The 55,720-nt window shown below is 65.2% G+C and carries 52 protein-coding genes, 2 tRNA genes and 2 pseudogenes (2 of these 56 only partly in view); 27 read left to right on the top strand and 29 right to left on the bottom strand.

Annotated features, from left to right (window positions below; genetic code table 11):
- Both F7R26_RS16885 and F7R26_RS16880 read left to right on the top strand, forming a co-directional pair.
- Window positions 1–4: the 3' portion of an ABC transporter ATP-binding protein gene (locus F7R26_RS16885; protein WP_150986025.1), read on the top strand. The gene continues 773 nt to the left of window position 1, outside the view; 4 of the gene's 777 nt are visible here — the last part of the coding sequence; the start codon falls outside the window, past its left edge; its stop codon occupies window positions 2–4.
- Window positions 5–19: 15 nt separating this feature from the next.
- Entirely contained in the window at window positions 20–736 is a 717-nt protein-coding gene (locus F7R26_RS16880) for an ABC transporter ATP-binding protein (RefSeq protein ID WP_043349255.1), read from the top strand.
- 108 nt (window positions 737–844) lie between these two features.
- Here the strand turns inward: F7R26_RS16880 and F7R26_RS16875 are convergent, their stop codons facing one another.
- Both F7R26_RS16875 and F7R26_RS16870 read right to left on the bottom strand, forming a co-directional pair.
- The gene (locus F7R26_RS16875) at window positions 845–2,032 is read right to left on the bottom strand and encodes an acetylornithine transaminase (protein ID WP_150986026.1); all 1,188 of its coding nucleotides are present in this window, start codon (window positions 2,030–2,032) and stop codon (window positions 845–847) included.
- Between the two features lie 266 nt (window positions 2,033–2,298).
- A complete protein-coding gene (locus F7R26_RS16870; RefSeq protein ID WP_150986027.1) occupies window positions 2,299–3,372 on the bottom strand; it encodes a CDP-6-deoxy-delta-3,4-glucoseen reductase in 1,074 nt (357 codons plus the stop codon).
- 9 nt (window positions 3,373–3,381) lie between these two features.
- Between F7R26_RS16870 and F7R26_RS16865 the strand changes: the two genes are divergently transcribed.
- The 11 genes from F7R26_RS16865 to hutG all read left to right on the top strand — a co-directional run bounded on the left by F7R26_RS16865 (window position 3,382) and on the right by hutG (window position 15,888).
- A complete protein-coding gene (locus F7R26_RS16865; RefSeq protein WP_150986028.1) occupies window positions 3,382–4,362 on the top strand; it encodes an NAD-dependent epimerase/dehydratase family protein in 981 nt (326 codons plus the stop codon).
- A gap of 454 nt (window positions 4,363–4,816) precedes the next feature.
- The gene (locus tag F7R26_RS16860) at window positions 4,817–5,788 is read left to right on the top strand and encodes an ABC transporter substrate-binding protein (protein WP_150986029.1); all 972 of its coding nucleotides are present in this window, start codon (window positions 4,817–4,819) and stop codon (window positions 5,786–5,788) included.
- 13 nt (window positions 5,789–5,801) lie between these two features.
- Window positions 5,802–6,674, top strand: a complete 873-nt coding sequence (locus F7R26_RS16855) for an ABC transporter permease (protein ID WP_150986030.1) — start codon at window positions 5,802–5,804, stop codon at window positions 6,672–6,674.
- Complete coding sequence (locus tag F7R26_RS16850) at window positions 6,671–7,450, top strand: ABC transporter ATP-binding protein (protein WP_150986031.1); 780 nt, start codon at window positions 6,671–6,673, stop codon at window positions 7,448–7,450. Before F7R26_RS16855 ends, F7R26_RS16850 begins: the two co-directional genes overlap by 4 nt.
- Before the next feature lie 15 nt (window positions 7,451–7,465).
- Window positions 7,466–8,239 (top strand): histidine utilization repressor, encoded by a 774-nt coding sequence (gene hutC, locus F7R26_RS16845; protein ID WP_150986032.1) that lies wholly within the window; start codon window positions 7,466–7,468, stop codon window positions 8,237–8,239.
- A gap of 76 nt (window positions 8,240–8,315) precedes the next feature.
- Entirely contained in the window at window positions 8,316–9,896 is a 1,581-nt protein-coding gene (gene hutH / locus F7R26_RS16840; RefSeq protein WP_150986033.1) for a histidine ammonia-lyase, read from the top strand.
- Window positions 9,897–9,965: 69 nt separating this feature from the next.
- Window positions 9,966–11,696: a urocanate hydratase gene (gene hutU, locus F7R26_RS16835; protein ID WP_150986034.1), complete on the top strand. Its 1,731-nt coding sequence runs from the start codon at window positions 9,966–9,968 to the stop codon at window positions 11,694–11,696.
- Window positions 11,693–12,304 (top strand): HutD/Ves family protein, encoded by a 612-nt coding sequence (locus F7R26_RS16830; RefSeq protein WP_150986035.1) that lies wholly within the window; start codon window positions 11,693–11,695, stop codon window positions 12,302–12,304. The genes hutU and F7R26_RS16830 overlap by 4 nt, the downstream gene beginning before the upstream one ends.
- Window positions 12,301–13,575 carry an imidazolonepropionase gene (hutI, locus tag F7R26_RS16825; protein WP_150986036.1) on the top strand — a complete coding sequence of 425 codons (1,275 nt, stop codon included), beginning with the start codon at window positions 12,301–12,303 and terminating at the stop codon, window positions 13,573–13,575. The genes F7R26_RS16830 and hutI overlap by 4 nt, the downstream gene beginning before the upstream one ends.
- Window positions 13,572–14,972: a formimidoylglutamate deiminase gene (locus tag F7R26_RS16820; RefSeq protein WP_150986037.1), complete on the top strand. Its 1,401-nt coding sequence runs from the start codon at window positions 13,572–13,574 to the stop codon at window positions 14,970–14,972. Before hutI ends, F7R26_RS16820 begins: the two co-directional genes overlap by 4 nt.
- A 100-nt stretch (window positions 14,973–15,072) precedes the next feature.
- Window positions 15,073–15,888 (top strand): N-formylglutamate deformylase, encoded by an 816-nt coding sequence (gene hutG, locus F7R26_RS16815; RefSeq protein WP_150986038.1) that lies wholly within the window; start codon window positions 15,073–15,075, stop codon window positions 15,886–15,888.
- An 844-nt stretch (window positions 15,889–16,732) separates the two neighbouring features.
- On the opposite strand, the gene cls is transcribed toward hutG, so the two are convergent.
- From cls to aspT (F7R26_RS16795), 4 genes are all read right to left on the bottom strand, one after another.
- The gene (cls, locus tag F7R26_RS16810; RefSeq protein WP_241754352.1) at window positions 16,733–18,241 is read right to left on the bottom strand and encodes a cardiolipin synthase; all 1,509 of its coding nucleotides are present in this window, start codon (window positions 18,239–18,241) and stop codon (window positions 16,733–16,735) included.
- Between the two features lie 118 nt (window positions 18,242–18,359).
- On the bottom strand, window positions 18,360–19,985 hold the full coding sequence (locus F7R26_RS16805; protein ID WP_150986039.1) for a bifunctional aspartate transaminase/aspartate 4-decarboxylase: 1,626 nt from the start codon (window positions 19,983–19,985) through the stop codon (window positions 18,360–18,362).
- A 112-nt stretch (window positions 19,986–20,097) separates the two neighbouring features.
- Window positions 20,098–21,783: an aspartate-alanine antiporter gene (gene aspT, locus F7R26_RS16800; protein ID WP_150986040.1), complete on the bottom strand. Its 1,686-nt coding sequence runs from the start codon at window positions 21,781–21,783 to the stop codon at window positions 20,098–20,100.
- A gap of 114 nt (window positions 21,784–21,897) precedes the next feature.
- Window positions 21,898–23,610 carry an aspartate-alanine antiporter gene (aspT, locus tag F7R26_RS16795; protein WP_150986041.1) on the bottom strand — a complete coding sequence of 571 codons (1,713 nt, stop codon included), beginning with the start codon at window positions 23,608–23,610 and terminating at the stop codon, window positions 21,898–21,900.
- Window positions 23,611–23,953: 343 nt separating this feature from the next.
- Here aspT (F7R26_RS16795) and F7R26_RS16790 point away from each other — a divergent pair, with 343 nt between their 5' ends.
- The 4 genes from F7R26_RS16790 (at window position 23,954) to F7R26_RS16775 (ending at window position 27,391) form a co-directional block, all read left to right on the top strand.
- A complete protein-coding gene (locus F7R26_RS16790; protein ID WP_150986042.1) occupies window positions 23,954–24,208 on the top strand; it encodes a hypothetical protein in 255 nt (84 codons plus the stop codon).
- Between the two features lie 75 nt (window positions 24,209–24,283).
- Window positions 24,284–25,153, top strand: coding sequence for a LysR substrate-binding domain-containing protein (locus F7R26_RS16785; RefSeq protein ID WP_150986043.1), 870 nt, complete (start codon window positions 24,284–24,286; stop codon window positions 25,151–25,153).
- 211 nt (window positions 25,154–25,364) lie between these two features.
- Complete coding sequence (locus F7R26_RS16780; protein ID WP_150986044.1) at window positions 25,365–26,399, top strand: patatin-like phospholipase family protein; 1,035 nt, start codon at window positions 25,365–25,367, stop codon at window positions 26,397–26,399.
- 110 nt (window positions 26,400–26,509) lie between these two features.
- Entirely contained in the window at window positions 26,510–27,391 is an 882-nt protein-coding gene (locus tag F7R26_RS16775; protein WP_241754351.1) for an adenylate/guanylate cyclase domain-containing protein, read from the top strand.
- Between the two features lie 91 nt (window positions 27,392–27,482).
- Here F7R26_RS16775 and F7R26_RS16770 read toward each other — a convergent pair.
- Both F7R26_RS16770 and F7R26_RS16765 read right to left on the bottom strand, forming a co-directional pair.
- Window positions 27,483–27,567, bottom strand: a tRNA-Leu gene (locus F7R26_RS16770).
- 369 nt (window positions 27,568–27,936) lie between these two features.
- A complete protein-coding gene (locus F7R26_RS16765; RefSeq protein ID WP_416351337.1) occupies window positions 27,937–28,848 on the bottom strand; it encodes a fimbrial protein in 912 nt (303 codons plus the stop codon).
- An 808-nt stretch (window positions 28,849–29,656) separates the two neighbouring features.
- Here F7R26_RS16765 and F7R26_RS16760 point away from each other — a divergent pair.
- A complete protein-coding gene (locus F7R26_RS16760; protein WP_150986046.1) occupies window positions 29,657–30,586 on the top strand; it encodes an alpha/beta hydrolase in 930 nt (309 codons plus the stop codon).
- Between the two features lie 51 nt (window positions 30,587–30,637).
- Here the strand turns inward: F7R26_RS16760 and F7R26_RS16755 are convergent, their stop codons facing one another.
- From F7R26_RS16755 to F7R26_RS16715, 9 genes are all read right to left on the bottom strand, one after another.
- Window positions 30,638–31,507: an NAD(P)-dependent oxidoreductase gene (locus F7R26_RS16755; RefSeq protein ID WP_150986047.1), complete on the bottom strand. Its 870-nt coding sequence runs from the start codon at window positions 31,505–31,507 to the stop codon at window positions 30,638–30,640.
- 21 nt (window positions 31,508–31,528) lie between these two features.
- On the bottom strand, window positions 31,529–32,677 hold the full coding sequence (locus tag F7R26_RS16750; protein ID WP_150986065.1) for an ABC transporter substrate-binding protein: 1,149 nt from the start codon (window positions 32,675–32,677) through the stop codon (window positions 31,529–31,531).
- Window positions 32,678–33,010: 333 nt separating this feature from the next.
- Complete coding sequence (locus F7R26_RS16745) at window positions 33,011–34,147, bottom strand: zinc-binding dehydrogenase (RefSeq protein WP_150986048.1); 1,137 nt, start codon at window positions 34,145–34,147, stop codon at window positions 33,011–33,013.
- A 209-nt stretch (window positions 34,148–34,356) separates the two neighbouring features.
- On the bottom strand, window positions 34,357–35,175 hold the full coding sequence (locus F7R26_RS16740) for a LytR/AlgR family response regulator transcription factor (protein WP_150986049.1): 819 nt from the start codon (window positions 35,173–35,175) through the stop codon (window positions 34,357–34,359).
- A gap of 34 nt (window positions 35,176–35,209) precedes the next feature.
- Window positions 35,210–36,313, bottom strand: coding sequence for a sensor histidine kinase (locus F7R26_RS16735; RefSeq protein WP_241754349.1), 1,104 nt, complete (start codon window positions 36,311–36,313; stop codon window positions 35,210–35,212).
- The gene (locus F7R26_RS16730; RefSeq protein WP_150986050.1) at window positions 36,306–36,608 is read right to left on the bottom strand and encodes a hypothetical protein; all 303 of its coding nucleotides are present in this window, start codon (window positions 36,606–36,608) and stop codon (window positions 36,306–36,308) included. The genes F7R26_RS16735 and F7R26_RS16730 overlap by 8 nt, the downstream gene beginning before the upstream one ends.
- A gap of 74 nt (window positions 36,609–36,682) precedes the next feature.
- Window positions 36,683–37,195, bottom strand: a complete 513-nt coding sequence (locus F7R26_RS16725) for a DUF6622 family protein (protein WP_150986051.1) — start codon at window positions 37,193–37,195, stop codon at window positions 36,683–36,685.
- Between the two features lie 212 nt (window positions 37,196–37,407).
- A complete protein-coding gene (locus tag F7R26_RS16720; protein ID WP_150986067.1) occupies window positions 37,408–37,920 on the bottom strand; it encodes a GNAT family N-acetyltransferase in 513 nt (170 codons plus the stop codon).
- Between the two features lie 61 nt (window positions 37,921–37,981).
- Window positions 37,982–38,701 (bottom strand): DUF6817 domain-containing protein, encoded by a 720-nt coding sequence (locus F7R26_RS16715; RefSeq protein WP_170301868.1) that lies wholly within the window; start codon window positions 38,699–38,701, stop codon window positions 37,982–37,984.
- A gap of 79 nt (window positions 38,702–38,780) precedes the next feature.
- Here F7R26_RS16715 and F7R26_RS16710 point away from each other — a divergent pair, with 79 nt between their 5' ends.
- The 3 genes and pseudogenes from F7R26_RS16710 to F7R26_RS16700 all read left to right on the top strand — a co-directional run.
- Window positions 38,781–39,476, top strand: a complete 696-nt coding sequence (locus tag F7R26_RS16710) for a dienelactone hydrolase family protein (protein ID WP_150986053.1) — start codon at window positions 38,781–38,783, stop codon at window positions 39,474–39,476.
- Between the two features lie 39 nt (window positions 39,477–39,515).
- Window positions 39,516–40,337: an alpha/beta fold hydrolase gene (locus F7R26_RS16705; protein ID WP_150986054.1), complete on the top strand. Its 822-nt coding sequence runs from the start codon at window positions 39,516–39,518 to the stop codon at window positions 40,335–40,337.
- A gap of 908 nt (window positions 40,338–41,245) precedes the next feature.
- Window positions 41,246–41,479 (top strand): annotated as a pseudogene (locus F7R26_RS16700) (DUF1484 family protein); the annotation flags it as partial.
- Between the two features lie 89 nt (window positions 41,480–41,568).
- Here F7R26_RS16700 and F7R26_RS16695 read toward each other — a convergent pair.
- The 3 genes from F7R26_RS16695 to F7R26_RS16685 all read right to left on the bottom strand — a co-directional run bounded on the left by F7R26_RS16695 (window position 41,569) and on the right by F7R26_RS16685 (window position 43,934).
- The gene (locus tag F7R26_RS16695; protein WP_150993268.1) at window positions 41,569–41,949 is read right to left on the bottom strand and encodes a RidA family protein; all 381 of its coding nucleotides are present in this window, start codon (window positions 41,947–41,949) and stop codon (window positions 41,569–41,571) included.
- A 186-nt stretch (window positions 41,950–42,135) separates the two neighbouring features.
- On the bottom strand, window positions 42,136–43,092 hold the full coding sequence (pip, locus tag F7R26_RS16690) for a prolyl aminopeptidase (protein ID WP_150993270.1): 957 nt from the start codon (window positions 43,090–43,092) through the stop codon (window positions 42,136–42,138).
- Between the two features lie 143 nt (window positions 43,093–43,235).
- Window positions 43,236–43,934 carry a DUF2076 domain-containing protein gene (locus F7R26_RS16685; RefSeq protein WP_150993272.1) on the bottom strand — a complete coding sequence of 233 codons (699 nt, stop codon included), beginning with the start codon at window positions 43,932–43,934 and terminating at the stop codon, window positions 43,236–43,238.
- A gap of 288 nt (window positions 43,935–44,222) precedes the next feature.
- On the opposite strand from F7R26_RS16685, the gene F7R26_RS16680 reads away from it, so the two are divergent.
- Both F7R26_RS16680 and F7R26_RS16675 read left to right on the top strand, forming a co-directional pair.
- Entirely contained in the window at window positions 44,223–44,660 is a 438-nt protein-coding gene (locus F7R26_RS16680; RefSeq protein WP_150993274.1) for a YciI family protein, read from the top strand.
- 131 nt (window positions 44,661–44,791) lie between these two features.
- On the top strand, window positions 44,792–45,133 hold the full coding sequence (locus F7R26_RS16675; RefSeq protein WP_150993276.1) for a hypothetical protein: 342 nt from the start codon (window positions 44,792–44,794) through the stop codon (window positions 45,131–45,133).
- A gap of 303 nt (window positions 45,134–45,436) precedes the next feature.
- Here F7R26_RS16675 and F7R26_RS16670 read toward each other — a convergent pair whose 3' ends face one another.
- From F7R26_RS16670 to F7R26_RS16650, 5 genes are all read right to left on the bottom strand, one after another.
- A complete protein-coding gene (locus F7R26_RS16670; RefSeq protein WP_150993278.1) occupies window positions 45,437–46,735 on the bottom strand; it encodes a TAXI family TRAP transporter solute-binding subunit in 1,299 nt (432 codons plus the stop codon).
- Between the two features lie 135 nt (window positions 46,736–46,870).
- Entirely contained in the window at window positions 46,871–47,869 is a 999-nt protein-coding gene (locus F7R26_RS16665) for a DUF1254 domain-containing protein (RefSeq protein ID WP_241754540.1), read from the bottom strand.
- A gap of 195 nt (window positions 47,870–48,064) precedes the next feature.
- Window positions 48,065–49,645: an EAL domain-containing protein gene (locus F7R26_RS16660; protein ID WP_150993283.1), complete on the bottom strand. Its 1,581-nt coding sequence runs from the start codon at window positions 49,643–49,645 to the stop codon at window positions 48,065–48,067.
- Between the two features lie 103 nt (window positions 49,646–49,748).
- Window positions 49,749–50,264 (bottom strand): DUF2199 domain-containing protein, encoded by a 516-nt coding sequence (locus tag F7R26_RS16655; protein ID WP_150993285.1) that lies wholly within the window; start codon window positions 50,262–50,264, stop codon window positions 49,749–49,751.
- Between the two features lie 200 nt (window positions 50,265–50,464).
- Window positions 50,465–50,815: a DUF1428 domain-containing protein gene (locus F7R26_RS16650; RefSeq protein ID WP_150993287.1), complete on the bottom strand. Its 351-nt coding sequence runs from the start codon at window positions 50,813–50,815 to the stop codon at window positions 50,465–50,467.
- A 335-nt stretch (window positions 50,816–51,150) separates the two neighbouring features.
- Between F7R26_RS16650 and F7R26_RS16645 the strand changes: the two genes are divergently transcribed.
- Window positions 51,151–51,237: transfer RNA gene (locus F7R26_RS16645), tRNA-Leu, on the top strand.
- Between the two features lie 148 nt (window positions 51,238–51,385).
- Window positions 51,386–51,793 (top strand): hypothetical protein, encoded by a 408-nt coding sequence (locus F7R26_RS16640; protein WP_150993289.1) that lies wholly within the window; start codon window positions 51,386–51,388, stop codon window positions 51,791–51,793.
- A gap of 44 nt (window positions 51,794–51,837) precedes the next feature.
- Here F7R26_RS16640 and F7R26_RS16635 read toward each other — a convergent pair whose 3' ends face one another.
- Entirely contained in the window at window positions 51,838–52,212 is a 375-nt protein-coding gene (locus F7R26_RS16635) for a hypothetical protein (protein WP_150993291.1), read from the bottom strand.
- Window positions 52,213–52,326: 114 nt separating this feature from the next.
- Window positions 52,327–52,695 (bottom strand): c-type cytochrome, encoded by a 369-nt coding sequence (locus F7R26_RS16630; protein WP_150993294.1) that lies wholly within the window; start codon window positions 52,693–52,695, stop codon window positions 52,327–52,329.
- 175 nt (window positions 52,696–52,870) lie between these two features.
- On the opposite strand from F7R26_RS16630, the gene F7R26_RS16625 reads away from it, so the two are divergent.
- Together F7R26_RS16625 and F7R26_RS16620 are read left to right on the top strand one after the other, a co-directional pair.
- Window positions 52,871–54,313 carry an IS5 family transposase gene (locus tag F7R26_RS16625; protein WP_150993646.1) on the top strand — a complete coding sequence of 481 codons (1,443 nt, stop codon included), beginning with the start codon at window positions 52,871–52,873 and terminating at the stop codon, window positions 54,311–54,313.
- Between the two features lie 156 nt (window positions 54,314–54,469).
- Window positions 54,470–54,676, top strand: a pseudogene (locus F7R26_RS16620) (aldo/keto reductase); the annotation flags it as partial.
- Window positions 54,677–54,757: 81 nt separating this feature from the next.
- Here the strand turns inward: F7R26_RS16620 and F7R26_RS16615 are convergent.
- Both F7R26_RS16615 and F7R26_RS16610 read right to left on the bottom strand, forming a co-directional pair.
- A complete protein-coding gene (locus tag F7R26_RS16615) occupies window positions 54,758–55,594 on the bottom strand; it encodes a DUF2182 domain-containing protein (protein ID WP_150990848.1) in 837 nt (278 codons plus the stop codon).
- An 8-nt stretch (window positions 55,595–55,602) separates the two neighbouring features.
- Window positions 55,603–55,720 carry the final stretch of a DUF899 domain-containing protein gene (locus F7R26_RS16610; protein WP_416351336.1) on the bottom strand. 647 nt of this gene lie beyond the right edge of the window, so 118 of the gene's 765 nt are visible here — the last part of the coding sequence; its start codon lies off the right edge, out of view; its stop codon occupies window positions 55,603–55,605.

Below are 55,720 nucleotides of genomic sequence, written 5' to 3'. Positions count from 1 at the left end.
CTGACGGGGGAAAGAGACAATGAAAGAAACACTACTGAAGATATCCGGCCTGAAGGTCGCGTACGGCGGCATCCAGGCGGTCAAGGGCATCGACCTCGAGATCAAAGAAGGCGAACTGGTCACGCTGATCGGTGCCAACGGCGCCGGCAAGACCACCACCATGAAGGCCATCACCGGCCTGCAGGGATGGGCCGGCGGCGATGTGGAGTACATGGGCAAGTCCATCAAGGGGGTGCCAAGCTACACGCTGCTCAAGCAAGGGCTGGCGATGGTGCCGGAAGGGCGCGGGGTGTTTGCGCGCATGACCATTACCGAGAACCTGCAGATGGGCGCCTACACGCGCACCGACGAGGCCGGCATCAAGGCCGACATCGACCGCATGTTCGGCATCTTCCCGCGCCTGAAGGAGCGCGCCAACCAGCTGGCCGGCACCATGTCCGGCGGCGAACAGCAGATGCTGGCCATGGCGCGCGCGCTGATGAGCCAGCCCAAGCTGCTGCTGCTGGACGAACCCTCGATGGGCCTGTCGCCGATCATGGTCGCGAAGATCTTCGAGGTGGTGCGCGACGTCTCCGCGCTGGGCGTGACCGTGCTGCTGGTGGAGCAGAACGCGCGGCTGGCGCTGCAGGCCGCCCACCGCGGCTATGTGATGGAGTCCGGCCTGGTCACCATGAGCGGCGACGCCAAGCAGATGCTGGACGATCCGAAGGTCCGCGCGGCGTATCTGGGCGAGTGATGTTGCCTGTGTGACGCTGCAGTTTGCTGCAAAAAAAAGCCCCGCAAGCGATTTGCGGGGCTTTTTCCATGGTGCCTGGCCGGCGGCGTGCCGGCTTCAAGACGAGGCTCAGGCCAGCTTCTTCAGCAGCGTGCGCAGCATGCCGATCATCTGGTCGATTTCCTCGATGGTCACGTTCAGCGCGGGCATGAAGCGCAGCAGGTTGGGGCGCGGCGAATTCAGCAGCAGGCCTTGCGGCTGCATGTCGCGCGCTTCTTCCACCAGTTGCGGGCCGATGTCCTTGTTCAGCACCAGTGCGCGCAGCAGGCCTTCGCCGCGTTCGCCGCCCAGGCCGAACTCGGACGTCAGCGCCAGCAGCTGCTCGCGCAGGTAGGCGCCTTTTTCTTGCACGCTTTGCAGGAAGCCGGGCGCGGTCAGCTGCGAGATCACGGCGCTGCCAACGGCGGTCATCACCGGGTTGCCGTTGTAGGTGCCGCCCTGGTCGCCGGCTTCGAAGCTGGCGACTTCGGCCTTGCACAGCAGGGCTGCCAGCGGCACGCCGCCGCCAATGCCCTTGCCCAGCGTCATGATGTCCGGCTCCACGCCCGACAGTTCATAGGCGAACATGGTGCCGCAACGGCCGCAGCCGGTCTGCACTTCGTCGACGATGAACAGCAGCTTGTGCTGGTCGGCCAGCTTGCGCAGGCCTTGCATGAATTCGCGCGAGGCGGGGATCACGCCGCCTTCGCCCTGCACCGGCTCCAGCATGATGGCCACGGTCTTGTCGTTGATCAGCTTTTCGACCGAGGCCAGGTCGTTCAGGTCGGCCTTGGGGAAGCCCGGCACCTGCGGCGCGAAGATGGTGTCCCAGCCGGCCTTGCCCGACGCGCTCATGGTGGCGAGCGTGCGGCCGTGGAAGCTGTGGTCCATGGTGATGATCTCGAACGCGCCGTTCTTGTGCTTGCGGCCCCATTTGCGCGCCAGCTTGATGGCACCTTCGTTGGCTTCCGCGCCGCTGTTGGCGAAGAACACCTTGTCGAAGCAGCTGGCATCGGTGAGCTGCTTGGCCAGCTTGAGCATGGGTTCGTTGTAGAACGCCGGGCTGGGGTTGAACAGCTTCTTCGACTGCTCGACCAGCGCATCGATCATGGCCTGGTTGGAGTGTCCCAGGCAGTTGACCGCCCAGCCCTGCACGAAGTCCAGGTATCGCTTGCCGTTATGGTCCGTGAGCCACGAGCCCTTGCCTTCGGTAAAGACGAGCTCGGGCCGGTTGGTGATGTACATCAGGGATTGGACGGGGTACTCAGCAAATGCCATGGCGGACTCCAGGGGTCGGCGTGAAACAGGGGAGAGGAGAGCAGAAAAACAAAAAGCCACGGGGATTGCCCGTGGCTTGTTGACCTGAACAGAAGCTATGGACGGTCAGCCGCGAGGCACCCCGGTGGGGAGCGACGTACGGTAGCTGCGTCGGTTGTTGATAGCGTAGTTCATGGCGGCCAATATAAGGCCCATGCGCCCGGCTGTCAAAACGAATTTTGGCGGAGCCGGGCATTGTTGTCGCTTGGAAACGGGCAGCGGGGCGCTCAGGCCGCCGGTGCCGGCGGTACCGAACCTGCCGGATGCATGTCCGCTTCCGACGTGAACGAGTCGGCGAAGAAGGCATCCTCGTGCAGGTCGCAGCGCAGGGAAAAGTCCTTGCGCGCCGCATTGATCATCACCGGTGCGCCGCAGGCGTAGACCTCGAAGCCCGACAGGTCGGGATGGTCTTCCATCACGGCCTCGTGGACGAAGCCGGTGCGGCCGTCCCAGTCGTCGCTGTCCTGGGCGTTGGAGATCACCGGGACGTAGCGGAAGTTGGGCAGCTCGCGCGCCCATTGCTCGCACAGCGCGTGCATATAGAGATCGCGCGGGCGGCGTCCGCCCCAGTACAGCGTCATCGGGCGGGTGATGCCGGTGTAGACCGCGTGCTCGACGATGGCCTTGATCGGCGCGAAGCCGGTGCCTGAGGCCAGAAGGATGATGGGCTTGTCGGAGTCTTCACGCAGGAAGAAGCTGCCGAGCGGGCCTTCGAAGCGCAGGATGTCGCGCTCCTTCATGGCCGGCTGGCCTTCCCTGGCGCCGAACACGTAGTCGGTGAAGGTGCCGCCGGGCATGTGGCGGATGTGCAGCTCGATCGGGCCTTCCTGGTGCGGCGGCGTGGCGATGGAGTAGCTGCGGCGCTTGCCGTCGCGCAGCAGGAACTCGACATACTGGCCGGCCAGGAACTGCATGCGCTCGGTGGCGGGCAGTTGCAGGCGGGTCACGATGACGTCGTCGGCCACGCGTTCCAGCGTGGCGACGCGGCATGGCACCTTCTTGATGGGGATGTCGCCGGCGCCTTGCACCTCGCGGCATTCGATGGTGATGTCCGAGGTGGGCTTGGCGCAGCAGAACAGCGCGCGGCCCTCGGTCTTTTCCTGCGCGGACAGCGCGGAAGCGGCATGGTCGCCCTGCTCGATGCCGCCAGCGGTGACACGGCCCTTGCAGGACCCGCATGCGCCGTTCTTGCAGCCGTAGGGCAGGCCAATGCTGTGGCGCAGGGCCGCGGTAAGGATGGTTTCATCCGCGGCCGCTTCGAACGTGCGGCCGCTGGGCATGACGGTAACTTGATAAGCCATAATCACTCTATGAGCAAAAATCTGTCGCGACGCCGCCTGGGTCGCCCGCGCCTACTCATCGTTGGCTGTGGGGATGTGGGCACACGTTGCCTGCGTATTCTATCGACGCGCTGGCGCGTCTTTGCCATCACTTCGCAGCCGTCCCGCCGCGCTGAGCTGCGGGACAACGGCGCCGTGCCGATGGTAGCCGACCTGGACCGGCCCGCCACGCTGGCACGCCTGGCCGGGCTGGCCGACAAGGTGCTGCACCTGGCGCCGCCGCCATCCCGCGGCGAGGGCGATCCCCGCACGCTGGCGCTGCTGCGCGCCTTGCGGCGCGGTGCCTGGCGGCGGTCTGCCGCACGGCCCGGCGGATGGTCTGCCAAGCCCGCTATTCTACCCGACCGACGCTACGGCAGGTCCGGCCGAAGCGCTGCGCCGCCAGCGTTTGTCTACGCCAGCACCTCGGGGGTGTATGGCGACCGGGGTGGCGCCAGGCTGGCGGAATCGCAGGCGGTGCGCCCGCAAACCGCGCGCGCCCGGCGCCGCGTGGCGGCCGAGCAGTCCGTGCGGGACTTTGGCCGCCATGCCGGCTGGCGTGCTTCCATCGTGCGCATCCCCGGCATTTATGCCGAAGACCGGCTGCCGCTGGCCCGTCTGGCCAAGGGCACGCCCGCGCTGGCGCCGCAGGACGATGTCTATACCAACCACATCCATGCCCTGGACCTGGCCCGCACCATGGTGGCGTCGCTGTTCCGCGGCCGCGCGCAGCGGGTGGTGCATGCCAGCGACGACTCGGAAATGCGCATGGCCGACTACTTCGACCTGGTGGCCGACCGCCGCGGCCTGCCCCGCCCGCCGCGCCTGGCTCGCGCGCAATTGCGCGAAGCCGTGGAGCCAACCTTGCTCAGCTTCATGAGCGAATCGCGCCGGCTGGAAAACACCCGTCTCAAACGCGAGCTGCGCCTGCGGCTGCGCTATCCCACCGTGACCTCCTTTTTCGACGCCTGAATACAGGTGCTCTCGGCGTCTCCCGGGAGCGCTTTCCTCCCGCAGCCCTGCGGCGGCCGGTGGCACGCCGCTTGCGTTGGTGTTGCCGCTCGATCCTGTATAGACAGCAAGTGACGCATTCAGCGTAACCGTGCGCGGATCTGGTGCGCGCGGGCGCAAGCGGCAAGGCCGGATGCCCCGTCAACGGGCATCGGTGGGCACCCGGCCTGATCCCGTAACGTCGCCATTTTGTGCTCGTTTCGTGCCATTCCAGGCTCGACGGCACGTAAGTGCCGGCCACGCCAGTTCTGCGCTTCGCCTCGGGTTAACTACTGCATTGACTTGTATATACAGGGTTGCTAAATTGCCTGGCAAATGACCGGCGCCGCAAGTACGGCGCCGCCCGAGCCGGGCGGTCCGGCCGCCGCCAACGCTGGCGCGGCCCCGTTCGCATCACACCAAAGGAGCCAGGAAGATGGGATTTCGTATCCGTAGCGGTAAGTCGCTAGCCGTCGCCGTAGCAGCAGTCGCCGCCACGCTGGGTGCCGCGGGCACCGCGCAAGCGCAAGCCACGCAGGTCACGCTCGGCATGAGCGGCTGGACCGGCTTCGCGCCGCTGACGCTGGCTGACAAGGCCGGCATCTTCAAGAAGCATGGTGTCGACGTCGACATCAAGATGATTCCGCAGAAGGACCGTCACCTGGCGCTCGCCGCGGGCGCCATCCAGTGCGCCGCCACCACGGTCGAGACCCATGTGGCCTGGAACGCCAACGGCGTGCCCATCACCCAGATCGTGCAGCTCGATAAGTCCTACGGCGCCGACGGGCTGGCTGTGCGCGGCGACGTCAAAGGCTTCGCCGACCTCAAGGGCAAGACCGTCGGCGTGGACGCGCCGGGCACCGCGCCTTACTTCGGCCTGGCCTGGATGCTCAAGAAGAACGGCATGAGCCTGAAGGATGTGAAGACCACCACGCTGTCGCCGCAAGCCGCCGCGCAGGCCTTCGTCTCGGGCCAGAACGATGCCGCCATGACGTATGAGCCGTACCTGTCGTCGGTGCGCCAGAACCCGGACAAGGGCAAGATCCTCGCCACCACGCTGGACTACCCGATGGTGATGGACACGCTGGGCTGCTCGCCCAAGTGGCTCAAGGACAATCCCAAGGCCGCGCAAGCGCTGGTGGACAGCTACTTCGAAGCGCTCGACATGATCAAGCAGGACCCGGCCAAGGCAAACGAGATCATGGGCGCGGCGGTCAAGCAAAGCGGCGAGCAGTTCGCCAAGTCATCCGCCTACCTGCGCTGGCAGGATCGTGACGCCAACCGTAAATTCTTCGGCGCAGAGCTGGCCAGCTTCAGCAAGGAAGCGGCGCAGGTGCTGCTGGAAATCGGCGTGATTCGCCAGGTGCCGGACGTCACGGCGCTGTACGACGCGCGCTTCATCAAGTAACGAGGTCGGTGCCATGACGCAGGTTCACATTGGTTCGCCCGCAGCTGGTGCGGCTGTAACGCCCGCTCCGGCTGCGGTGACTCCGGCGGCCGCGCGCCGGCATCCCTGGCTGGCGCCGCTGGCGCCGGTCACCCAGCGCGCGCGCTGGGTCCTGGGTTTGTCGTTCTTCGTGGTGTTTTTTGCCGTGTGGGCGGCGGTGACCCTGGGCGGCATGGTGCCGCGCACCTTCCTGGCCGACCCGATGACCATGGCCCATGAAGGTGTGCTGCTGTTTACCGAGTACAACTTCATCGGCGACATCGGCATGACGGTATGGCGCGTGCTGGGCGGCTTCGTGCTGGCCGCTGTGCTGGCCGTGCCGCTGGGCATCTTCATGGGCGCGTACAAGGCGGCGGAGGCGTTCTTCGAGCCCTTCGTCTCGTTTTGCCGCTACCTGCCGGCGTCGGCCTTTATTCCGCTGCTGATCCTGTGGGCCGGCATCGGCGAAGCGCAGAAGGTGCTGGTGATCTTTATCGGCTCGTTCTTCCAGATCGTGCTGATGGTGGCGGTGACGGTGGGCGGCGCGCGGCGCGACCTGGTGGAGGCGGCCTACACGCTGGGCGCCAACAGCAGCGGCATCGTGCGGCGCGTGCTGATCCCGGGCGCCGCGCCGGAGATCGCCGAGATCCTGCGCCTGGTGCTGGGCTGGGCCTGGACCTATGTCATCGTGGCCGAGCTGATCGGCTCGTCGTCCGGCATCGGCCACATGATCACCGACAGCCAGGCGCTGCTCAACACAGGGCAGATCATCTTCGGCATCATCGTGATCGGTTGCATCGGCCTGGTCTCCGACCTGGCTTTCAAGCTGGCCAACCAGCGCCTGTTCCCGTGGAGTTCGATCAAATGAGTGCGCTGTCCATCCAGCAGGTCTCGCGTACCTTCGTCAATCCGCGCGGCGGCCAGACCCTGGCCCTGCAGCCGACCGATTTCGAAGTGGCGGACAACGACTTCGTCACCATCCTCGGTCCCTCGGGCTGTGGCAAGTCCACGCTGCTGCGCATCGTCGCCGGGCTGGATACGCCCACCACCGGGCGCGTGCTGCTCGACGGGCAGGAAGTCACCGGCCCGGGCGCGGAGCGCGGCATGGTGTTCCAGTCGTACACGCTGTTCCCGTGGCTGACCATCGAGCAGAACGTGCGCTTTGGCCTGCGCGAGCGCGGCATGAGCGAGGCCGACCAGCGCGAGCGCAGCGACTTCTTTATCCAGCGCGTGGGCTTGCGCGGCTTCGAGCATCATTTTCCCAAGCAGCTCTCGGGCGGCATGCAGCAGCGCACGGCCATTGCCCGGGCGCTGGCCAACGACCCCAAGATCCTGCTGCTGGACGAGCCCTTCGGCGCGCTGGACAACCAGACCCGCGTGCTGATGCAGGAGCTGCTGCTGGGCATCTGGGAAGCCTCGCGCAAGACGGTGCTGTTCGTCACGCACGATATCGACGAGGCCATCTTCATGGCCAACCGCGTGGCGGTGTTCTCGGCGCGGCCTGGCCGCATCAAGCGCACCGTCGATGTGGATTTTCCGCATCCGCGCCACTACACGATCAAGACCTCGCCGGCGTTTTCGGAACTCAAGGCGGTGCTGACCGAGGAAATCCGCGCCGAGGCCATGGCCAGCGCAGAGCACTGAGTTGCCAACCAAGCCATGAAAGCTGCCACCGCCAACCGCCGGGGCGTTCCCGATGCCACTCCCGCCGCGCTTTACCAGCAGGTGAAGGAGTACATCGCGCGCCATATCCAGAGCCGCGCGTGGCAGCCGGGCGACCGCGTGCCCTCCGAGCAGGAACTGGTGACCCGCTTTGGCGTGTCGCGCATGACGGTGAACCGCGCGCTGCGCGAGCTGGCCGAACAGGGCCGGGTGGTGCGCGTGGCTGGCGTGGGCACCTTCGTGGCGGAGCACAAGCCGCAGTCGACGCTGCTCAACGTGGTCAACCTGCAGGACGAGATCCGCATGCGCGGACATGACTACGCTTGCGACGTCATGGTGGTGGAACGCGTGGCTGCCTCCATCGAGGTAGCGGCCGCGCTGGATCTGCGCACCGGTGAATCGGTGTTCCACTCCGTGTGCGTGCACCGCGAGGACGGCGTGCCGGTGCAGCTTGAAGACCGCTATGTGAACCCGCGCGTCGCGCCGGACTTCATCAACCAGGATTTTGCCGCCGCCGATGCGATGAAGCCCGGCGAATACCTGCTGCGCCACGTGCCCTACGACCAGATCGAACACGTGGTCGATGCCATCTCCGCCACGGCGGAGCAGGCCACCCAACTGGAAATGCCGGCTACCCAGCCGTGCCTGCTGCTGACCCGCCGCACCTGGACGGGCGGCACCCCTGTGACCTTTGTACGTTGCCTGCACCCCGGCAACCGTTACCGCCTAGGCAGCCGATTCCGCGCCGATGGCAACCCGGCCTTCGGCTGAACCCGCCAAGGGCCGTTAGTTTTTTCAGATCCACCAGCCAACGCACGAACCAGGCTGTATAGACAGGGACATACAAATGAGCGCCACCCAAGCCAACCAAACTTCCCGCCCGCTGCTGACCTTGCAGCCCGGCTCCGTCACGCTGGCCGACCTGCGCCGCATCCATCGCGGCGAAGTGAGCCTGGCGATGGATGAATCCGCGTGGGCTGGCGTGCGCGCGTCCCAGGCCACCGTGCAGGACATCATCGACGCTGATGCGGTGGTCTACGGCATCAACACCGGCTTTGGCAAGCTGGCGCAAACGCGCATCCCGCATGACAAGCTGGCGGAGCTGCAGCGCAACCTGGTGCTGTCGCACAGCGTGGGCACCGGCGCGGACCTGAACAGCGACACCGTGCGGCTGATCCTGGCGATCAAGGCCGTGAGCCTGGCGCGCGGCCATTCCGGCATCCGTCCAGAAATCATCGAGGCGCTGCTGGCGCTGGCCAACTCGGGCGTCACGCCGTGCATTCCGGCCAAGGGCTCGGTGGGCGCGTCGGGCGATCTTGCGCCGCTGGCGCATATGTCGTGCACGCTGATCGGCGTGGGCGATGTGATGATCGACGGCGTGCGCCGCCCGGCCGCCGAAGGGCTGGCCCGCGCGGGCCTGGCGCCTTTCACGCTGGGCCCCAAGGAAGGGCTGGCGCTGCTCAACGGCACGCAGGTTTCCACGGCGCTGGCGCTGGCGGGCCTGTTTGCCGCCGAAGACATCTTCGCTGCCGGGCTGGTGGCGGGCGCGCTGTCGCTCGAAGCCATCAAGGGCTCGGTCAAGCCGTTCGACGCGCGCATCCACGCCGCGCGCGGCCAGGCCGGCCAGATTGCCGTGGCCGGCGCCGTGCGCGCGCTGCTCGATGGCAGCAAGATCGTGGACTCGCACGTGAGCTGCGGCCGCGTGCAGGACCCGTACTCCATCCGCTGCCAGCCGCAGGTGATGGGTGCCTGCCTGGACAACCTGCAACATGCAGCGCGCGTGCTGCAGATCGAGGCCAACGCCGCGTCCGACAATCCGCTGGTGTTCCCGGAGCAGGGCGATGTGATCTCGGGCGGCAACTTCCACGCCGAGCCGGTGGCGTTTGCCGCCGACATCATCGCGCTGGCCATCGCCGAGATCGGCGCGATCTCCGAGCGCCGCCTCGCGCTGCTGCTCGATTCCGGCCTGTCCGGCCTGCCGCCGTTCCTGGTGCGCGACGGTGGCCTGCATTCGGGCTTCATGATCGCGCAGGTCACTGCCGCCGCGCTGGCGTCCGAGAACAAGTCGCTGGCGCATCCTGCCAGCGTGGACAGCTTGCCCACGTCGGCCAACCAGGAGGACCATGTGTCGATGGCCACTTACGGCGCGCGCCGCCTGGGCGATATGGCGGAGAACACCGCCGTGGTGGTCGGCATCGAAGCCATGGCCGCCGCGCAGGGCATCGAGTTCCACCGCCCGCTGGAATCCTCGCCGCTGATCGAGACCGAGATCGCACGCATCCGCGAGCGCGTGGCCTTTGTGGAAGGCGACCGCTACTTCGCACCGGATATCGAGGCGATGAAGCAGTGGGTGCAGCAGGGTGACGCGGGTGCCGGCTGGCCCGAGTCGGTGCGCCAGGTGCTGCCGTCGCAGGTGGGCGTGGCTTGATGCGCGCTACTCCCAAACGCAGACGCAACCGCTGAACTGAACTGAACTGCACAGGCAGGAGAACCCCTCATGAACGCCAACGAACATCAATTCACCAAAGCGGCACCTCTGCGCGGCCAGCGCGAGATCCGCGCGCCGCGCGGCACCGAGCTGCACTGCAAGAACTGGCTGATCGAAGCCGCCTACCGCATGCTCCAGAACAACCTGGATCCCGACGTGGCCGAGCGCCCGCAGGACCTGGTCGTGTACGGCGGCATCGGCAAGGCGGCGCGCAACTGGGAATGCTTCGACGCCATCCTCGACAGCCTGCGCAACCTGGGCGAGGAAGAATCGTTGCTGGTGCAATCCGGCAAGCCGGTGGGCGTGTTTCGCACCCATGCCGACGCGCCGCGCGTGCTGATTGCCAACTCCAACCTGGTGCCGCACTGGGCCACCTGGGACAAGTTCAACGAGCTGGACCGCGCCGGCCTGATGATGTACGGCCAGATGACCGCCGGCTCGTGGATCTATATCGGCACGCAGGGCATCGTGCAGGGCACCTTCGAGACCTTTGTCGAAGCCGGCCGCCAGCACTACAACAACGATCTCGCCGGCAAGTGGATCCTCACCGCAGGTCTCGGCGGCATGGGCGGCGCGCAGACGCTGGCCGGCGTGCTGGCCGGCGCGTGCGTGCTGGCGATCGAGTGCCAGGAGTCGCGTATCGACTTCCGCCTGCGCACGCGCTATGTCGACAAGAAGGCCACCAGCATCGACGAAGCGCTGGCCATGATCGAAGAAGCCACGCGCAACAAGCAGGCCATCTCCGTCGGCCTGCTCGGCAACGCTGCCGAGATCATGCCGGAGCTGGTCAAACGCGCGCAGGCCGGCGGCATGCGCCCGGACATCGTCACCGACCAGACCTCGGCGCACGATCTGGTCAACGGCTACCTGCCGGCAGGCTGGACCGTGGCGCGGTGGGAAGCCGCGCGCACGGCTGATCCCAAGTCGGTCGAGGCCGCCGCCAGGGCTTCCATCGTCAAGCACGTGCAGGCCATGCTGGCCTTCCAGCAAATGGGCGTGCCCACGCTGGACTACGGCAACAACATCCGTCAGGTCGCCTTTGACGAGGGCGTGGCCAATGCCTTTGATTTCCCGGGGTTTGTGCCGGCGTATATCCGCCCGCTGTTCTGCCGAGGCAAGGGCCCGTTCCGCTGGGTTGCGCTATCGGGCGACCCCGAGGACATCTACAAGACCGATGCCAAGATGAAGGCGCTGTTCCCCGAAGACGCGCACCTGCACCGCTGGCTCGACATGGCGCGCGACCGCATCGCCTTCCAGGGCCTGCCCGCGCGCATCTGCTGGGTGGGGCTGGACGAGCGCCACCGCGCGGGGCTGGCCTTCAACGAGATGGTGAAGAACGGCGAGCTGAAAGCGCCGATCGTGATCGGCCGCGATCACCTGGATTGCGGCTCGGTTGCCAGCCCCAACCGCGAGACCGAAGCCATGCGCGACGGCTCCGATGCGGTGTCCGACTGGCCGCTGCTCAACGCGCTGCTCAACACCGCGGGCGGTGCCACGTGGGTCAGCCTGCATCATGGCGGCGGCGTGGGCATGGGCTTCTCGCAGCATTCGGGCGTGGTGATCGTCTGTGACGGCACCGACGCCGCGGCCAAGCGCATCGAACGCGTGCTGTGGAACGACCCGGCCACCGGCGTGATGCGCCACGCCGATGCCGGCTACGAAAGCGCGATCGACTGCGCCCATGAGAAGGCCCTGAACCTGCCGATGGTGCCGATGGTGCCGAAGGCGGCAGGCGCATGAACGGCGTCGAACGCTTCTCGCTCGGCGCGCTGGCTGCGCAGCCCTGGAAGAACGGCGGCGGCGTCACCCGCGAGATCGCGGCGTGGCCGCCGGGCGCCGGCATGGACGCATTCCTGTGGCGCGTGAGCGTGGCCGACATCGCTGCCGATGGGCCGTTCTCCGCCTTTCCCGGCATCGATCGCCAGATCGTGCTGCTGGACGGCGCGGGCGTGCGCCTGCTGGCTGACGATGGCAGCTTCGATCATCGCCTCGATACCGTTGGCGAGCCCTTTGCCTTTGCTGGCGAGCGCGGCGTGCAGGCCACGCTGCTGGATGGCGCCACGCGCGACTTCAATGTGATGACGCGGCGCGGCCAGTGCCGCGCGAGCGTGGTCGCGGCGCGCGACGAGTTCACGATCGCGCCCGGCGCGCATGTGGTGTTGTTGTTTGTGGTTGAGGGGGCATGGCGCCACGGCGTTGCCGGCCAGGGCGGTCAAGCCGTGCTGGCGAGCGACGACGGCATGCTGTTTGCCGAAGGCGTCGCGGTGCCATATCGCCTGCAGGCGATGTCGGAACCCGCGCTTTGCCTGTGCGTCACCCTGGAACTGGAGTTGGAGAACCTGCGATGAACCAGAACACGGCCCAGGCCGCCGTTACCTCTTTGTCCGCCGACGGCGTCTGGCATCGCTGCCACCTGTTGCCCGACGGGGATCCCACCAAGGCCATTCGTGACGCCGCGCTGGTCGTGCAGCAAGGCCGCATCGCGTGGCTCGGCGCGCAGGCGCAGCTGCCGCAGGCGTACGCCGCGCTGCCGCGCCATGACGCGGGCAACGCGTGGATCACGCCGGGCCTGGTCGACTGCCATACGCACCTGGTGTACGGCGGGCAGCGCGCCGACGAATTCGCCATGCGCCTGGCCGGCGCAGGCTATGAGGAAATCGCGCGCGCCGGCGGCGGCATCGTCTCCACCGTGCGCGCCACCCGCGCCGCCGATGAAGACACGCTGTTCGCGCTGGCCGCCGCACGTCTCGCGCCGCTGCTGGCCGAAGGCGTGACCACGCTGGAGATCAAGTCCGGCTACGGCCTGGACCTCGCCAGCGAGCGCAAGCAGCTGCGCGTGGCGCGCCGCCTGGGCGAGGCCTTCGGCGTGACGGTGCACACCACCTTCCTCGGCGCGCACGCGCTGCCGCCGGAATACGCGGGCCGCGCCGACGACTACATCACGCTGGTGTGCGAAACCATGATGCCCGCGCTGGCCGAAGAGGGCCTCATCGATGCGGTGGACGCCTTCTGCGAGTCCGTGGGCTTCAGCCTGGCGCAGACCGAGCGCGTGTTCCAGGCCGCCGAGCGCCACGGCTTGCGCGTCAAGCTGCACGCCGAGCAACTCAGCAACCTGGGTGGCACAGCGCTGGCGGCGCGTTACCGCGCGCTGTCGGCCGATCACCTGGAACATCTCGATGAGGCTGGCGTCGCTGCCATGGCCGGGTCGGGCACGGTGGCGGTCCTGCTGCCGGGCGCCTATTATTTCCTGCGTGACACCAACCTGCCGCCGATCGACCTGCTGCGCCGGCATGGCGTGCCGATGGCGATCTCCACCGATCACAATCCCGGTACGTCACCCGTCACTTCGCTGCTGCTGATGATGAATATGGCGTGCACCCTGTTCAGGCTGACCGTGCCCGAAGTGCTGGCAGGCGTCACCACGCACGCCGCGCGCGCGCTGGGCGCAGCGGACCGGCACGGCTTGCTGGCCGCCGGGCGCGCCGCCGATTTCGTGCTGTGGAATGTCGATTCGCCGGCCGAGCTGGCCTATTGGTTCGGACGCAATCCCGCCGCCGCCGTAGTGCGCCAGGGCAAGGTCTATCCCGCCGCCACGCCGGCGCAAGGAGTACGGCCATGAGCGCCGGAAGCCTGTTCGCCACGCAGGCCCTGCTGCCCACGGGCTGGGCCAGCGATGTCTTGCTGGCCTGGGACGACGCTGGCGCATTCACGACGGTGCAGGCCGGCGCGACACCCGCCGTGGACGTGCCGCGCGCCGCCGGGCCGCTGTTGCCGGGCATGCCCAATCTGCATTCGCACGCGTTCCAGCGCGGCTTTGCCGGGTTGACCGAGTTCCGCAGCGAGACGCTGGCCGACGGCCAGCAGAGCGATTCCTTCTGGAGCTGGCGCAAGCTGATGTACCGCTTCGCGCTGCGGCTTTCGCCCGATACGCTGGAAGCCATCGCCACGCAGCTCTATATCGAGATGCTGCGCGCGGGCTACACCAGCGTTTGCGAATTCCACTACGTGCATCACGACACGGACGGCAAGCCTTACGCCGACCCTGCCGAGATGTCGCTGCGCCTGCTGCGCGCCGCGCGGACCGCCGGCATCGGCATCACGCTGCTGCCGGTGCTGTACCAGACGGCCGGCTTCGGCGACAAGCCCGCGGTGCCGGATCAGCGCCGCTTCCTGCATGAGACGCACGCCATGCTCGACTTGCTTGGCCGGCTGGCACCGCAATGCCATGGCCAGGCTCGCCTGGGACTTGCCCCGCACTCGCTGCGCGCGGTGCCGCCGCAGAGTCTTGCCGACGCCGTGGCTGGCCTGCACGCGCTGGATGCAACCGCGCCGGTGCACATCCATATCGCCGAGCAGCAGCGCGAGGTCGACGAGTGCATCACGCTCACGGGCACTCGCCCGGTGGCATGGCTGCTCGACCATGCCGAGGTGGATGCGCGCTGGTGCCTGGTGCATGCCACGCACCTGGACTGGGACGAGCGGCGCCGGCTGGCGCATAGCGGCGCGGTGGCCGGCATCTGCCCGACCACCGAGGCCAACCTGGGCGATGGGGTATTCGATGCCGCGCCCTACCTGGGGCAGGGTGGTGTCTGGGGCATCGGCTCGGACAGCCACGCCAGCGTCAGCGTGGCGGAAGAGCTGCGGCTGTTCGAGTATGGCCAGCGGCTGGCGCTGCAAAAGCGCAATGTGCTGGCTTCGGACGCGCACAAGCCGGTGGCGGACCGCCTTTACCTTGATGCCGCCTTTGGCGGCGCTCGCGCGTCGGGCCGGGACATCGGCGCGCTTGCCGTCGGGCAGCAGGCGGATTTCGTCGTGCTGGACGGGGCGCATCCCGCGCTCTCGGGTTTGTCGGGCAGCCAGGCGCTGGCGGTCCATGTGTTCACCAACCATGGGCATGAGACACTAGCGGAAGTCCGCACGGCGGGCCACACGCGCGTGCAGCATGGTATGCATGCCTTGCAGGCCGACGCCGGCAAGCGCTTTGCCGCCGCGCGCGCCAGCCTGCTGACTGACTAAAACCCGGCGCACCACGCGGCCTGAAGCTTGACGCTACAAGCTTCAGGCCCGTATTGATGAGCACTGCGCCTTTACGTTGCAAAGTAGCAAACAAGAAAACATGGCCTTCTCGACCGATACCCCCGCTTTCACCCTGCATCGCGGCACGCGCCCGCTGCTGGTGTCGATGCCGCACGTCGGCACCCACCTGCCGGTCTCCGTGTCCGACCGGCTGACTGCCGAGGCACGCACCGTGCCCGATACCGACTGGCACCTGGAGCGCCTGTACGATTTCGCGCGCGAACTCGGCGCCTCCATCCTGGTGGCCACCCACTCGCGCTACGTGGTGGACCTGAACCGCCCGCCCGACAACGCCAATCTCTACCCCGGCCAGGACACCACCGGCCTGTGCCCGGTCGATACCTTCGACAAGACGCCGATCTACGCCGACGCCAGCAGCCTGCCCGCCGACGATGAAATCGCCGCGCGCCGCGAAGCCATCTGGCGCCCGTACCACGGCGCGCTTGCCGGGGAACTGGCCCGCTTGCGTGCCGAGCACGGTACCGTGGCGCTGTGGGACGCGCATTCGATCCGCTCGGTGCTGCCGCGCTTTTTCGAGGGCAAGCTGACCGACTTCAACCTGGGCACCGCCAATGGTGCCAGCTGCGACGCCGCGCTGGCCAACCAGCTGCTGGATATCGCTGGCGCGTTGCCTGGCTATACGTCGGTGCTTAACGGGCGTTTCAAGGGTGGCTATATCACGCGGCAGTACGGGGCGCCGGCGCAAGGCGTGCAAGCCGTGCAGCTGGAGTTGACGCAGTCGGCGTATATGAGCGAGAGCTATCCCTTCGCCTATGACGAAGCGCGGGCTACGCGGATCCAGCCTACGCTGAAGATGATGCTGGAGACGGTGTTGGGGTACGTGGAGGCGCGTTAAGGTTGCTGGCCCCGCTGACGCTTGGGTGGCTTTGTGCCTTTGTGGGCGGGGTTTTACTGCTTCTAGCTGCTGTCGCGGCTGTACGGTGTTGGCCGATTTAGAACGTGTGAGATGTCACTTTTCTTTACTCGTAAAGAAAAGTAACCAAAAGAAAGCGATCCTTGCAGGAGGCTGGCTTATTGGGGTTACGTAGCCCGGTGGTTTCGTCGTCAGGCCCCGGGTTTTAATAGCCTCATGGCGGTACCGATTTGAATGGCCACGATCCTGCGGATGGCGCTGGTTTCGTGGTGAGGCTGCTCGGTAGCGGCATCCTTGCTCATTCGCACATCTACCGGTACCGGCTCCGAGCACCGCGATATATCACGCCGTGATGGTTTCGTGGTGGGGTGGGCGCGGTGGAAGAGTTCTTCGACCTATCAATCCGGTGCCACCGCGCCCACGACGAAAACGGAACGCCTGCAACTTCGTGGCCGGTCACCCCGCGAGCGACAGACGGCTTGAATTTCGCGGTGGTGGCTACCGGTGGGGGCCACCACGAAACCCTGGGCACTAGCAAGGTCGTGGTGGTCTAAACTGGTAACTGCACGAGTCCATCAGCACCCGGGGCTGTACGACGAAACCATTGGGGTCCCCAATGACGCCACGCCAGCCTCCTGCAAGGATCGCTTTCTCTTGGTTACTTCTCTTTACGAGTAAAGAGAAGTGACATCTCACACGTTCCAAAACGGCCAACCCCGCACAGCCGCGACAGCAGCTAGAAGCAGTAAAACCCCGCCCACAGAGCCACGCCCGCGTCAGCGGGGCCAAAGACGAACCGTATAGCCAAGTCCAGCCCCCCTCTCTCCTACAGCAACGAATCCGCCAACCGGCAAAGATTCTGCCAGGTCCGCGTATGCAGCGGCCGCCGCTGCCAAACCGCCCGCACCACCGTCTCACTATTGGCCAGATACCGCTGCTGGATCCGCCGCATGCGTGCCACCACATCACGGTCATAGATCACCAGCGCGGCCTCGGCATTGAGTGCGAACGACCGGATATCCATATTGGTCGATCCCACCATGGCAACTTCATCGTCAATGGTGACGTGCTTGGCATGCAGGAAGGCGGGGCGGTACAAGTGGATCTGCACCCCCGAGTCCAGCAGCACGCCGAAGTAAGCCTCTTGCGCGGCCTGCGTGAAGCGCTGGTCGATCCGTTGCGACAGCACCAGGTGCACCGCCACGCCACGGTAGCAGGCCAGGTGCAGCGCTTGCAGGAACGCTTCATCCGGCACGAAGTAGGGCGTGGTGATGACCACTTCGCTGCGCGCGCGGTGGATCATGCTGATCAGCGCCATCTGCGCGTTCTGCGTGCCGTAGCCAGGGCCGCTGGGCAGCATCTGCGCGATGTGCGGGCCTTGCGCCTCCATGGGCGGGAAGCTGTCGAGGTCGAAGTTGCCGTCGCCGGTTTCCAGGTAGCGGTCGGCCAGGAAGACCGCTTGCAGCTCCGCCACCACTGGCCCGGTCACGCGTGCCACCAGTTCTTCATTGGGCAGTCCAGGCATCGACTCGGCATCGATCACGTTTTGCGAGCCGATATAGCCAATGCTGCCGTCCACCACCAGGATCTTGCGGTGATTGCGCAGGTCGAAGCGCGCGCTCTTGCCTTTGAGCACCGCCATCAGCGAGCGCATGGGCAGGGCCTGCACCACCTCCACGCCGCCGTCGCGCAGCGTATCGGCAAACATGCGCCAGCCCGCGCGCGCGCCCAGCGCATCCACCAGCAGGCGGCAGCGCACGCCTCGCGCGCTGGCTCGCAGCAGGGCGTCGGTAAAGGCGCGGCCGGTCGCGTCCGCGGCGTAGATATAGACCAGCAGATGGACCTGGTGCCTGGCGCCGTCGATATCGGCGATCATCGCGGCCACCGTCGCGTCATAGTCGTCGAGCAGCGCCACGGCATTGCCGCGCATCGGCGAGTAGGAGCCGAGCCGCTCGATCAGCCCGGCCGCGTCGGCGGCTACGGCGGCGGGCAGCGGCTGCAATGGCGCGAAGCGCGCCACCCGGTCACGCACGTTTGCGATGCCCTGGTTGATGCGGGCCAGCTTGAGCCGGCGCGACTTGGGATAGTAGATGCGGCCGAACAGCGCATAGAGCACCAGCCCCAGCCATGGCAGGAAGAAGATCAGCAGCAGCCAGGTGCGCGCCGCCGCCGGGGCGCGGCGCTGCGGCACGTAGACCAGCATGGCCAGGCGGATCGCCCATTCCGCCAGTGTGAACAGCGAGGGCCACCACCAGGAAAAGCCCACCGGCATGGCGCCTTGCAGCGAGGCGAACCAGGACGCAGGCAGGGGGGTAGCTAGAAGGGAAGGGGACATGCGGCTCGGTGCCTCGGCGGCGGTTTGGCGGACCGCCCACCATACCAGAGCCGTGCGTGGGAGCGCATGTCAGGCGGATGCCGGAGCATGCCGGCATCCGCCTGACACAACCTATGGCTTACTTCTTCGTCACGTCCTTGCGCGCCTTGCTGCCCGTGGCCTTGTTGTACTGCTCCACGTATTCCTCGAACAGCTTGCGGATCGAACGGCCGATCTTCACGTAGTCCGATTCGTTGAGATTGGCCAGCGACACGCGGCCGGAGGGATGGCGCGTGCCAAAGCCGCGGCCCGGCAGCAGCACCACGCCCGCTTCCTCGGCGAGGCGGAACAGCAGCTCCACCGGCTCGGCGGAGTTGAGCACCCATTTGACGAAGTCCGGGCCGATGGCCTTGCCGCCAAGCTGCTCGATGTCGAGCAGCGTGTAGTAGTCCACGGCATTGGGGTCATCGTTGTCCGGCGCAATGCCGATCTCGCGGTACAGCGCGGCCTTGCGGCTGCGGATCAGGCGCTTCATCGCGGCCTTGTACTCGTCATGGGTGTCCATCAGCGAGAACAGCGAGAACAGCACCATCTGCACCTGCTGCGGCGTGGACAGGCCGGCCGTGTGGTTCAGCGCCACGGTGCGGCTGTCGGCGACCAGGCGGTCGATGAACTTGAGCTTGTCCGGCTCGGTGGTGATGGAGTTGTAGCGCTTGTGCAGGCCATCGTGCTGGGGCTTGGGCAGCTTGGCGATCAGCGCGTCGAAGACGTTGTCCTGGTGCGTGGCGATGACGCCGAGGCGCCAGCCCGTTGCACCAAAGTACTTGGAGAACGAGTACACCAGGATGGTGTTCTTGGGGCACATCGCGAACAGCGAGACGAAGTTGTCGGCAAAGGTGCCATACACATCGTCGGTCAGGATGATCAGGTCCGGCCGCTCTTCCACGATCGAGGCCAGGTACTCCAGGCTCTCGTCGCTCATGCGCACCGACGGCGGGTTGCTCGGGTTCACCAGGAAGAACGCCTTGACCTTGGGGTCGCGCAGCTTGTCGAGCTCCTTGTTGGAGTATTGCCAGCGCTGGTTCGGGTCAGCGTCGATCGACAGCTCCACCAGCTCATAGTCGTTGAGCTCCGGGATCTCGATATACGGCGTGAAGATCGGCATGCCGAGCGCGATGGTGTCGCCGGCCTTGAGCAGGTGGTTCTCGCGGATGGTGTTGAACAGGTACGTCATCGCGGCGGTGCCGCCCTCCACCGCGAACAGGTCGAACTTGCCGGTGAACGGGTGGTTGCCGATCATCTCCTTGCGGATGTACTGCGCGACGATCTTCTCGGACAGCTTGAGCATGCGGTCCGGCACCGGGTAGTTGCAGGCCAGGATGCCTTCGCACATCTCGTACAGGAAATCGCCCGCGTCCAGGCCGAGCTGGTCGCGCACATAGGACACCGCGCCCGCCAGGAACCGCACGCCTTCGGTCCCAGCGTTCTCGCGCGCAAACAGGTCGAAGCGTTCCTCGATGCCGGCGCGGCGCGGGAAGCCGCCCACGCCCTCGGGCATGTACGAGAACGAGCGCTCGGATTCGCGCATGGCAAACAGGCCGAGCTGCCAGAAGGCGTGGCGCGGCACGGTCGCCAGGAAGTTGGGGTTGCCGCGCCCGGCATTGAGCATCATGCGGTCGGCATCGCTGCTGGCGAGCTTGATCAGCTCGTCCTTGAGTTCGAAGGGCGAAAGGCTCGCCAGCTTGGAAAGGTCAGGTTTGGTCATGACAGGCTCCAGGGGTAAGGCTTGTTGGGGGTGGACCTGGCCGGCGCGGCCGGGCCCGGGAACGCAAAGAGCGCTTGTGCGGGGGTGGCTGCTGGCTTGCAGGCGCGCCGCGCTACACCAGGCCGACCACCAGCGGCCCCAGCAGGGTCAGCAGTACGTTGGCCAGTGCGTAGGTGATGGCAAACGGCACCGTCGGCACCGGGCTTTCCGCCTTGTCCAGGATGCCGCCGAAGGCCGGGTTGGCGCTGCGCGAGCCCGACAGCGCGCCGGCCAGCAGCGCGGCGTTGTCGTACTTGAGCACGTAGCGGCCGAACAGCATGGTGAGAAACAACGGCAGCAGCGTCACCACCGCGCCCAGCAGGAAGATGGTCAGCCCGCTTTGCTTGAGCGTGGTCACCGCCTGCAGCCCGGAGTTGATGCCGACGATGGCGACAAAGGCCGCCAGCCCGAAGTCCTTGAGCAACTGGCAGGCCGCCGTCGGCATGGCGCCGTACATCGGGTGCTTGGACCGCGCCCAGCCGAACACCAGCCCGGAGAGCAGCGCGCCGCCGCCCGAGCCCAGCGTCAGCGGGATCGACCCCACGCGCCATACCAGCAGGCCGATCAACAGGCCCACCAGCACGCCCGCGCCGAAGTAGACGAAGTCCGTCTTCTCGCTTGGCACCAGCTCGTAGCCGGCGGTCTTGGCCGCGCGCGCGGTGTCGTCCGGCGTGCCGTAGAAGGTAAGAATGTCGCCGTGCTGCAGCTTTAGCTCGGGCAGGATCGGCAGCGGATGGTCGTAGCGCTCGATATGCTCGATATACACGCCGTGCCGCTGGTCGCGCTCCACCATGCTGATGATCTGCGCGATGGACTTGTTGTTCATGTCCTTGTGCGTGAACACCGCGCGGCGCGTCTGCATCACCACGCCCATGCCGTCGGCATCGGCCACCTCCTCGCCGATCACCTGCGCGGTGGGCACCATGGCGTCGCGCCGGCCCACCATCAGCACCATGTCATTGGCCTTGAGCACCAGGTCCTGCTTGACCTCGACCGGCTTGCCGTCGCGCATCACCTTCTCGACCGTGACGAGATCCGCGCCCTTGGTCTCGATCTGCGCCACGGTCTTGCCTGCAGCGCCAGTCACGCGGAACACGCGGCCCACCAGGCGCGGCAGCGCGCCGCGCTGGCCCGGGCCGAACTGCGGCGCGCCGCCGTGCATGGCCGCCTCGATCTTCTTGGCGTCGGTCTTCAGGTCCGACTTCATGAAGCGCGGCAGGATATTCACGCACACGATGATGGCGCCCAGCGAGCCGAACACATAGGTCACGGCATAGCCGATCGCCACGTTCGATTGCAGCAGCTTGACCTGGTCGGGCGGCAAGCCGAGCTTGGTAATGGCGTCTCCGGCGGTACCGATGATGGCCGACTGCGTCATGCCGCCGGCAGCCAGGCCAGCGGCCAGCCCCTTGTCGAGATGGAACAGCTTGGCCAGGATCACCACGGTGGCCAGCCCCACCACCGCCATGAAGACGGCCATGGCGATTTCCCGCAGCGAGCTGCGGTTGAGCGAGTTGAAGAACTGCGGCCCGCTCTCGTAGCCTACAGCGTAGATGAACACCGCGAACATCACCGCCTTGACGCCGTTGTCGATCTCCACCCCGACCTGGCTGATGACAACCGCGGCCAGCAGCGATCCCGCCACGCCGCCGAGCTGGAAGCGGCCGAAGGTGATCTTGCCGATGGCGTAGCCAACGGCTAGCGACAGGAATAACGCTGCTTCAGGGGACTTCTGGAAGATGTTGTGCAACCACTCCATGGTTTGCTCCTGCTGCTTGAAAAATCGATGAATCAGGAAATCAGGAAATCAGGTAAGTGGAAGCCGGGCGAGCGCGCTGGCCGGGCACCGATGCTGCCCACGGGCCGTGCGCCATCAATGCGCCAGCGCGCCGGCCACGCCGACAGCGATCGGTCCCATCAACGGCAACAGCACGTTGGAGATGGCATAGGTGATCGTGTAGCCAATCACCGGCGTGCTGTTGCCGGCCGCATTGGTCAGCGCCATGATCGCGGGCGTGCTGCATTGCTGGCCGGCCACCGCGCCAAGCAGGATCGGGGCTTCGATCTTCAGCCACCAGTGGCCGACCAGCAGCGACAACGTCGCGGGCACGATCGAGATCAACACCCCGGCCACGGGCAGCGCCAGGCCGTAGGTCTTCACCAGCTTGATCGCGTCCGGCCCGGCCGACAGGCCCACCGCGGCGATGAACGTAGCCAGCCCGAAATCCTTCAGTATCTCCGCCGCCGGCGACGGCAGCGAGCCCATCAGCGGCACCCGCGCGCGCAGCCAGCCAAAGGCCAGGCCCGCTACCAGGCAGCCGCCGCCTGTGCCGAGCGTCAGCTCCGCGCCACCAACCTTCAGCCTCAGGCTGCCCAGCAACATGCCCAGCAGCACGCCGACGCCGAGAAACACAAAATCGGTCTTGACGGTGGGCACGACCCGATAGCCCAGCTCCGGCACCACCCGCTCCACGGCTTCGGCCGGCCCGCTCAGGCTCACCACGTCGCCACGCTCCAGCACCGTGTTGGGCAACGGCGGGATGGGGCGCTCCATGCGCCGGATGGCGTCGATGTACACGCCGCGCCCCATGCCCACATCCGCCATGCCGCGCAGCGCGGACAGCGTCAGGCCGCTCACCGCGCGGCGTGTCAGCAACACGTCCTGCTCGGCCTGCACCACCATGTCCATGCTGGCTTCGCCGGCAGCTTCCGGCGCCTCGGGCAGCTCGATGCCCACCGCCTGCATGAAGGGCACCATGGCGTCGCGCCGTCCATACGCCAGCACCACGTCGCCGGCGCGCAGCAATTCGTCGGGAGATGGCTTGAAGGTCTGGCCATCGCGCCGGATGCGCCGGATCGTCACGCCCAGCGCCACCGCCTGCTCGGCCGCCAGCACAGTCTGGCCCGCGGCGGTCCGCACCTCGATCACGCGTCCCACCAGGCGCGGCAGCGCGCTGTACTGGCGCGCCCCCATATCGGACTCGCCACCGAGCCGGTGCCAGAGTGCTGCGGCAGACTCGCGCAGGTTGATGCGCAACAGCAGTGGCGCCAGCTGGCTGGTGAACAACACGATCGTGATCAGCCCAAACAGATAGGTCACGCTGTAGGCGGTGACGATATTGGTCTGCAGCTCGCGTATCCGGTCGGGGGACAGGCCCAGCCTGCCGATGGCCTCGGAAGCGGTGCCGATCACCGCCGACTCCGTCGCGGCGCCTGCCAGCAAGCCCGCCGCGGTGCCCTGGTCCAGGTTCAGCACCACCACCGCCAGCGCCATCAGCGCCAGCACCACGCTCACCTCGACGACCGATAGCAGGCCAATGCGCCAGCTGCGCGCGACGTTGGCAAAGAACTGCGGGCCGCCGGTGAAACCCAGCGCAAAGATGAACAGGGCAAAGAAGACGTTACGCACATCGGTGTCGATCCGCGCCCCGCTTTGGCCGATCACCAGCGCGGCAATCAGCGTGCCGCAGATGCCGCCGAACTGGAACGGCCCCACCTTGACCGCACCCACGGCGTGCCCCATGGCCAGCGCCAGGAACAGGGCGATCTCGGGTTGCGTGGCTAGCAGGTGGACAATGGTTTCCATGGAGCAGCGGCGGCTGTCAGAGCGGAATCACAGGGTCCACGGGGTACCGGCGCAACGGGGGCGCGACACGGGCGTCAGCCCGCGATCCTTCCCGGCGGGCACCGCGCAGATTTGGCGTGGGCCATTATCACTGCGGCTACTTGGTGCGCGTGCTGAAAGCTTTTGTTTCTGATTTAAACGGCGTCAACGCGTCATGGAGGTGCTGCAAGCCAGGCGGATCAGTCGGCGATCAGGCGATGATTAGTCGACCGCATCGCACAATCGGGCCGCATCTTTCATCAAAGCACGGGTGATCCGGGTCTACAGTGGCGGCATTCCTCCACTAACGAGATGGGAGATGCCCATGCTTTCCGCCCTGACTTTCGGCCTTGTGCCCCTGGCCGCCTCCGCGGCGCTTGGCATGGAGCGCGCCGCCCGCAGCATCCTGCTGCAGGCGGCATGCCTGACCCTTCTGGCAGCCGACTGGGCGCGCGCGGGCAGTGCCGCGCTGCCGCATCGCGCGCTGGTGCCCGACTTGGGCGAGCTGATGTTTGTGTGGGGCCCGCTCGCGTTCGCCGGCATGCTCGGCTGGGCCTGGCGCACTGCGCGTGCGCTATGATCGCGCATCGCGCTGCGCTTCGATCCAGCCATTCCCAACCGGCGCCAAGCCAGCGCCAGCCCCGCGCACTCCCTCATGAAGCACATCCCGCCGATTCCGCTGCTGCTCGCTTTTGACGCCGTAGCCCGGCTGCGGAGTTTCCACAAGGCCGCCGAGGAACTTAGCCTCGCCCACAGCACGGTCAGCCACCGCATTCGGGAACTGGAGCGACTGAGCGGGATGGTGCTGTTTGCGCGGACCACCCGCACGGTGACTCCCACGCCAGCTGCCGAACGCCTGCTGGTATCCGTGCGCCAAGCGTTGTCCACGCTGGGCGAAGCCTTTGGCCAGATGGATGGCGAGCGCACAGTGCGCGTCAGCGTCCTCCCCTCCTTTGCCCGCTTCCGTGTCGTGCCCGCGCTGGCCGATTTTCAGCGCAGCCATGCGCAGATCGCCATCGAGCTCAACCCCACGAGCCAGATGGTGGTACCGCGTCATGGCGAGGCGGACATCGCGCTGCGCTTTGCCCGTGCCAAGCCGGTCGAGCCGCATCTGGACCTTGGCCATGACGAGTGGTTTCCGGTGGCGGCCCCGTCCTATCTCGCCACGCTTAGGCAGCGCGCCCTGCCCAAGCTGTTCAGTGAGGCCATGCTGCTCTCGCACAGCCGCCACGCCTGGGAGCCCTGGTTCCGGGAAGCTGGCTTGCCGATGCCGCGCAGCCACCGGGTGACCACTTTCACCGACACCGGCCTGATGCTGGACGCCGCCATGCGCGGGCAGGGCATCGCGTACGGACGCCGCTCGCTGCTGCTGCATCTGCTCAAGTCCGGGCAACTGGTGCGGTTGTCGCCGGTCAGCTTGTCATCGGCGCATTCGTACTATCTGATGGCGTCGGAACGGCTTGAGTCCTCGCCAGAGGTGCGGGTGGTACACGGTTGGATCAAGGGGCTGGTGGGGGAGGGGTAGGGAAGTGCCTGGTCTGGATGCATGGCCATGCTCGATGGGGTACTTGTTCGACAGGCATCCGGCGCAAGCCTCTGGAGATGACGCCACTGCGGATTGTTCGCCCGCATCTACCATACGGAGATGTTCCTCGCTCGCCGCGAAGCCAGCGCCGCTCCCCGGTACGGAAGCACTGCGGCGCCGAGGCACTGAGGCACTGAAACCGGAGGCCACCATGCAAGCCACGCAATCCCCCGCGATCCGCCACATCAACATCGCGTTGCAAGGCGGCGGCACCCATGGGGCATTCAGCTGGGGCGTGCTGGACCGGCTGCTGGAAGACAAGCGCATCGGCATCGACGGCATCAGCGGCACCAGCGCCGGTGCCGTCAACGCCACCGTGCTCGCCTACGGCCTGGCAAGCGGTGGGCCGCAGGGCGCGCGGCAGGCCCTGGAGACGTGCTGGCGCAAGGTGTCCGACTGCGCGAAGCTGAGTCCCTTGCAACCTACCTGGCTGGACCGGTTGATGGGCGCCGGCGGCAGTATGGAGATGTCGCCCGCGTGGATGATGTTCGACCATCTCACGCGCTTTTACTCGCCTTACCAGCTCAATCCTTGCAACCTCAACCCGCTGCAGAACCTCCTGGATGAGACCATCGATTTCGAGGTGCTGCGCCGCAGCAAGAGCGTCAAGCTGTTCCTGTGCGCAACCAATGTGCTGCGCGGGCGCATCCGCGTGTTCAGCACTGGCGAGGTCTGCGCCAAGGCCGTGATGGCTTCGGCCTGCCTGCCGACGCTGTTCCAGGCCGTGGAGATCGACGGCGAGTATTACTGGGACGGCGGCTACATGGGCAACCCGCCGATCTATCCGCTGATCTATGAGACCGACAGCCGCGATGTGCTGATCATCCGCCTCAACCCGATCCACATTCCCCGGGTGCCTGTTACGGCACGCGAAATCCTGGACCGTATCAACACGCTCAGCTTTAACTCCTCGTTGATGCGAGAGATGCGCGCCATCGAGTTCATCACCCGGCTGATCGATGAAGGCGCGCTCGACCCGTCACGCTACCGCCGCATGCTGATCCACGGCATCGATGCCGAAACCGAGATGGCACGGCTGGGCGCGCCCAGCAAGTTCAACGCGGACTGGGCCTTCCTGCGCGGCCTGTTCACGCTCGGGCGCGAGCGGGCCGACGCCTGGCTCGCGGCAAACTTCGAGGCACTCGGCCAGCGCTCATCGATCGATATCGCTGAAACATTCCTTTGAGCGTTCTGGCGCGTACTACCATCAGTGCAGGGCGCCGCGCGAGGCGCGCGGCGAGCGAACAGGTTGAGGTGCATATTGAGGTGCATATGGGCCGGGAATCGATGCCTGCGATGTCCGACGGTGACGGTTCCGTACTGTTCGCGGATATCAGCAGCAGCACCAAGCTGTATGAAAAGGCAGGCAACACGGCCGCCTTCGGTGCAATCGGGCAGTGCATTGCCCTGATGAAGTCCTGTTCATCGGCGCAGCAAGGCCGCGTGGTGAAGACCATCGGCGATGAAGTCATGGCGGTGTTCCCCTGCGCCGAGAATGCCATGCAGGCTGCACTCGACATGCAGATGGCGATTGCAGCGCTGCCGCCCGTATCCGGCATCCCCATGTCCATCCATATCGGCTTTCACCACGGCCCGCTCCTGCAGGATGCATCGGGCGACGTGTTCGGCGACACAGTGAACCTTGCCGCGCGCCTCACCAAGCTCGCATCGCAGGGGCAGATCATCACCAGCAAGGACGCCGTGGCGCATCTGCCGGCAAGCCTGCGCCAGGCGATGCGCTACCTCTACCCGATACAGGTGCGCGGCAAGGACGTGCCCGTGGAGTTGTTCGAAGCGATATGGCAGCAGAACGCCGACCTGACCATTCTGGCCGATGTCAGCCAGCGCGCGATCCGCCCCGCGCTGCTAACGCTGCGGTATCGGGAGATGGAGGTCCGCATGAACGGCGCCTCGCCGCCGGTCACGCTAGGGCGCGACGCCGCGATGACGATCGTCGTCGCGGATCCGCAGACCTCGCGGTTCCATGCAATGGTCGAGTTCCGCGCGGGTAAATACATGCTGATCGACCGAAGCGCGAATGGCACGCATGTCGCCATCGATGGCGATGACGAAATCATCCTGCGCCGTGATGAGGTCGCGCTCAGAGGGCACGGCTGGATTACGTTCGGGCAGTCGATGGCTGGCGCGGGGGAGCGGGTTGAGTTTTTTCCCGCATAGCTTCGGGCCAGGACGCTGTACGGAACATAAGCGTGTGGTGAAGCTGCGCCCGCCCTCGAGCGTATCTGCTTGTTTTTTTTGGGAAATATAGTGGTGCCCGGGGTCGGACTCGAACCGACACGCCTTGCGGCGGGGGATTTTGAGTCCCCTGCGTCTACCTGTTTCACCACCCGGGCGGAGTGGGTGCTGGCGGATTTGCCGGGAGTCCGGCGTACCAGCACGGTGCTGAGCCGGGAATTATGCCGCAAATCCTGCCAGGCCACAACTGGCCCCGGTAGCGGACCCCCAACGCGCCCCATCCGCAGCCCTGGCGCGTCCGCTTGTCCCGCGTCGCCCGGCTGCGATCGCAGGATTCAGGCGGCTTCGGGGCTGTACGGCGGATGAAATCGCCGATGGTGGGCTAGACGCGCAGGCGCGCCGAATCGTGGCAGGCGCGGGCCGGTGGCCTCGGTGAAGACGGCATGGGTCTTCTGGCGGCAGAGCAGGTCCATGGCCAGGGCGGTCCGTTCACCCTGGCTTCACACTTTTAATCACATATCTGTTCTTTACTGATAGTTCATCGTGAAAGTCGCACGACCATTTGCAGTTCCCGCTTTCACCGAGGGCGTGGTCTGGATGTACCGGGCTGTCAGCGGTATAGTGAATGTGCCATTACCAGTTGAACCTGCCTTCCACTGATTCTTATTGCCCGCGGCGCTGGAATCCGGGCCATATTTGATCACCGTGGTCCCATTTAAAACCTGAATGCCAACACCGGATGCAGTGGAGTCCTTGGTAAGGGACAGGGTATCTGAAACGTTACTTGGATCGGTCTGGTCGGTCAGCGTCGTATAGACATCTGTGCTTGTGCCGGTATTTCCGCCAGAGCACTGCAGCACGATATCAAATGGCTGGCTTGGTGACGTTTTTCCGACTCCGGTAAAGACGTTTACGTTTACGTCTCGAAGACGGACCGCAATCGATGGCATCGACACCTTGCACGTGGGGATAGTTGGCTGTATCACAACGCTTCCCCCCCAGGAGTAGGTGGCATAGGACCTCCCTAACTGTACGAACCAGTGTGCAAACACTCCTGACAGTGCACCGCCGCCGGTAATTGAGCCTGTCTTTATAAGTTCAACGGACAACGTATGGTTCGTCATTCCGGCCCCGAGTTCATTGATCCAGCAGATGTGCGGAAAATATTTCTGCAGAAAACACGACGGATAAATAATCGGGCCAGTTGTCGGGCCAGTCATCTTGAAGCGATACGAAATACCGGGAATGCCAGTCGTGTAAAGATTGTTGCCCAAGTAGGGTGTTGTTCCCTCGAAATGTATGTTAAAGGCACTTGAGGGGCACACGTAACCACCAGTGGATGCGTTGGAACTCCGATAATTAGTCTGAAGATTTCCACTCCATAGTACTGTTCCGTCCGGGACCCCTGGGTCGAAAGCGATTGTCGACGGCGGTGACATAAGCGTTTTGTAAGGACATGATTGATGAGGTGGGAATTGGGCTTGTGCTATTGAAGGTATTGCATTCAACAAAATTGCGATGCTAAAAAAGGCAAAAATTCGGATCAGTTTCTTCATCATTCCACCAAATAGACAAGGTTCGGCCAAGACATCGTCACAAGGCGAATCACCCGTTGTGACTAGTCCAGGAGCCAGCAAGCATGCGCAAATTATTTTTAGCCGAGAAAAAATCTGATTTCAGGCGCTGCTGTAACCACAGCTTCTCGTCTCGCATCCCGTGCAAGTTGCGCGAATATTTCGCCTCCCGATTTCTGCTGTGGAATTCGGCTTAAGTGGCGATTTAGATCAATGCGTTGACGTTACTGGGCAGGTCGCCTCAATCTGCTGGCAACGTTCGGAACTCCCCTCTTCTTGCGTGCCGGCAGTGCATAGGCGATGCAACGGCTCTTGATCGCGCAACTGCAGTATATTTTCCGCGGGAAAAAAATAGAATAGGAAAAGTCTTGAATTTCGCGGCAATATTGGCAGGGGTATTGGTAGGGGTACGGGGAGGGGTATGGGTGTGGGGACACCCTTGTGGTCACCCCAATTTTCAGCGCGAGGCGATGCCTTTACACGGGCGAAGCGCCAGGGGCCCGGACCCGGCAGGTGGTCCTGGCCGGCGCGCGGATGGCGTTAGACGACGATGGGGCGGTGGGGACGGTAGGGCAGATATCCGGGAAGTTGTCGATATCTGAAGCTGTGCGAACGCGCTAGCATGCTTGCAGCCGTGGCGCCGCCCGGTTTCTCCCATCCACCCCGGAGCCACATGTCAGCCCAGCCCTCCTTCGCCAGCCTTGCACAGCTGCCGTCGCAGGATCCCGCCTTCTACGCACGCGAATACAACAACCGGGCCAACGTGCCCGACAATGCCGCCCACATGGCCCACTGGGCGGCGTTGTCGCGGCAGGTGCGCAAGCGCGCCGGCTGGCTGGAGGACCTGAGCTATGCCGGTGCCGAGCCTGGCCCGCACGCGGCGGACGAGCGGCTCGATTACTTCCCGGCCGAGCCGGGCGCCACCGATGGGCCGCCGCCGCTGCTGGTGTTCCTTCACGGCGGCTACTGGCGCGCGCTGGACAAGCGCGACCACAGCCTGGTGGCCAATGCGTTGCCGCACTGCGGCGTGTCGGTGGCGGTGATCAATTACTCGCTGTGCCCGGCGGTGACGGTGCAGACCATCGTGCTGCAGGCCGTGCGCAGCGTGGCGTGGCTGTACCGGGAGTCGGGCCGGCTTGGCCACGACAAAGCGCGCATCTTCGTGGGCGGGCATTCCGTCGGCGGCCACATGGCCGCGATGATGCTCACCACGCTATGGCCGCGCGTAGGCAGCGATCTGCCGGCCGACCTGGTCAAGGGCGTGGTCTCGGTCAGCGGCCTGCATGACCTGGAGCCGCTGCGCCGGGCGGATTTCCTGCAGGTCGACCTGAAGCTATCGGCGCGCGACGTTGACCGGCTCTCGCCGGCCTTCCTGCCGCCGGCCACGGATGCGCCGCTGGTCACTGCTGTGGGCGGGCTGGAGCCGGGCGAATACCACCGGCAGACCGATCTGCTGCGCGCCGGCTGGCCTGCCAACGCGCAGGCACCGGGCGCGGCGCATGTGCCGATGCCCGACAGGCACCATTTCAACGTGATGCACGATTTCGCCGACAAGGACAGCCCGCTGCTGCTGGCTGTGCGGCGGATGATGGGGGTGGCTTAGCGCCTCCTTTTTGGCCACTCTTTGGCCACGCTTCGCCCACTCCTCGGCCATTCAGCCCTCCAGCACCCGCAGTAGCGACGATGTATCGTCCTTGCCCCAGCCCTTTTCCATCAGCGTGCCGAGCTGGCGCGAGGTGGCTTGCATGGCCGGCAGCTCCAGCCCGAGCTGGCGCGCAATCTGCGCGGCCAGGCCGAAGTCCTTGTCGTGCAGCCGCGCTTCGATACCGGGGGCAAAGTCGTGGGCGACCATCTTCGGTCCCATCATGTCGAGCATGCGGCTGCCAGCCATGCCGGTGGCCATGGCTTGCAGCACGCGGCCGCTGTCTACCTGCTGCGCCTGCGCGAAGCGCATGGCTTCGGCAATGCCTTCGATATTGACCACCTGCGCGATCTGGTTGCACAGCTTGGCGACTTGCCCCGCGCCATGGTCGCCGATGTGGGTGATGGTCTTGCCGAGCAGCGCGAGCAGCGGCCGCACGCGCTCCAGCATCTCGGCCTTGCCGCCCACCATGATGGTGAGGCTGGCGGCCTCGGCGCCGACCGTGCCGCCGGAGACCGGGCAGTCCAGTGCTTCGATGCCGCGCTCGGCCAGCCTGGCGGCGATCTCGCGGGTGACGATGGGCGAGATCGTGCTGTGGTCGATGCAGATGGTGCCCGGCGCCGCGCCCTCGATCACGCCGTGCTCGCCCAGCAGCACGGCCTGCACGTCGTCCGATGACGTGACGTTGGTAAACACCACCGAGGCGCCGCGCGCGGCTTGCGCCGGCGTGCTGCAGGGCACGGCGCCAAGCGCGCGGGCTGCGTCGGCGGCCTCGGGGCGGCGTACATAGGCGCGCACGGCGTGGCCGCCGGCGAGCAGGTGGCGCACCATCGGCGTGCCCATGGCACCAAGGCCGATAAAGCCAATCGTCGTATTGCTCATCTCAAATATCCTTGCAAATCCTTACTTGTCTGACGCGTAGGCAAACTTGCCGTCGCGGATCACACCCATCACGCGCGAGCGCTGGTCAAAGCCCTGATGGTCCTTCGCGCTCAGGTTCATCACGCCATTGGGAATGGTCAGGTTGGTGGTCGTCTCCAGCGCATCGCGCATGGCGTGGCGGAACTCGCGCGTGCCCGGCTGCGCGCCGCTCTTGCCGGCACGGCGCGCGGCATCGTCCAGCAGCATCCACGCGCCCCAGGCATCGCCAGCGAATTGCGTGATGCTGTCCGCGCCGTACTTCGCCTCATAGCGCGTGACGAAATCCAGCGCCACCTTCTTTACCGGATGGCCGTCCGGCAACTGCCGCGCCACCACCACCGGCCCGGTCGGGAACAGCGTGCCTTCCACATCCTTGCCGCCCACCCGCAGGAAATCCCAGGTGGCGATGCCGTGCGTCTGATATACCTTGCCCTTGTAGCCGCGCTCGGCCAGGGTTTTCTGCGGCAATACCGACGGCGTGCCCGCGCCGGCAATCAGGATGGCATCCGGGGTGGCCGCCATCAGCTTGAGCACCTGCCCGGTGACCGAAGTATCGGTGCGCGAGAAGCGCTCATTGGCCACCACCTTGAGCTTGCGTACGTCCGCCAGCTTGGAGAACTCGCGCCACCAGCTCTCGCCGTAGGCATCGTTGAAGCCGATGAAGCCGACCGTCCTGATGCCGTGGTTGCTCATGTACTCGGTCAGGACCGTCGCCATATGCGAATCGTTTTGCGGCATCTTGAACGCCCAGCGCCGCTTGGGGTCCGACTGCGGCTCGATGATGGCGGCCGACGCAGCCAGCGCCACCATCGGCGTCTCGCCCTCCGCCACGGCATCCAGCGCAGCAATGGCGGTGGGCGTGATGTTGGGGCCCACCACCACATCCACCTTCTCCTCGGAGATCAGCTTGCGCACATTGCGCACGGCCGCGGCCGGGTCGGAGCCATCGTCCATGATCACGTACTGCGCGCGCTGGCCGCCCAGGGTCTGCGGCCACATCATGATGGTGTTCTTGGACGGGATGCCGATGGAGGCGGCGGGGCCGGTGGTGGAAACGTCGATGCCCACGCGGATATCGGCGTGGGCGGGGAGGGCTTTGAGGCAGGCGAGCAGAAGGGCGGCGCACGGCAAGGCGGTGCGGGCGAACGGGTGGGGCACGGGTTGTCTCTCCTCTGTGTTTCTCGTTATGTAATTCGGCAGCGGCCAGCTACCGCTCCCGATTCTCCGATGCGCGCCCGGCACATTACCGGTCCACGCCTTGAACGCGCTCGGTGATCCATTGTAGAGGAGCATGGCGGCGAGACTGGACGCGGCCATGACGACCAGCAGGCGATAGCCGTACTTGGCGCCGCCAGACAGCGCCGTGGCCGAGTTGCCAGGATCCACGGAGCCGACCAGCGCCGCTGGCCGCGGCGCGGCGGCTGATACTTGACACGGTGGGCGCGCTAGGCGCCCCGGGATGACTTAGCCTGCCAGGCCCTTGTTCGGGTTGATCAGGTACTTCTCACCCGTCGCGCGCTTGTTGTAGACGGCGATCACGTTCAGGTCCAGCACCTCGGCCAGCGAGATCTCCTTCGAGTAATGGCTGGCAAAGGTGGTTTTCAGTTCCGCCACCACGCGCTGCTTGAGTTCGTTGGCCCGCTCGCGCCCGATCTTCTGCAGGAACGGGAACAGCAGCCAGCCGCCCATGCCCCACGCCATGCCGAAGCTGCGGTTGAACTCCGTCGGGCTGGTGTCCAGGCCGCCGTAGAGGTAGACCTGCTTGTGGGTGGCCGAGCCATAGCGGCTGTACTCGCGTGCGGTCTTGTTCAAGGCCGCTTCCATGCAGGTGAGGATCTGGCCGCCGAGCTTGCCGCCGCCGGTGGCGTCGAACGCGATGGTTGCGCCAGTGGCGACGAGTGCCTCGGTGAGGTCCTGCATGAATGTGGGCGATGCGGTGTTGCACACGTAGACCGCACCCTGTGCCTTGAGCAGGTCCGCCTGCTCTTCCTTGCGCACGATGTTCACCAGCTTGATGCCATCCTTGAGGCAGATCTGGTTGAGCATCTGGCCCAGGTTGGAAGCCGCGGCGGTGTGCACCAGGGCGCTATGCCCTTCGCGCCGCATGGTCTCCACCATGCCCAGCGCGGTGAGCGGATTGACGAATGACGACGCGCCATCGGCGGGCGTGGCGCCTTCGGGCAGGACCAGGCACTGGTCCGCCGGAATGCAGCGGTACTGCGAGTACATCGCGCCGCCGATGGCAGCCACGGTCTTGCCCAGCAACGCCTGCGCCGCGGGGGACGAGCCTGCGTCGACGACCACGCCCGCGCCCTCATTGCCAACCGGCATGGACGCATCCATGCGGCCGGACATGCTGCGCATGGCCCCTTGCGGGACGCGCGCGGTGACCACGGGGCGCTCCGCCGTGCCGCTGGCCTTGGCCGTGCTCATGTCCGCCGCACCGAACAGCAGGCCAAGATCTGACGGGTTGAGGGGCGAGGCTTCGATGCGGATGAGCACTTCATCCGGGCCGGGTTGCGGCGTGTCGACGCTGTCTAGCGACAGCACGAGTTCACCGCTGCTCTTGATTTGCGAACGAAGTTGAAGGCCGGTGCGCATTCGATGGCTCCTTGATCTGTCGGTGTACGGTGTGCGATATGAGATAGGCAAGGCGGCAACGTGAGGCCGCTCTTGCCGGAAGAATCAGCAATGTAGCAAGTTCCTGGGAAACGCGTACGGGGCCGGAAATCCAGGTCATGCGCCTGCCGACAGACCGTCATGCATCGCGCTGATAGAGGCGGAGCAATGTGCACGCGTCTACGCGCTGCCTACATCCCCTTGAACGCGTCCGCATAAAGCCGGCTGACGCCCAGCTTTTCCGGCCGGTCACGCAGGGTCAGGGTGAGCTTGCCGCTGTCATCGCGCAGCGCGCTGGCGATGGCCGTGCAGCGTACGATGGTGCTGCGGTGGACCTGCCAGAAGCACGCCGGATCGATCCGCATCTGCAGCTCCCGCAGCGACATGCGAATCAGGTGCTCGCGCTGCGCGGTGACCACCCGCACATACTTGTCCGCGGCCTCGAAATACAGCACCTCGTCAATCGGCACCATCGTGATGGTATTGCCGGCGCTGGCCTGGATCACCTGCAACGGGTTGGCCGCCGGTGCGGCTGGCGGCGCGGGCATGCCAACGCCAAGCAGCGCGCGCAACTGATCCATGGCGGCGTCCAGCGATGGCGGCGCGCCTTGCGGGGCCGCACGCTGTTGCAATGTGGCTTGCAGGCGCGCGCAGGTTTTTGCCAGGCGGTCGGCCTGCACGGGTTTCAGTACGTAATCGACAGCCGCATGCTCGAATGCGTGCAAGGCGTATGTGTCGTAGGCCGTCACGAAGACGATCAGCGGGAATGGCTTGGCTGAGTCGGGCCAGTCCTCGGCCAGGGTCTGCGCCGCCTCCAGCCCGCTCATGCCCGGCATGCGGATATCCAGGAACAGCAGATCGGGCTGCAGCGCGAGCGCCTGCGCCACAGCGGCCTCGCCGTCGCCTACGGTTGCGACGATGCTCAGCGCCGGCCACAAGCGGGCCAGCTCAGCCTGGAGGTCCGCGGCCAGCAGCGCTTCATCTTCGGCGATCAGGGCAGTCGTTTGCATGGAGGCGATATCGGGCAGGGTGGGCGGCATTCAATCAGGATAGCGGAAGGCGCACGATGGCCAGCGTGCCGCCGTCGCCATCGTCGGCACCCAGCAGCTGGAAGCTCGCGGCTTTGCCATAGAGCTGGGCGAGCCGTTCGTGCACCTGCGATGTGCCAAAGCAATCCGAGCCGGGCGGCAGGTCGCTCAAGCCCACGCCGGTGTCGCGCACGGCGAGCACCAGCGTGCCGCCTTCGCGGCGGGCCGTCACCTTGATCCAGCCGCCCGCGACGATGGGCTCCAGCCCGTGCTTGATGGCGTTCTCAACCAGTGGTTGCAGCAGCAGCGGCGGCACAGGCAGGTTGGCCAGGGTGGCGGGCAGGTCGAGCTCGACCTGCAGCCGCGCACCCATGCGCACCTGCATCAACGCCAGGTAGTCGGCGATGCGATCGAACTCGCATGACAGCGGATGCGAGCCGGAGCGCGACGCCTGCAGCGTGGCGCGCAAGAACGAGATCACCTGGTTCAGCATCTCCTGCGCGCGCTGCGGGTCCTGCCCGATCATCACGCGCAGGTTGCCCAGCGTATTGAACAGCATGTGCGGCTCCAGCTGCGACTCCAGCAAGCGCAGCTGGTTCTCCGCGGCGCTGCGCATGGCCGCCTGCGCCCGCGCCTCCGCAGCCGCCATGCGCCCGCGCGCATAGTGGAAGTAAGAGATGCCGAGCGCCAGCACCAGCGCCACCGTCATGCTCAGCAGCAGGGCGCGCGGATTGCGCATCAGATCCAACGGCGAGCCATGGCTGCCGGTGAGCATGTTGGCAATCGCATGCCCGCCAAAATAGCCCGCTACGCCAGATACGACGATCCACGGAAACATCCATTTCCAGTCCGGCCAGCGCCGCGGCGTGGTGGGAGCGCCCGGCGAGGCATCGGGCAGCCGGCGCGTGAGGCCATAGCGGCCCAGCTTCACCAGCGCCTGAATCATCATCGTGATGCACAGGGCATAGGCCAGGTTCATGCCAAACGGTTCGCGGAATACGACGGAGAAGAAGGCGGCGGAGCCGAACGCCACGGGCACGCCAATCCGCAGTTCGCGAAACAGCCAGGCCAGTTCCCTGGCGGGATAGCGCATGATGCGCCGTGGCCGGATGTCAGCCACCGGCAGCGCCTTGCGGCATCTCAGCCTGCGGGCGCCGCGCGCGCGGTTTCGCCGTGGTACTGCCCTCGCCATGCGGTGTCCAGCCCGGCGGCATGAACAAGTACCCAAGGAACGCGCGCAAGCTGCGCGCCCCGGCCAGGTCGCGCAACAGATGCACCCACTGCGTGAACTCGATGCGCAACGGATTCGCGCTCTCGATGCGCTGGCGGCGCGACAAGACGATGGCCTCGATCAAGGCGAATGCCAGTACCAACGGAGCAGCGATAAACAGCTGAAACTGATCGAGTGCATTCATGGCTGTACGCCTGGACGTGGTTCGGGGCAGCGGTTGCTGGCTTCAGTGGCTGGTTTCAGTAGCGGCCTGAGTGATCAGCCCGGCACGCTGTTGGGCATTGCCTGCCGGGTCAGCCTCCAGGTCACCAGGCTACGTGAGAGGAAGATACCGCTAACGGCGCCATAGATAAAGCCGATCGGCATCGCCACGCCGCCGTGCCACAGCAAACCGGGATTTACCGCCATGGCCACGCTCACGCCGTAGCGGGTGATGAACAGGCACAGGATCAACGCCAGCGGCACCCAGCTTGCGGGCACCAGCAGGCGGCGATCGGCCTCCAGCCAGCGAATGCCGCTCCAGGCGCCGATGGCATGGGCCAGCGCCAGCGCGACAGCAACGCCAACTCCCCATCCAAGCAGCGCGAGCGGCTGCGCTGAAAAGGCCGAGATGACGCCGCCCAGCGAGACCACCGCCATGGCCACGGGCACCGCCGTGGCGCGTGCTGGCGTCATCCGCCTGGGGACGGTTTGCGAGAGGCCGAGCGCGACCAGGCCCGCGAGGAGGATCCAGACCCATCGGGGCGTGTGGTGGAGGATTTCGGTGAGCATGGGAGCGTCCAGTCTTGTCAGGGGAAACGCGATGGTGCTCATGTTCGGCTGACGCCAGCTCGGTGTGCGGGTCAGTGCGACGAAACGCCGGATGGTGTCGCGAAGTGCAGGCGGTGCAGGTCGAGTCGCTCGCACGCGACTTCTGGTGCCGGGCGAGGTGGCTGGAGCTGCGTGCATCCGGCTTCGCTTTTGGGGGGCAGCCGGGCCGGACTTTATCCAGGCTGAGGAAACCTGGCCATGGAGATATCGTCCAGATATGACCCGTCGGGCAGGCGTATCCGCTTCTCGAAACGTCCTTCCTGAACAAAGCCAAAACGCGCATAGAGAACGCGAGCCCGGTTGTTGGATGCACGCACCCGCAGTTCGATCTTCTCGACGGCCGGCGTGCGATCCGCCCATTCCAGCAACGCTGTCATCAGCGCGGTTCCGATCCCTAGGCCAAGGTGCCCGGGATAGACGACGATCGTCAGCGTGAACACGTGCGCAATGGACTCCAGTCCCAACGGCTCAAGCAGTGCGTGGCCCACCGGCTCGCCGTTGACCTCGGCTACGAGATAGACGCCTTTTGTCGAGAGGACTTCGATCTTTTGCGCGAATGTGGATTCGTAGAACTCATAGGGCTGCGATACAAGCAGGCCGGGGGTGGCGGCCGTTGTCCGCTCGGCCGAGCAAAGCGCCGGGGCATCTGCCTTGGTTGCTTTCCGGATTTTCAGGGTCTCTGGCATGGCAGGCTTGTCGATGGAGTGCATTGGTGCCGGGGGACGTCCATGGCTGATGCGGGTTTTTCTACGCCCCACGAGCCTCGTAATCAGCTAGTGCCACCCGATAGGCCGCGACGGCGCCACGCGAAAGAAACAGCCGCCGTGACTCAAATGCGCGCAGCCAGAATTGAACCACGGCTTGAGGCACGCCCTTCTGGTTTGCAGCTTGCTCGACAATATTGGCCACCTCGATTTCCAACAGCGCCGCATAGGTGCCTCTGCTGATGGCAACCCGCTGCCCATGCGCTGGCGTCACCATGTGAAAGGGGCCCTCGATCGGCACGTTGTATAGCGCTCTGCGGTCGGCGATGCAGAAGGCGTAGGCAAGTTTCTCCGCCTCGGTCCCTATCAGGCCGGCAATCGTCCCGCGGCGCGAAAGCGGCTGTGCCTTGGCTGCGAACTCTTCCGTGCCGTAGATGCTATGGAACGCTCCGGCTAGTGCAACGAAGTCGGGATTGCCCCAGGCGCCAAGAAGCGCATAGGTTCCGATCAGATGCACAGACAGGGGGCGGCCGTGGTGATCGATGTCATCGGCCCCCAACGCTGATAGCGCGTCCCGCAGCGTGGCTGCGTCGGTGATCTCACGGTTCATTTTCTTGCTTGCCGTCATTTGGGCACCAGGCAATTCACGGACATGATGGGCAACCAGATATCCGCCGGCATGGATGCTACCACCACCTTCGTGGCGTACCACCGCGCCGGCAAACTTCGCGTGCTGGCAGCCGGTGTCGCCCGGCGCACGCAACTTGGTCTGTCGTCTCCAACGATTTCGCCTATAACTGTACGTTGGTACGTCCGGCACACCAATGCAAGGGAGACTTTCCATGGGCAAGCGCATCACCATCGACGTGGCCGACGGCAGCTTTGCCGCCTATCTGGCCACGCCATCCGCCAACGCGCGCGGCACCGCCATCGTCGTGATCCAGGAGATCTTTGGCATCAACGCGGACATGCGGCAGACGTGTGACGACTTTGCCAGCCAGGGCTTCGTTGCCATCTGCCCCGATCTGTACTGGCGGCAAGAACCCAATGTGGAGCTGACCGACAAGACCGAGGCCGAATGGAAAAAGGCGCTGGCGCTCTACACCGCGTTCGACGTGGACAAAGGCGTGGCAGACCTCGATGCCACCATTCAGGCCGCACGCAAGGCCCCGGGCGTGCGCGGCGGCGTAGGCACGGTCGGCTATTGCCTTGGCGGCCTGCTGGCGTTCCTGACCGCGGTGCGCACCAACGCGGATGCCGCGGTGTCTTACTACGGCGTTGGCATCGACCAGCATCTGGCCGAAGCCAGCAAGCTGTCAGCGCCGCTGTTGATGCACATCGCCGAAGACGACGAGTTCGTGCCACCGCAGGCGCGCGCAACCATCATCGAAGCCCTGCGCGAGCGCCCCAAGGTGGAAATCCACACATACCCCGGCTGCATGCACGCCTTCGCGCGCAACGCTGGCGTGCACTACAACGCCGACGTGGCCAAGGCCGCCAACGCGCGGACGCTGTCTTTCTTCCAGGCGATGCAGTAATCCGGCAAGTCCCGTAGCAACCCACAAGGAGGTCATTCCATGAGTGAGATCACGACCAAGGACGGCACGCACATCTTCTACAAGGACTGGGGCACGGGCCAGCCCATCGTGTTCCATCACGGCTGGCCGCTCAGCGCGGACGACTGGGACGCGCAGATGCTCTTCTTCCTCTCCAAGGGCTTCCGGGTGATCGCACACGACCGCCGCGGCCACGGGCGCTCCACGCAGACCGACACCGGCAACGAGATGGACACCTACGCCGCGGATGTCGCCGCGCTGGCCGCCCATCTGAACCTGAAAAACGCCGTGCACATCGGCCACTCCACCGGCGGCGGCGAGGTGGCACGCTACGTCGCGCAGCACGGCGCCGGCCGCGTAGCCAAGGCGGTGCTGATCGGCGCGGTGCCGCCGATCATGGTCAAGAGCGCCACCAACCCGGGCGGCCTGCCGATGGAGGTGTTCGACGGCTTTCGCAGGCAGCTGGCTGCCAACCGGGCACAGTTCTACAAGGACGTGCCATTTCCGTTCTACGGCTACAACCGCGAGGGGGTCAAGCCATCTGAAGGCATCATGGCGAACTGGTGGCGCCAGGGCATGATGGGCGGGATCAAGGCGCACTACGATTGCATCAAGGCGTTCTCGGAAACGGACTTTACGGAAGACCTCAAGAAGATCGATGTGCCGGTGCTGATCCTGCATGGGGACGATGACCAGATCGTGCCGATTGCGGATTCGGCGTTGTTGTCGGCGGAGCTGGTGAAGCAGGGCACGCTGAAGGTTTATAAGGGGTTGCCGCATGGCATGTGTACTACCCATCCTGAATTGATCAATCAGGATTTGCTTGAGTTTGTTCGGGGGTAGGGCAAGGAGAGTGCGGTAATTCTTGGTGTTGCCCTTGGCGGGTGGCATGCGGGTTTGGGGGCGTGTTGAGTAAGCTGCTGACGTGCGAGGTTTGTAGCCCCGCTGACGCGGGGGGTGTCTCTTGGGGGCGGGGTTTTACTGCTTCTAGCTGCTGTCGCGGCTGTGCGGTGTTGGCCGATTTAGAACGTGTGAGATGTCACTTCTCTTTACTCGTAAAGAGAAGTAACCAAGAGAAAGCGATCCTTGCAGGAGGCTGGCGTGGCGTCATTGGGGACCCCAATGGTTTCGTCGTACGGCCCCGGGTGCTGATGGACTCGTGCCGTTACCAGTTTAGACCACCACGACCTTGCTAGTGCCCAGGGTTTCGTGGTGGCCCCCACCGGTAGCCACCACCACGAATGTCAAGCCGTCTGTCGCTCGCGGGGTGACCGGCCACGAAGTTGCAAGCGTCCCGTTTTCGTCGTGGGCGCGGTGGCACCGACTTGATTGGTCGAAGAATTCTTCCACCGCGCCCACCTCACCACGAAACCATCACGGCGTGATATATCGCGGTGCTCGGAGCCGGTACCGGTAGATGTGCGAATGAGCAAGGATGCCGCTACCGAGCAGCCTCACCACGAAACCAGCGCCATCCGCAGGATCGTGGCCATGCAAACCGGTAACGGCATGAGGCTATTAAAACCCGGGGCCTGACGACGAAACTACCGGGCTACGCAACCCCGACAAGCCAGCCTCCTGCAAGGATCGCTTTCTCTTGGTTACTTTTCTTTACGAGTAAAGAAAAGTGACATCTCACACGTGTGTAAACGGCCAACACCGCAAAGCCGCGCCAGCAGCTAGAAGCAGTAAAACCCCGCCCCCAAGAGACACCCCCCGCGTCAGCGGGGCTACAAGCGAGCAAGTCTCGTCTCAGCGTCCAGGAACTAGCCTACCAACTCGAGGACCTTCGTAGCCGTGCGCAAAGCATCGCGCAAGATAGCTGCGCCGACCTGCTGCGCGTCAGTGCAGGGCTTGGTGCTGTTCTCAGGCTGCTGGATTTTGATAGCGACGATGTGGAGGACAGCCACGGTCTGCACTGCCTCCTAACCCCGTTGAAGCAGCAGCTGGATGAGGCTTTGAACCGCGTGCAAGGCATGCTCTAGGCCAGCGCGGCAGGGCGAGTTGTGCCACCCTCCCGCAAGCGGGGGAGTGGCCGCTCGTAGCCGCTGTATCAGCCACCCAGCAACTCAACTCAGCCACTAAACACCGCAATACACTCCACCTCCACCCTGGCCCCGAGCGCCAAGCCATTCGCCCCAAGCGCACTGCGTGCCGGATAGGGCGCCTGGAAGAACTCCTTGTAGACCTCGTTGAACACCTGCCACTCGCTGATGTCGGCCAGAAAGATGGTGCATTTGGCGACGTGCTTGAGCGACAGGCCGTGTGCTTCCAGCGTGATGCGGATGTTCATCAGCGCCTGCTTGGCTTCTTCGCGGATGCCGCCGGGCACCAGGCGCGTGCTGCCGTGGACGATGCCCATCTGCCCGGAGAGGTAGAGCATATCGCCAACGCGCACCGCCTCGGAGAATGGCAGCCCTGCGGGGAGGACTTTGCCGGAGTTCAGGAATTCCATAGTGCACCCTGTCGGTGAGAGCCTTGAATGCCGCTTTGCTATCCGCCGGCCAATGCGCAGCCGGGGGGTGGCAATGCGGTCTTCAAGTCTAGGACACGGGTGTTCAAGATCCCAACCGCCGGCCATCAAAAGTCCGCTTCGGCGCCGCCGGTGCTGTGCCGCCCAGGGCTGGCAGCGCCAGGACGATCATTGCGCCGCCGCAAACCGGTCGGTAGCAGCAATCAACTGATCCATGATGCCGGGCTCGGTCCAGGCATGCCCCGCGCCTTCAATCAGGTGCAGATCCGAGCCTGGCCATGCCTGGTGCAGCGCGTAGGCGTAGCGGGCCGGGCAGGGCATGTCGTAGCGCCCGTGCACGATCACGCCGGGGATGCCGGCAAGGCGATGCGCGTCGCGCAGCAACTGGCCGTCTTCCAGCCAGGCGAGATGCGTGAAGTAGTGGTTCTCCAGCCGCGCGAACGCCAGCGCGAAATGGCCGTCGTCATGCTTGGCGGTGTTAGCCGGGTCGGGCAGCAGGGTGATGGTTTCGCCTTCCCATACGCTCCATGCGCGGGCGGCCTCCAGTTGCTTTGCCGTATCGCTGCCGGTCAGCACCTTGCGGTAGGCGGCCATCATGTCGCCGCGTTCGGCTGGCGGGATGGGCGCCTGGAAGCGGGCCCATTTCTCGGGGAACACCTCGGATACGCCGTACTGGTAGTACCAATCCAGTTCCGCCCGGGTGGCGGTATAGATCCCGCGCAGCACCAGTTCGCTGGTCCGCTCGGGGTGTTTTTGCGCATAGGCCAGCGCCAGCGTGGAGCCCCAGGAGCCGCCAAAGACCAGCCAGCGCTCTACGTTGGCGAGCTTGCGCAGGCGCTCGATGTCGTCCACCAGGTGCCACGTGGTATTGGCCTCCAGGCCCGCGTGGGGCGTGGAGCGGCCACAGCCGCGCTGGTCGAACAGCATGACGTCGTAGCGCGCCGGATCGAACAGGCGGCGGTGGTCGGCCGAGATGCCGCCACCGGGGCCGCCATGCAGGAAGACGGCCGGCTTGGCGCCGGGTGTGCCGACGCGTTCGTAGTAGACCACGTGGCCGTCGCCGACATCGAGCATGCCGGTTTCATAGGGTTCGATGGCGGGATAGAGCGAGCGAGGTTGCGGCATGGATCGGGTTCCCAGGGCGAGCGCGTAGTGCAAGAGTGTATCGCCGTTGCCGGTGCCCTCTCCACCCGGGGTGCCGCAGTGCAATCAGAGCGGTGGGGGCTGCCAGGCCGCTGCCATGCACGCCTGGCAAGCCCCCCAACGCGCTAGGCGTTCCAGGTGTCGTCGCTCAGGAAGTCGTCGTTGCCCGATGCGTCATCCAGAAGGCCGCTGTCCAGTGCCGCATCCGGCGAGCCCAGTGGCGAGCGGTCGTCATTGCCGTAGTAGTTGTTGACGACCGTCTCCGTTGGCTGCGCCCCCGCGCCTGGCTGTCCCAGAAAGCCGCTTGCGCCGTTGCCATTGCCGTTGCGATGGAACATGTTCTCGATGCCTTGGAACAGGAGCGCGCCGCCGGCCACGCCGGCTGCCGTCGTGGCAATGCCACCCAGCGCGCCACCCAGGCCACCACTCAGGAAGCCGGGCCGGGATGGCTGCACGGGCGCAGGCTGGGGTGCCTGGACGGCCTGCGGCACTGCCACGGGCGCGGCCATCGGCGGCGGCATGACGGGGCTGGGTGCCACGCGGTTGGCACTATTGCCCCAGGCGTTCTCCGGGTCGAGGAAGCGATTGGCGCCGTTGGCCTGCGCCATCTGCAACTGGCTCTGCAATGTGGCGATCTGCGCCTTTGCCGTCGCCAGGGCATGGTCAAGCATCATGGCGCGCTGGACCAGCAGGTAGGCAGCATCCGGCTGCCTGGCAACCGCGTCGGCGATGAGGGCGTCCGCCTGGGGGTCCTTGGCGCCAGCCCTGGCCTGCGTGAGTTGGGTCAGGAAGCCTTCCAGCGCTTGCATCTCTTGGGGGGTCATGGCAGCTCCTATCCGGGGTCCGGGTTGTCTTGTGTGATCGCAGTCTACGGGCCGAGTCTTAAGCGAGGCTTAAAAAAACCGATCGGATGTGATTGTCGCGTCTCGCGGCCGCATCAGGCCAATTCAGGCCACGTTGGGTCGAGTCGGGCCGGGCAGGCTTGCCGCCAGATACTTTGGTGGCGGTGTCGATTTCCGGTATCCCGATTCGTCGTAGTATCAGTGCCGCCCGTCAATCCTGATCCGGGCTCGGGACGTGCGGCACCCTCAATCCACTCAAGGAGAGCGACGATGCGTGTCATGGTGATGGTGAAGGCAACGAAAGAATCAGAAGCTGGCGAGATGCCCAGCACGGAGCTGCTTACCGCAATGGGCAACTTCAATGAAGAACTCGTCAAGGCCGGTGTGATGCTCGCGGGCGAGGGCCTGCACCCGAGCGCCAAAGGCAAGCGGGTGCGATTTTCTGGCAGCCAGCGGTCCGTGATCGACGGACCGTTCGCAGAGACCAAGGAGGTGGTCGCCGGGTTCTGGCTGTGGCAAGTCAAGTCCATGGACGAGGCCGTCGAATGGGTCAAGCGCTGCCCCAACCCCATGCAGAGCGATTCCGAGATCGAGATTCGTCCGCTGTTCGAACTCGACGATTTTGGTGCCGAGCTCACGCCCGAGCTGCGGGCCCAGGAGGAGCGCTTGTGGGCGCAGGCGCAAGATGCTGCGAAGAAGACAAGCTAAGGCGAAGCCTAGGGCAGTTCATGACGGTTGAGGCTGTGTTGAGGCCGTGTTAACGCATGCGCACCAAGGCGCTCTGGCGGCGCCTTTCTGCTCTAAACTTGGCTTTTTCCACCTCACCATCAGGGAATCGAATGCCAAAACAGCAAAGCACATGGGCCCGGCATGTCTCGGCGGGCGCGATCGTGTTCGCAACGCTCATGGCGGGATGCGCCGCCCGGCCCCCCGCCAGTGCGGTGCCCGACCCGGGCCCGCAGGGCGGCCGCGGCACGCCGGAGGGTTGCCAGGCGGACAAGCTTGGGGACGAAGCCCTGATCGGCAAGAGCGAGGCCAATGCCGTCGCCTTGCTCAACGGCTGCGCCTGGCGATTTGGTAAGCGGGAAGGCCAGCAGATGCCAGGCACCATGGACTACAACCCGCAGCGCCGCACGCTGGACGTCAAGGACGGCAAGGTGACCGCGGTACGCCGGGGCTGAGGCCGTAGCAACGCCTGGATCGCGTCGTGCCTTGCGTCTGTGACGCGATCCGCATTGCCTTGTGCGGCCATCCAACCGACGCGGATACCGGCTTGCCCGATGCTCTCCGCGGCTTGTTCAACCGAGATGATGGCGCACTTGATGGAAGCCGCGGCAGCCATCAGGTTCAGTCCGCCGAGTTCGGCCAGGCTGCGCGCCGGCAAAGGTGCACATCCGGAATTCCACGGACGAACAATCCAGCCCGCCGTCGGCAAGACAGCGCTGTCCGAGGCGGCTCCAAAGGACGCGCCGGCGTATCCGCAGCTACGCTTTCACTTTCGCCGCCGCCTGGGCAATCCGGTCCCGCACGACGCCGATCGCCTGCTTGAGCGCGTAGACATCCTCAAAATAGCGCTCCGGAATCCGTATCCGGCTGGCATGCGCATCGATGTTCTCGATCTCATCGCGCCATTGCGCAATCTGGTCGGGGGTTGGCTGCGTGTTCATCCATATTTCATCCTCGAGCGCCTTGATCTCCCGGTACCAGACCACCAGCCGGTTTTTTATCCGCGCTCGCGCCATGCGCGGCAATGCCTGCAGCAAGCCGAGCAGCAAGGCCATGAAGGGGAGCAGGATCAGCAAGCGCCGCTCGATAAAGCTGGCAAGCCAGAACGGAAGGTAGCGCTGCAGGAAGGGACGCCCCGATTTGAAGTAGCGCGTGCTTTCGTCGGAAACGGGAAACTCACTGGTATTCAGGTTGGGAAACGTGCCGAGCGGCGTGAAGTAATCATCGCCGCCGTGGACGGATCTGGCGGCTTCCAGCAGCAGGTAGACCAGGGCGGGGTGCAGGGTGTCCTTGGAGACGAGCAGGGCCGTGGCAGCAAGCAGCGTGACATCGGCCTGCGGAAGATCGTTGACGATACTGGTGGAGGCGCGCGGAAAGACAATCTTGGACAGCGACGGGAATTTCTGCACGAGGGCATCGGCCTGGGCAGAACTCATCAGTTTCAGATTGCTGTTCAGCAACGTTTGCTGCATCTCGGCATCAGGCCTGCCGATAAAGAAGGCCGCATCCAGCTGGCCCTCTTCGAGACCTTGATAGGCCTTCATGGCATTCATTTCCAGCAGCTCGGTATTGCTGGCCGTGATGCCGCTGTATGTGAGCAATACCCGGGCGACGTTGAGCAGGCCACTGCCGGGAACGCCGATGGCGACCCGCTTGCCGCGCAGCTGTGCCAGCCGGTCCACGGTGGCCTCGCCCCGGTAAAACACCCAGATCGGCTCATAGGAGACCGCGGCGATGGTTTGCAGGCCGTCTGTTTCCTGCGGCGTGGCGGTGCCCGATTGGATGAAGCCTGCTTCGTATTCGCTGTCCGGATTCTTCAATCGCTCATAGTTCTCGATCGACCCGGACGAGCCGCGGATATCCAGTTTGATGCCGTCGCGCTTCAGGATGGGGGCATAGCGCTCGGCAAAGCCGCGATAGATGCCCTTGTCCGCTCCGGTGGTGATGACGATCGTGCGCTGGATGGCGGGCCTGAGCACGATCGTCAGCGCCCAGCCCAGCGCGGCCAGCAGCAGCATCGCGCTGACGATGATAAGCCGCCGCTGCCCCGGTGTCATGGGGGCCTTCTGGGTACGATGCAGCGCTGGGTTGTGCCTGGGCATGGTTCGGCCTCTGTCGTCAGGTCCCTCCCACGCGGGGCCAAGGAGGACGCGGGATCATGCTAGCCGCCTGATCGTTTGTGGGAGGGTCGATCAATTGACCGGCTGAGGCTGCGGGAATGTCCAGGCGCCGCTCAGTATCTCCGCGCGCGGGCGGTACAGCCGCACAGTGTAGTTCCAGCCCGGGACGATCGGCAGGCAGTTGGCTGCCTGCGCTTCACAGCCACCGAACTGCATCGTGATCGATCCGTCGCCGGCCTTCTCTGCCGTGAGGTTGTTGAGTGTGTACGCGTTGCCCGGGTTCTTCTGGAAATAGCCCTCGGCGTTGTAGACGCTCACGGACCAGAAGGCATCCACCGGCACATCCTTGACGTTGAGCCGATAGACGGTCTTGCCGTCGTTCTTCGCCGGCGTGATGTTGAGGTAGGTGGCATCCTTGTCCGGGTTGCCGCCCCAGGCCGATGCGGAGCCGATCAGGTGGCGCACGGGATCGACCTCCGCCTGGGTGCCGAATGCCTTCTTGAAGTCGGGCAGTGTCGAGGACAGCACCAGCAGGGCATCGCGGATCTTCTTCTGGCTGACCGGATCCCAGTTGGGGATTTCGAGCTTTCCGGGCCCCTTCTGGCTGACCTTGATGGCGTCCTGCAAGGCGTGGACCTGCTTGATGTCGTCCGGGCTGTTCGGGTTGACCAGGGTGCGCACCGCGACGGCCACGTAACGGGTGCCGACGTTCTCCCGGGTGAGCGTATGGGCGCCCGCGCCGTAGAACACATCTGGCACGTAGTGGTCTTCATTGATAACCTGCAGCGCCATGAAGCGCTTGCCCGGGTCGGGCATGGTGATCGTCACCGGGCCGGCTTCGAGGTCGAAGATGCCGGAGGTATAGAGCGTGTCGCGATTCAGGCGGATCACGGTCTGGTGATCGATCGATGCGGGCTCGCGCCGATGCAGCAGCTTGCCCACGCCGCCTTGCTTGGCCAGCCCGGCGAAGTACATGTCGCTCTCCGCGCGGACGAAGTTGTCGACGGACACCGGAACGGGGGCACCACTGGAGGGCGAGGCGGCTGGCTGCGAGTGGGCGACGCTGGCCATCGACAGGGCGGCGGCGCAAATGCAAGCGGCGGTCAGTTTCATCTTCACGCCCTTTTGGTCTGTTGGCATCGCGCATTGGCGAGCGGGATTCCTGCAGACACCACTTTCGCCGGTGCGCGGGGGAAAGTGAATTAGAAAGATTGCTCCAGTGATATAAGCCGTTTCATTGGGGTGTTGGCGGGCGGCGCATCGAGCTCAACTGCCTGCCGCCTCCTGCAAAGGCTGGCTCGCCAGCCAGGTCCCTAGCGCAGCCGCAGCCATCGGCTTGGCAAACAGGAATCCCTGCGCATACTTCACGCCTTTTCCGCGCAGGTAAGCCGCTTGCGTCTGCGTCTCGATCCCTTCCGCGATCAGCGTGACCGCAAGCCGTGCGCCCAGCGAGATGATCAGCTCCAGCACCGGCGCGTTGACCGCATCGGTATCGATCACCGAGACAAAGCCCCGATCGATCTTGATGTAGTCAACCGTGAATCTCTCCAGGTATGCCAGCGAGCTATGCCCCGTGCCAAAGTCGTCAATGGCGAATTGCACGCCGGCCGCGCGCAGTGCCTGCATGTTCTTCAGCACAACGTCAGTATCCGGCACAACCTTGCGCTCGGTAATCTCCAGCACCAGTCGCGGTGCTTTGTCCCGCAGTCCTTGCTGCAACCGTTGTACGTCGGCAATCATGTCCGTGCTGGCCAGATGTTCAGCGGTGATGTTCACGCCAATATGGAAGCCGGGCGGAATCGCCAGTGTTTCCACGTCACGTTGTATCAATCCGAACAGGTGGCGCGTAAGCGGAAGGGCGAGGGCATTGTCTTGCGCCACCGCAAAAAGCAGGTCGGGCCGGATCGGCCCGGTACCTGGCTTGTCCCAGCGGATGAGGGCTTCCACGCCGGAGCATCGGCCCGTGGCGAGCTCCAGCACAGGCTGGTAATGCACGTGGAATTCGTCGTTGCGCATGGCGCGCCGGATCTCGGCGACCATGGACAGACGTTGCCTATGGAGGCGGTAGGCCGCGTACGCGAGCAGCAACGACGCCAGCAGCACGAACGGCGCGTAGCGCACCAGCAGCGCGTCGCGCAGGGCCACGATCACGGCGGGCCGCACGCCGGTGAGCACCGAGATCGGGTAGCGCTCGGACGTCAGCGCAGGGAGCCGGTCCAGGCCCGGGGTGTCCTGCGGCGAGCCGCCGGGCCCTGCCAGAATGTTGTCCGAGCCTTTCAGCGCGATGGCCATGGAGAAGCGATCCCGGGGGCCGGCGGCGGCAAGGATATCCAGCAGGTATTGGCCGTCCAGCGCGGCGATGACGCCGCGCCCGTCTTCCAGGCCGAGCGTGACCAGCAAGGCGGGGCGGTCGGGCACCATGGGCGTGCCGGGGAGGAGGTAAAGGGCTTGGCCTACCGGCAGCGGGCCGGGATGGCCGGTGAGTTCGGACACCGGCTGGCGGAACTCCCCCGTAGCCGACGAGCAGTAGAGGCCGTGCTCGCGTACCAGTACCAGGGCGCGAAAATAAGGCCTGAATGTGCCAATGCGCTGGAGCTGGTCCTTGACCTGATCGCAGGGCTGTCCTGCCAGCGTCGTCAGGGTGGCTGACAGGTTCGCCGCCTGATTGAGGATGGATTCGGCCTGGCGCAGCACGATCTCGTTGGCGGCATTGGCTTGCGCTTGCGCCTGTCGCTCGGACTCGTAGTAAGCCAGCGGCAACATCACGAGAAACGGCAGCGCGGCGGCCAACGAAATGGACAGCAGCCGCCAGCCTGTCAGCCGGCCCCGGATGATTCTTGTTGGCATGGGTTCAGCGCTCCGCAATTGTGCGATGAAGACGTCGATGGGGGACAGCCTGGGCTAGCATCGTGCCGCTCGCGGTGCGTGAGTAAGGTCACGTCAGCCTGCTTCAAGGCGGGCTGTCGGCAGGATGCACCGCCAATGCATACAACTGCGCCACCCGCGCGGCGCAGATGCCATTGCGCTGCTCCATGGCGAGCGGATGGTCCGTGGGTTCCAGCTCGATCGCCGGCCTGATGCCGTCGTCCCTGAGATGCACCCGCGTCTTGAGGTTGACCGTGTCCGGATAGGGTGCCAGGGAGGCATTGAGCCAGCCAAAGAACGGCCCGGCGTGGGCTCGCTTGGCCTGCTCGAAGGTCCTGACCCACTCCGTGTAGCTGGCCAAGCTGAGGGATACCCACACGCCCCACGTGAACGGATCGGGCTGCCCGTGGACGGGGATCTCGATGCAGCCCCGCACGTAGAAGGCCTTCTCGTCGATCACGCAGTCATCGCTGCCAAGGTCGCAGCGGCGCTCGCGCTCTTCCTCGGGGATGCTGTAGTAGGACAGCGGAGCGTCAGCGTCCAGGCTGGGCATGCCCTCGTGGATCTCGCCGCATGACGCGCATTTGAAAGAGAAGGGCATGTTTTGTTCGGCGGGGTCCATGGAGTGCTCGGGGTAGCAAGCCGCAAGCCATGCGGCCGCGAATCGACCCGAATATTCTAACTGGCCGATTGCCTTGCGCGCCGATGTTGCCCGCCACCGCGCGAAAATGCCCCGTTGGCCAAAACGATCCCAGCCCGGGAGCCCCGGGCAAGGTCAATCAACCCACCGCCGCCAAGCCGCTAAGCGTTGACGATCATCTCGAAGCCGCCAAAGATCATCCGCTTGCCGTCGAACGGCATCGGCCCCTGGCTGTGCAGCCTGGGGTCTTCCATCGTGGCTTTCATGCCTTCGTCCCGAGCCTTGCGCGATGGCCAGGTGATCCAGGAGAAAACCACGGTCTCGTCCTTCTCCAGCTTGACGGCCATCGGGAACGAGGTGAGCTTGCCCTCGGGCACATCGTCGCCCCAGCACTCGACCAGCCCCAGCGCGCCATGATCCTTGAACACCACGGCGGCAGCCTCGGCGTACGCGCGGTAGATGTCGCGCTTGGCCGTGGGCACGGCGAGAACAAATCCATCGATGTAATGCATGTCTGATCTCCTTTGGGATTGCCTGCGAAGCGGCGAGCCTTGTGCGCGCCGCCATTGGGACGACGAACGGGAGCGGTCGAAATCGACAGGGCATGGGAGGAATGCCAGAAAAAATACGCGGGGCTGGGAGGGCGGCCAACCGGTGTGGGCCGTGCACTGCGCGCCAAGTGATGAATGGGAATCTTTCGGCCGCTTGTTCATTTCCCTGGGCCGGACGGACGCAAGCGGGGGCCGGCAGCGGGCGGTGCTCGGGGAAAGTTGGACTTTTCTTATGATTCAGCGCGGCCAGTACTTGCAAATTTCGTTACGTTGGGTAGAATTCGCAACCTCACCTAGCCCAGGTGGCGAAATTGGTAGACGCACTAGGTTCAGGTCCTAGCGGTGGCAACACTGTGGAGGTTCGAGTCCTCTCCTGGGCACCAAGATTGAAAGCAAAAGGCCTGCATCCGTGCAGGCCTTTTGCTTTTTGTTTTTTGCTTCTACCGCGTTGTGTCTCGCGCACGGCGAGAGCATCAGCATCCGAATTCACTTGATGTAACATCACCCGACTCATCTAGCCAAGGAGCGGGAATGTCAAAAGGTCGGGTACGGGCACGGGTATTGATGGTAGTCGCGATGGCGGCGCAATTGCTGTCTGCCTGTTCGGGCGGCGTGACCGCCAATTCCATCCAGGCGATGGATCCGAAGCGCGCGCACTCCAAGGCCAGCGTAGGCGACCTGGTCCTGTGCCTGAAGCAGCGGCTGGGTGACGACGCCACCGTGATCGCGTACCCGGAACCCGGCAAGGTGGATATCCGGGTCGGGCGCGCGGACGCGGATGAATACAAGTTCTTCCACCTGATCAGCTTGCGCCGCGCTGCCGACGGCGCCGAAGGCTCCGACGTGGAGATCCGCAGCTCCGGGGAGTGGCACCCGTTGATGAGCGCCAGCCGCATCTCCGGCATGGTCGAAGACTGCACGCCGGGACGAGCGCACTAAGACGCCATTTCCAAAAAAGATTCTGGCCTGATGCGCTGACGTGGTCACGGCTCCATCGTGCGCAGAAGGTGCTCCTGCAGTTGCGACAATTCAAGCGCGATGCCGCCGGGGAACCCCTGGCGGCCGCCGCGCTTGTCGATCAGCAGGTCGGCCAGGAAATCCGAGAGCGCGGCTGGGTCGGCCCAAAGCGCTGCCAGCTGGTTGCCGATGCGCGGATAGCTGCGGCACAGCTCCAGGGGCCGCGCCTGCGGCGGCAGCACAGCCAGCCATTTGAGCGCGGTGGCCGAGAGGGTTTTCGCTTCCGCGGTTTCGGGTTGCCGCCGGCCAGCCCAGTCGGGCTCGCCATGGGCGGGCACGGCGCCATCCAGGATCAGCCTCGCTTCCTCGACGGTGACAATCTCGAATGAGAGGGGTTCCATGCCAACTCCGGATCAGATCTGTGGGGGCGCCATGCCATGTGGCGCCGGCACCTATTCTATCGGTTACGGAGCGTTTGATTCTTTCTGTAGTTCTTGTAGTGCTTGTAGTGCTCGCTACTGGTACGCATGCAGGTAGGCCAGCAGGTCCGCGATCTGCCGCTCGTTGCTGATCCCCCAGAAGCGCATCCTGGTGCCGGGCACAACCTTGCTGGGCGACTGGATAAACGCACTCAAGGTTTTCTCGGACCACACCACGCCCGATTGCTTCATCTCGGGAGAGTACTTGTAGTCGGTCGTGCTGCCGGCGACCCTGCCGAAGATCCCGTTGAGCTGGGGGCCAAAGGCGGCGCGCGCCGAGGGCCCGACGCTGTGGCAGGACGCGCACTTCGAGGCGAATACCGCCTTGCCGGCCTGCGCGTCACCGGCGGCCTGCGCGGTGGCGTGCAAGGCCAGCGCCAAGGTCAACAATGCGGCGTTCTTCATGGGTGGATGCGGGGCAGGAGAGCTAACCTGGCATTATATTCGCCCCCGTGTGTAGTCCGTCCTGCAGAATGTTACGAAGCCAAGCGTGGCAAGGCCATGGCGAGAATTGGGGTGATGGAGAACTCCCAGAAGGAATATGAATCTGATCCCCTTTCTGGGAGTTTTCGACTTGCCGATGAGCACGCCCGACTTTTTCCGTAGCCGCCTTGACGCCATGATCGACCTGCGCCATCCGCTGGCGGTTCTGGCCATGCGTATGCCGTGGCCGCAGATCGAGGCGACGTTGGCGCCAGTGTTCGCACGCCAGGCGCGAGACGGACAGTTGGAGGTGGGCGAGGATCTGTTCGGCCCGACCCTGGCGGTGGCGGGTGCCGGTATCAGTGCCGCGGGTCGGCCGCGGTTGCCGATCCGTCTGATGGTCGCACTGCTGTACCTCAAGCATGCATACAACGAGAGTGACGAGTCGGTGTGCGAGCGGTGGGCGCAAGACGTCTACTACCAATATTTCAGCGGCCAGGAATACTTCGAGCCCCGTCTGCCATGTGACCCGACCAATCTGGTGCGCTTCCGGCAGGCATTGGGCGAGGCCGGCGTCGAGGAGTTGCTGGCGACCACGATTGCCGCTGCCGTGCAGATGGGCGCGATCAAGCCGGCTGAGTTCGAGTGTGTGATCGTCGACACCACGGTCCAGGAGAAGGCCATCGCCTATCCGACCGACAGTCGATTGCTGGATGTGGCGCGTGCCAAACTGGTCCGCCTGGCCAAGCGTGCAGGCCTGAACCTCAAGCAGACTTTCGAGCGCGAGGGCAAGAAGCTGCGCCGCAGTGCGGGCGGATACGCGCACGCCAAACAGTTCAAGCGACTGCGTCGAGTGCTCAAACGCCAGCGCACCATTCTCGGCCGGATCCTGCGGGATATCGAGCGCAAGTTGTCCGGGACATCGGACGCCATGCAAGCCACGATGCAGCCATGGATCGAGCGGGCGTGGCGAATCTGTCGGCAACGTCCGAAGGACAAGAACAAGCTCTATGCCTTGCACGCCCCGGAAGTCGAGTGCATCTCGAAGGGCAAGGCGCGCCAGCCGTATGAGTTCGGCGTCAAGGTCAGCCTGGCAGTTACTGCGAGCCAAGGCCTGATCGTCGGTGCACGCAGCTTCCCCGGCAATCCCTACGACGGCCACACACTGCATGCCCAGCTCGAGCAGACCACCATCCTGCTGCAGGAGCTGCCCGGCGCCCCGAAACCCAACACGGCTATCGTCGATCTGGGATATCGCGGCGTGGATGCCGAGGTGGCTCCGGTGAAGATCGTGCATCGCGGGCGAATCAAGACGATGAACCAAGTCCAGCGCAGAATGCTCAAGCGGCGCCAGGCTGTCGAACCCGTTATCGGGCACGTCAAGGCGGATCACGGACTACGGCGCAACTGGCTCAAGGGCGAAGCTGGTGACGCACTGCATCCGATCCTTTGTGCTGCTGGCTTCAATCTGCGCTGGCTGCTGCGGGCCATCGTCCGCCTGGGACTGTCGGCGGTATTTTTTGTTTTCCTGCTGCTGCGCTTGCTTGGCCGAACCGTTGTGCCCGTCGGCCAGCTCGCCCTGCCGAAGCTGCGGGACTGAAACTGCCGGTGCCGCCCTTTATCACCTCTTTTGCAGCTCAAGCCAATTTTGCAGGACCGACTGTGTAGCTGACGTAACCTGGCTCACGCACCTCACGCACCTCACGCACCCGTGCGGTAGCGACGCGGGCATCCTGCGTGGAGAAATACGATGGACGTGCCGCGCTTCTCCGAGGCAAGCCGCAAGGCCAACGCGGCCCTGGTCGAGGTGCTTGGCAACATTGCCGACGGCAAAGGCGCCACCCGGACGCAGGTTGCACTCGCCTGGCTGCTTGCGCGCAAGCCGTGGATCGTGCCGATTCCGGGCACCGCCAAGCTGCATCGGCTGGAAGAGAGCATCGGTGCGGCCACGGTCGAGCTGACGATCTCGGGCTAGTGTTGTTCATCCTTGGTTCCGCGGGCTGCGCGCTGAGGCACGGCATTGGGGTGCCCTTGAACATGGTGCTCACGCCAGCGCGATCAGGATCAACCCTGCCCCAATGATGACGGCGCCGATGGCGCGCGCGGCGCACTCGCCGGACGGTGCGAGACGCTCGACGGTGATGGCTGCCGTCACGGCAGCCATCGCGCGCAGGTCCATGACCCCGATGACAAGGAGAATTGCCATCAGGCCCGCACAGCTGCAAACGCAGTGCAGGCCGAGGGTCAGGCCGAATCGCAGGCCGAATTGCAGCCCATTCCCCCGCGCCGCACCGGCGTCCCCCCGCCGCCCGCATCCGTGCCCAGGCATCTCCCGGCAGCAGGCAAGGTGGTGCGCCTTCCAGGCGGTGAACTGGAGTGCGCCGGCGCTCAGGACCACCGCACCAGCCACGACCGGAACCGCGCGCGCCAGCGCCGGCAGCCGCATCTCGAGCGCCGCCAGCGCGGCGCCCAGCGCAAAGGTGGCTATGCCGAGCACGGCCCACACGAACAAGTACCCCACGCCCACCAGCGCGGTCAGCCAGCCCAGGTGCGTCCGGCCTGTTGTGCCGACTGCCTGGCGGTAGTGCCACAGCATGGGCATCAGGGATGGCAGCATCATCGCTGCCATCATCACGACCCACATGCCGAGGAATGACGCCGCAACGCCGGGCCACGTCTGCCCGCACATCCGCATCCACGCCATCGACATCGTCCAGCCGCCGGGCATCGGCATCGCGCCCATCGCTGACATGGACGCGGACCAGGCGATCGTCACCGCCGTGCAGGCCAAGAAGAGCAGCGCCGACGTGCCCAGGAAGGCTCGCCCGGAGACCATGCTTCGTTGCGCCTGCGCTCCCTCGGCGGCGCCTGCGTTGCCCATGGCCTGGCTCAGCGCTCGCCGTACTCGTCGTGGCGGCGCCACCAGATGCCCGTCTCGTTGCGTCCCTTGGGGGCGCGGTCGAGCCATTGGTACATGCCCCAAAGGCCGTCCACCCCGCGCGCATAG

It is taken from the genome of Cupriavidus basilensis (assembly GCF_008801925.2).
Taxonomy (GTDB): Bacteria; Pseudomonadota; Gammaproteobacteria; order Burkholderiales; family Burkholderiaceae; genus Cupriavidus; species Cupriavidus basilensis.
Note: the sequence above shows the minus strand (reverse complement) of the source record. Positions and strands in the feature narration are given on the sequence as shown.

Bases quoted from the DNA above. Each gene is read 5' to 3' on its own strand.
- F7R26_RS16880 (WP_043349255.1), top strand. From the start codon at position 20: ATGAAAGAAACACTACTGAAGATATCCGGCCTGAAGGTCGCGTACGGC.
- F7R26_RS16875 (WP_150986026.1), bottom strand. From the start codon at position 2,032: ATGGCATTTGCTGAGTACCCCGTCCAATCCCTGATGTACATCACCAAC.
- F7R26_RS16870 (WP_150986027.1), bottom strand. From the start codon at position 3,372: ATGGCTTATCAAGTTACCGTCATGCCCAGCGGCCGCACGTTCGAAGCG.
- F7R26_RS16865 (WP_150986028.1), top strand. From the start codon at position 3,382: ATGAGCAAAAATCTGTCGCGACGCCGCCTGGGTCGCCCGCGCCTACTC.
- F7R26_RS16860 (WP_150986029.1), top strand. From the start codon at position 4,817: ATGGGATTTCGTATCCGTAGCGGTAAGTCGCTAGCCGTCGCCGTAGCA.
- F7R26_RS16855 (WP_150986030.1), top strand. From the start codon at position 5,802: ATGACGCAGGTTCACATTGGTTCGCCCGCAGCTGGTGCGGCTGTAACG.
- F7R26_RS16850 (WP_150986031.1), top strand. From the start codon at position 6,671: ATGAGTGCGCTGTCCATCCAGCAGGTCTCGCGTACCTTCGTCAATCCG.
- hutC (WP_150986032.1), top strand. From the start codon at position 7,466: ATGAAAGCTGCCACCGCCAACCGCCGGGGCGTTCCCGATGCCACTCCC.
- hutH (WP_150986033.1), top strand. From the start codon at position 8,316: ATGAGCGCCACCCAAGCCAACCAAACTTCCCGCCCGCTGCTGACCTTG.
- hutU (WP_150986034.1), top strand. From the start codon at position 9,966: ATGAACGCCAACGAACATCAATTCACCAAAGCGGCACCTCTGCGCGGC.
- F7R26_RS16830 (WP_150986035.1), top strand. From the start codon at position 11,693: ATGAACGGCGTCGAACGCTTCTCGCTCGGCGCGCTGGCTGCGCAGCCC.
- hutI (WP_150986036.1), top strand. From the start codon at position 12,301: ATGAACCAGAACACGGCCCAGGCCGCCGTTACCTCTTTGTCCGCCGAC.
- F7R26_RS16820 (WP_150986037.1), top strand. From the start codon at position 13,572: ATGAGCGCCGGAAGCCTGTTCGCCACGCAGGCCCTGCTGCCCACGGGC.
- hutG (WP_150986038.1), top strand. From the start codon at position 15,073: ATGGCCTTCTCGACCGATACCCCCGCTTTCACCCTGCATCGCGGCACG.
- cls (WP_241754352.1), bottom strand. From the start codon at position 18,241: ATGTCCCCTTCCCTTCTAGCTACCCCCCTGCCTGCGTCCTGGTTCGCC.
- F7R26_RS16805 (WP_150986039.1), bottom strand. From the start codon at position 19,985: ATGACCAAACCTGACCTTTCCAAGCTGGCGAGCCTTTCGCCCTTCGAA.
- aspT (WP_150986040.1), bottom strand. From the start codon at position 21,783: ATGGAGTGGTTGCACAACATCTTCCAGAAGTCCCCTGAAGCAGCGTTA.
- aspT (WP_150986041.1), bottom strand. From the start codon at position 23,610: ATGGAAACCATTGTCCACCTGCTAGCCACGCAACCCGAGATCGCCCTG.
- F7R26_RS16790 (WP_150986042.1), top strand. From the start codon at position 23,954: ATGCTTTCCGCCCTGACTTTCGGCCTTGTGCCCCTGGCCGCCTCCGCG.
- F7R26_RS16785 (WP_150986043.1), top strand. From the start codon at position 24,284: ATGAAGCACATCCCGCCGATTCCGCTGCTGCTCGCTTTTGACGCCGTA.
- F7R26_RS16780 (WP_150986044.1), top strand. From the start codon at position 25,365: ATGCAAGCCACGCAATCCCCCGCGATCCGCCACATCAACATCGCGTTG.
- F7R26_RS16775 (WP_241754351.1), top strand. From the start codon at position 26,510: ATGTCCGACGGTGACGGTTCCGTACTGTTCGCGGATATCAGCAGCAGC.
- F7R26_RS16765 (WP_416351337.1), bottom strand. From the start codon at position 28,848: ATGTCACCGCCGTCGACAATCGCTTTCGACCCAGGGGTCCCGGACGGA.
- F7R26_RS16760 (WP_150986046.1), top strand. From the start codon at position 29,657: ATGTCAGCCCAGCCCTCCTTCGCCAGCCTTGCACAGCTGCCGTCGCAG.
- F7R26_RS16755 (WP_150986047.1), bottom strand. From the start codon at position 31,507: ATGAGCAATACGACGATTGGCTTTATCGGCCTTGGTGCCATGGGCACG.
- F7R26_RS16745 (WP_150986048.1), bottom strand. From the start codon at position 34,147: ATGCGCACCGGCCTTCAACTTCGTTCGCAAATCAAGAGCAGCGGTGAA.
- F7R26_RS16740 (WP_150986049.1), bottom strand. From the start codon at position 35,175: ATGCAAACGACTGCCCTGATCGCCGAAGATGAAGCGCTGCTGGCCGCG.
- F7R26_RS16730 (WP_150986050.1), bottom strand. From the start codon at position 36,608: ATGAATGCACTCGATCAGTTTCAGCTGTTTATCGCTGCTCCGTTGGTA.
- F7R26_RS16725 (WP_150986051.1), bottom strand. From the start codon at position 37,195: ATGCTCACCGAAATCCTCCACCACACGCCCCGATGGGTCTGGATCCTC.
- F7R26_RS16720 (WP_150986067.1), bottom strand. From the start codon at position 37,920: ATGCCAGAGACCCTGAAAATCCGGAAAGCAACCAAGGCAGATGCCCCG.
- F7R26_RS16710 (WP_150986053.1), top strand. From the start codon at position 38,781: ATGGGCAAGCGCATCACCATCGACGTGGCCGACGGCAGCTTTGCCGCC.
- F7R26_RS16705 (WP_150986054.1), top strand. From the start codon at position 39,516: ATGAGTGAGATCACGACCAAGGACGGCACGCACATCTTCTACAAGGAC.
- F7R26_RS16695 (WP_150993268.1), bottom strand. From the start codon at position 41,949: ATGGAATTCCTGAACTCCGGCAAAGTCCTCCCCGCAGGGCTGCCATTC.
- pip (WP_150993270.1), bottom strand. From the start codon at position 43,092: ATGCCGCAACCTCGCTCGCTCTATCCCGCCATCGAACCCTATGAAACC.
- F7R26_RS16685 (WP_150993272.1), bottom strand. From the start codon at position 43,934: ATGACCCCCCAAGAGATGCAAGCGCTGGAAGGCTTCCTGACCCAACTC.
- F7R26_RS16680 (WP_150993274.1), top strand. From the start codon at position 44,223: ATGCGTGTCATGGTGATGGTGAAGGCAACGAAAGAATCAGAAGCTGGC.
- F7R26_RS16675 (WP_150993276.1), top strand. From the start codon at position 44,792: ATGCCAAAACAGCAAAGCACATGGGCCCGGCATGTCTCGGCGGGCGCG.
- F7R26_RS16670 (WP_150993278.1), bottom strand. From the start codon at position 46,735: ATGACACCGGGGCAGCGGCGGCTTATCATCGTCAGCGCGATGCTGCTG.
- F7R26_RS16665 (WP_241754540.1), bottom strand. From the start codon at position 47,869: ATGGCCAGCGTCGCCCACTCGCAGCCAGCCGCCTCGCCCTCCAGTGGT.
- F7R26_RS16660 (WP_150993283.1), bottom strand. From the start codon at position 49,645: ATGCCAACAAGAATCATCCGGGGCCGGCTGACAGGCTGGCGGCTGCTG.
- F7R26_RS16655 (WP_150993285.1), bottom strand. From the start codon at position 50,264: ATGCCCTTCTCTTTCAAATGCGCGTCATGCGGCGAGATCCACGAGGGC.
- F7R26_RS16650 (WP_150993287.1), bottom strand. From the start codon at position 50,815: ATGCATTACATCGATGGATTTGTTCTCGCCGTGCCCACGGCCAAGCGC.
- F7R26_RS16640 (WP_150993289.1), top strand. From the start codon at position 51,386: ATGTCAAAAGGTCGGGTACGGGCACGGGTATTGATGGTAGTCGCGATG.
- F7R26_RS16635 (WP_150993291.1), bottom strand. From the start codon at position 52,212: ATGGAACCCCTCTCATTCGAGATTGTCACCGTCGAGGAAGCGAGGCTG.
- F7R26_RS16630 (WP_150993294.1), bottom strand. From the start codon at position 52,695: ATGAAGAACGCCGCATTGTTGACCTTGGCGCTGGCCTTGCACGCCACC.
- F7R26_RS16625 (WP_150993646.1), top strand. From the start codon at position 52,871: ATGAGCACGCCCGACTTTTTCCGTAGCCGCCTTGACGCCATGATCGAC.
- F7R26_RS16615 (WP_150990848.1), bottom strand. From the start codon at position 55,594: ATGGGCAACGCAGGCGCCGCCGAGGGAGCGCAGGCGCAACGAAGCATG.